Source organism: Trichocoleus sp. DQ-A2 (assembly GCF_039961915.1).
In the GTDB taxonomy this organism is placed as follows: Bacteria; Cyanobacteriota; Cyanobacteriia; order Cyanobacteriales; family FACHB-T130; genus FACHB-T130.
Window position 1 is genome coordinate 57,672 of record NZ_JAMPKD010000003.1, and the last position, 57,671, is coordinate 115,342.

Below are 57,671 nucleotides of genomic sequence, written 5' to 3' on the forward strand. Positions count from 1 at the left end.
ATTGATACAGAGGAGCTTTCTGTTCGGGTTGTATTGATTCATCGCGACCAAACTAAGCGCGATCGCAACAAGCGACTGATAATTTTCCGAGCAAACACCGGACTTTCGGCAGGTTACACCAAGCAAGAATTTCTGATTTCAGATATCAATGATGTAGCTTCTTTACTGAAAGACTGTTTAACAGGTAACGCTCCAAAACATGAAGCTATAGATATTCAAACCAGAGATATTTTAGTCTGTACCCACGGTAGCCATGATAAATGTTGCGCTAAGTATGGAAATCCTTTTTACAAAGCTGCCTTAGCCACTGTCTCTGACTTATCACTCGATCGTGTCCGCGTTTGGCAAGCTAGCCACATTGGCGGTCATCGCTTTGCCCCTACTGCAATTGATTTTCCAGAGGGAAGATATTATGGCAGGCTCAACCAAAAATCATTTGCTGCCATTCTGACCCGAACGGGTGACATTCAGTGCTTGAACAATGTCTATCGCGGTTGGGGCATTTTACCTTGGGCAGCTCAAATCTTAGAAAAAGAACTCATCCTCAAATATGGCTGGGATTGGTTTAACTATCAGGTTGCCTATCAGATAATTGAGCGAAGCGAAGATGAAAGTTTTAATCAAGTTGAAATAACTTTTAAAACTCCGAATGGAGTTCTGAGTGTCTATAGAGCCGACATTATTGAAGATAAACATAAAACTCTTCATTTAAAAGGAGAATGTGACAGCAATGAATTGTATGAATTCAAACAATATATTACGAAAAACCTGGTAAGTATTTCGTAGTAATAGATAAATTGCTAAAAATATCCTTTTAAGACATAGAGATTATATTTCGATTGTCAAATCATCTTTTTCTTGATTTGTGTTCTTAACGTCTTGGTGGTCAAATATTTTTTAAAATTAATATGTTTTCAATCAAACAAATAGCCCGTTTTTTAAACAAAGTCGCTATTTATTTTCAGTATTTTATTTTCCGCTGTTATCCAATTTGGAATTCAAAGACCAACTATAGTCAGCGTAATATCCGACTGTTGTTAATAACAATTTTAACAATTTGTATCGTTTCTGCCTGTGGGAATAATGCCAAAAGGAATGGGACGAATAACAGTATTAATGTTTCTCTAAACTTGCCTTCTCAAGCTGTACGAGTAGTCAAGCACGCAATGGGAGAAACAAAGGTTCCCGTTAATCCGCAGCGGGTAATTGTGCTGGGAAACTTGGAGAATGTCTTAGCTTTAGGGATCAAGCCTGTAGGTGCCACAACCTTAGGAGATGGGGAGTTTCCCTCCTATCTCCGGAATCAAACTGAAGGAATTACAAAACTTGGCATAAATGGGCAACCAAGCCTGGAGAAAATTTTGTTCTTGAAGCCAGACTTGATTTTGGGTTGGTCTTGGGATGAAGAAATCTATGAGAAGCTATCACAAATTGCCCCGACAGTTTTTGTTGAAGGGAGTATTACCTGGAAAGAGTGGCTGAGAACATTTGCCGAAGCGCTGGGTAAGACGCCAGAAGCCGAAAAGCTTTTAAGGAATTATAATCAGCGCGTCGAAACGTTTAAAGAGCAAATGGGCGATCGCTTCTCGCAAATCCAGGTATCTGTGGTTAATTTTTGGGCAGATCAAGTCCGCATTTACATGAAGCGCTCCTTCAGTGGACTCATTCTCAATGATATCGGTATGCTCCGTCCATCAGCGCAGAATAAAGATAAAAACTCGGAAAATCTCTCATTAGAACTAATTCCCAAAATGGAAGGTGATGCGATTTTCTTAGTACTCGGAGAAGGTAAGGAATCTAAGTTAAACCAATTTACAAATCATCCGCTTTGGTTCCAATTGAATGCGGTTAAACAAGGTAAGGTATACCAAGTCAATAGCGATGCCTGGATTAGCAGTTGGGGCATTATCGGAGCCAATCGAGTTCTCGATGACTTGTTTAAATATTTGGTAACAGAGAAATCAAGCAAGGGCAAGGAATTCCCTAAAGTTGCAGCTTTGACTCAATAGTTTAATCCCTAATCAAGATTCATCCAAAACCGCCCACAATCGATAAAACACTACATTCACCAATGGGAGGGATATTCTACTCGGATGGAAACCGCCTTAACAAAACTAATATGCGAACCTTCTTCATCATTTGGATCGGTCAGCTAGTCTCAACGATCGGTAGCTATATGACCAGTTTTGCCATCCAAATCTGGATGTGGGAACTGACTGGTCAGGCGACGGCACTTGCTTTAGTGGGTTTCTTTACCCTGGTGCCGAGTATCTTAATTACACCCATTGCTGGGCTAATTGTAGACCGCTGGAACCGCAAATTCCTGATGATGATTGGCGACACAGTGACAGCTTTGTGTACCCTGGTAATTCTTTGGCTGTACCTGACCAACCAATTGCAAATCTGGCATCTTTACGTCGGTGGCGCGGTTAGCGGTGCTTTTAGCGAAATTCAAGCGCTGGCGTATTCAGTATCGATTGCAATGCTGGTGCCCAAACAGCATTACACCCGTGCCACCAGTCTGGATTCTGCGATTCATTACAGTTCGATTATTATTGCTCCCGCGCTGGCGGGTGTACTCTACTACACGATTGGATTTGCCGGGATCTCGCTCATCGATATCGTTACATTTGCGATCGCGATCGGCACCGTTCTCAAGATACATATCCCCCAACCCACAAGTAGCGAGACATCCTCTCACGATAAAGGGATCTTCCAGCCGATTATCTTCGGCTTCCAGTATATTCTGGTGCGTCCCGGTCTGCTCGCCATTGTAGTCGCGGCGTCCTTGTTCTGGTTTGCCCACGATCTGGGCGCTGCCTTGTATGCACCGATGATTTTGGCACGCACGGGAAATGATGCCAGAGTGTTAGGCAGCATCGGTTCAGCAGCCGGATTCGGTGGGGTAACGGGAGCGTTTCTTTTGAGTGCCTGGGGCGGTTCTAAGCGGCGCATCCACGGCTTTTTACTGGCAATGGTGGGGGCGGGTCTGAGTAAAACCGTCTTTGGGTTGGGTCAGATGCCAATGATTTGGCTTCCTGCTCAGTTCTGCTCATCGCTGAATTTTCCCTTATTGAGCAGTTCCAACACAGCAATCTTGCTCAGCAAGGTAAGACCGGATGTGCAAGGACGGGTTTTCGCTGCCCGATCGGCAATTAAGCAAGTTGTTAGCGCGATCGCTCTATTAATCGCTGGGCCACTTGCCGACCACGTTTTTGAACCAGCGATGATGCCAGGAGGTGTTCTTGTACCCATCCTCGGCAGGCTATTCGGCACGGGATCGGGTGCAGGGATGGCGCTTTTGTATGTCATCACTTCCATCAGCTTATTGCTGATTGGTTTGGGTGGGTATGGCTTCCGCGTGTTGTGCGACGTGGAAATCAGCTTACCTGACCATGATGTTGAGCCAGAAGTTGAGGACTCCAGATGCGGAGGCTGAGGGTGAGGTTTTTTAGGTGCAAGCCAGGTAAGCGGAAGCGGTTAATGAACGCTTCCGCTCTCAGTATTGCTGCATTATTAGAACTTGTGGCGCTAGTCGCTAGCTGTTTACCTCAGCGCTACCCAGCGATCGGCGCTACTGGTCGCTCTTCCGGTTCTATCGAATTCAGCAACGTCTTCTTAGCTAAATATTTTTTACTTTCTTCAGGATCGAAAAACCACGGAGACAGATTGGGTGGATTGTTGATACCGTTCAAGTAATCCTTGGCAACTTCTGGATTTTGAGCCATTGCGATCGCAATCTCTTGCAGATGAGCTGGAGGCGTCAACAAGCAATCCGTTAAGGCGTGCCCATGCTGACAATATTGCCAGAATTCATCGAAAACTCCCTGCATCCATGACTCATCAAAGCGTTGGTTGCCATGTTCGACAATCCGTTGCGCGACCAGATGTGCCATCTTCGTGGCGTTATTCGCTCCCTGCGCTCCAACCGGATCGTGCAAAATCACTGTATCGCCTATCCCCATCACCGTTGCACCTGATGGCAAACGACCAATCGGCTTCCGCACAGTCGGTGTAACTGCCCCACGAACCCATGCTTGCTCGTCGAGCAATTCCATATCCTTGACCGTTTCGTAGTTCCACGGGGTCAATTCTTGGATGACTTGTTTGCTGAGTTCCGCTAATTCTTGACCGGATTGCACCTGGCCAAACCGATCCATTGCTCCACCAGGGTAGGCTTCAAAGGCAACAGTGTAAGCGGAATCTTTGCTGTTGGTATAAAACGGAAACTGGAGCATCTCTCCAACGCCGGGTATATTACTGACCTGAAAGGTGCGTCCCTTCTTCGGATCTTCCTTCAGTCCGGTGTAAATACCACCCCCTAAATGGCGCTTTGGTTGGTCGTATTGGGATTTTTGCTCGTCCCGCTCAAACAAGGTCGAGAAGGAGCCACGACCAGCAGATACCACGACCAGATCGTAGTTTTGAGCAGACTCCTCCAAGTCTTGTAACGTCATTGCCTGAACAACTAATTCGCCGCCTCTGCGGACAAACTCCTGCATCCAAACGGATATTTTGAGGCGTTGATCCACACCTCGCCAGGGCTTTTCTAGAGTGGAGGAGATAACTAAGGCAACATTGCCCTGTGGGTCGCACAGGTTGTTATGAAATTGGTCGCAACCCAGAAACTGCTCATCCCAGAAATTGAGTCCTAGGTCACGTTCAAGTTGTAGCGCATCTGGAAACAACAATGGCATTGCCATGATTTTGCCATTAAGGATAGCTTCTGGAGTGCGATCGCTAAATAGAGTCACTGCATAGCCTGCATCCACCAGACTAATGCCTAAGTAAAGACCTGCTTGACCAGCGCCAATAATTGCAATTCGTTTCATGGGAGATCCTCCGGAGTTGAGTCGGTCTGAGTTTAAATCGCGATCGCTTTCAATGAGAACTCAGCAAGTTACTTTAATAAATTAGCCGATACGAATCTCTCTAATATCGGGACGCAGGCTTCTAAAACCAAGCGTGGCAAACGCTTCCACTTCCTACGCAACTAATCGGTTTCCACCAAAACGGTAACAGCCGCAACCGCGATCAGCATTTCGTCATTCTTATCATTGAGTGAGGCAATTGCTCGACCTTGAACAACCATTCCGCCAGACTCAACGGTAAGAGTTTTGCGACCAAAAGGTAACATAGCTAATACCTCTGCTTCCCGCACTTGCTCTGGGTAAGGCACTGCCACCTGTACTTCAACGATCATTTGATCGGGATCGCTTAAACCTGCAACTTCCCAGACACCTGGCAAAGCATTGTGAGCGATCGCATTCCTGACCGCCCTGGCTGCGGCAACAGTCGGTTCCTGTCCGTGCTGATCGATTCCCATCCCCATCTCGATAATTAAGCGTTTACGAGCCACCGTTACTCCTCTGACGACACTTTATTTTTCCAACTGACCTGCAATATATTCTCTGACTTCTTTGGCTGAATCTAGCTGCAAGACAGCAGATGCGATCGCTTCCGCTTCATCCATCCTCAACTTTGAAATTGCTGCTTTTACTGTAGAAATGGCTGGGGAGTTCATACTGAATTCATCAACGCCCAATCCGACTAAAATAGGTGTCGCTAACTCTGATGAAGCTAATTCGCCGCACACTCCCACCCAAATCCCAGCATGATGAGCTGCGGTAACAGTTTGCTGAATCATTCGCAGCACTGCTGGTTCAAAAGCATCAGCCAGAGTAGCCACTTTGGGATTTGTGCGATCGCTTGCCATGACATACTGGCTTAAATCATTGGTGCCAATACTAAAAAAATCCACCTCTGCTGCCAGTTTGTCAGCCATTGTCACCGCTGCTGGCACTTCCACCATGATTCCGACTTCCATTGCTTCATCAAAACTCATCCCCAAAGAGCGCAATTCTGTCTTAGCTGCGGCTAAAATCTCTTTGGCGGCGCGGATTTCTCTCACGGATGCCACCATCGGAAACATGACCTTAATAGGGTGTTTGTGACTGGCGCGTAAAATTGCCCGTAGCTGAGTTTTTAGTAAATCTGGGGAATCCAGTAAATAGCGAATTCCCCGCCATCCGAGGAAGGGATTGGCTTCTGGTGGCAAATCCAGGTAAGGGAGGGGTTTGTCTCCGCCAATATCGAGAGTGCGAATAATTAGGGGATGGGGGGATAGGATGGATGCGATCGCTTCATACGCTTCTCGTTGTTCTTCCTCAGTCGGGACGCTGACTCGATCGAAATACAAAAATTCACTCCGCAGCAATCCCACCCCTTCTGCACCCGTACTTACAGCAATTTTGGCCTCTTGTATTGTCAAAATATTTGCCATCACCTTAATTTGATGTCCGTCGTGGGTGATAGCGGGTTGCTGTGCAGCAGCTTGTAACGCTTGTTGTTGCGCCTGCTGGCGATTGCGTTTTGTTTGTAATTCTTGCAACTGCGTGTCGTCTGGTTGCACCCACACCTCGCCAGTTTCCCCATCCAAGGCGATGAGCGTGCCATTCTCCAAGCGCAGCAACTCAGCACCCACGCCTACAACCGCCGGAATGCCGAGCGATCGCGCTAAAATTCCACTGTGAGAAGTCGCACCACCTGCAACCGTACAAATTCCCAAAACTTTGCCGGGATTTAGTTGTGCCGTTTCAGAAGGAGTCAAGTCAGTCGCCACCAAAATCCCTGGTTCTGGCAAATTTATAGAAGCGGGTGCTGTACCTGTAAGCGATCGCATCACTCGCTGTCCCACGTCAAAGACATCAGCGGCGCGTGCTTGTAAGTACGAGTCTGGCAAAGTTTCGTAAGCTGCAACTGTCTCATCGATAACAGTCTTCCAAGCTGCGGCAGCACTAAAATTTCGATCGAAAATCAGCTGGCGCGCGCGATCAATTACAAAGGGATCTTCTAAGCAAAGCAAATGAGCATCAAAAATCGCCGCTTGTGCTTCTCCCGCCGTAGCAGATATTTGGTGGCGGAGGGTTTGAATTTGATGACGAGTTTGCTCAATTGCTGTGTGTAACTGTTGCCATTCCGCTTCGGGATTGTCTGCTTGCTGTTGTACGTTGAGAACGGTGGGTTGATAGATCGCAATATTGCCGATGGCAATACCCGCAGAGGCAGGAATCCCAGAAAACTGAGAATTGGAAATAGGGAATTGGGGTTGCTCCGGAAGCGGGGTTTCCCCACCTCGAACGTCTGCGACTGATTCCCCGAAGTTGTCTTCTACTAGCTGTTGCAAGGCTGCCAAGGCGGCTTGGGCATCCGCTCCAGAGGCAGCGATCGCTATCTCATTCCCTTGGCGGATGACCAGCGTAACGACTTGATTGATGCTTTTACCATTGACCGATCCGCTGCTAGATGTGATGTTTTGTAACGTAATCTCAGATTGAAACTGGGAAGCGGTAGCAACAAATTTGGCAGCCGGACGGGCGTGCAAACCCATCTGATTTCGGACGGTGAGATGGATTACCTGACTTTGGGCACTTATTGGGGCACTTACCAATGCCCCGGCGGACTCCGAAGGATTAATACCGGATAACTGGGAGGCTTTCGCTGCTAATGCTCCTCGTGCTTCGCGGATGACTTGCTCAATATTTGCACCGGATGCTGCTGTTACCGCTGCGGCGATCGCTCCCTCTACCAGCGGTGCCTCGCAGAGCCTCACTTGATGCCGCCGTTCTTCTGGCAGAAACTCCAACGCCATTTCCGCACTCAGTACAGCACTCCCCAAATCCATCAAGATGAGGACGCCATCCTCACTGTAAACCGACTCAATCGCTTGATAAACCTGCATTACATCCGTACCAAAGGGATTTTCCGGATCGTCAATTCCCGCTGCGAGAGCCAGCGACACGGCACCTTGAACCATTTGCTGCACTAACGCTTGCACTCCCTCTGCCAGCTTTCGACTATGCGATACGATGACAATTCCCACCATCTCTCCACCACTTCCTGAGATAACTCGCTCAATTATGTTAAGATTTATTAAAGAGCTTAGGATTTTATGACTCATCCCAGCTTAGAAAATATTGGTGCCCAGCTAGAAAGTCCGAATTCACGCGATCGCATGTTGGCGCTTGCCTCTTTGCGTGAAGTATCGGCAGATGACGCTGTACCCCTGATCAAAAAGGTTTTAGACGACGAAAACCTGCAAATTCGCTCAATGGCGGTGTTTGCACTGGGTCTTAAACCGACCGAAGAATGCTTTCCGATTCTCGTGAAATTGCTAGAAACTGACCCCGACTACGGGATTCGCGCCGACGCCGCTGGTGCCTTAGGTTACCTGTGCGATATCAGAGGATTTGAACCCTTGGTGCGAGCGTTTTACGAAGATACCGATTGGCTCGTGCGTTTCAGCGCTGCCGTTAGTTTGGGCAATTTAAAAGATCCCCGCGCTTTCGACGTACTGGTTCGGGCGTTAGATAGCGAAGAAGTCGTGTTGCAACAGGCAGCGATCGCGGCACTTGGTGAAATTAAAGCAGTAGGAGCCGTCGATCAAATCCTTCGCTTTGCCCAAGCTGAGGATTGGCTTGTCCGTCAGCGGCTTGCCGAAGCCCTAGGACACTTGCCCAGCGCGAAGAGTATCTCAGCCCTCAATTACCTGGAAAAAGACCGTCATCCCCACGTTGCTACCGCTGCCACCATCTCCCTGAAGCGGCTATCTGAAAACAATTAAAAATTAGAAATTAAAAATGGGGGATTCTCCATTTTTAATTTTTAATGGGAACATTTTTAATTGCTTACAGCCAGTGAGCGACGGAAAACAAGCCATCTTCTACCTGAATATGCTCCACACCGCGCATCTTGACGATGGGCTGTCCCTGATATGATACGCACAGCCAACCACCGATGACGAAATCAACCGTAATCTCATTCGAGAAGATTTCGTCTAATCGTAGGATATCGATTCCCGACTCATCCTCAATGGTGTCAAAACCATCGCCGGGAGCGTAAATATAGACATCATTGCCGGGACCCCCATCTAAGCGATCGTCCCCTTCGCCGCCAACCAAGACATCGTCACCGTTGCCTCCGAATAAGCGATCGCGCTCCGAACCCCCCAGTAAAAAGTCATCCCCACCTTCGCCATACAGGGAATCCTCGTCCTCTCCCCCTTGAATCAGGTCATTTCCTTGCCCACCGTGGATGATATCGTTGCCTGACTTGCCAACCAGGGTATCGTCGCCAGCATACCCAAAAATAACATCGTCGCACTGGGTAGCTTCAATGTAGTCATCGCTGGGAGTGCCATGAATTCTAGACATGATGCAGGTTTACTCATCCGAAAACTCTTTAACCTTTTATAAAGTAGAGGTCAGCGGTTATCACTCTCTCTAGCGACTGGTCAATCTAAGATATTGAAAGTGATGTTAAAAATTATTAGTCCAGAAGAGTTTGATTCATGGATATTCAAGAGTTTTTCCAGCTGAGTGCAGGCAAATGGTTTTCCCAGCGGACTAGTCACCATCTGGCTTTCAAGCAAGCCGAAAGTGGCAAGTCAGACATCAAGATCGAGATGCTCTCGGCAGAAGATCCGGAAGTGATCAAGCTCTGCGAACAGTACGAAGTTAACCCAGCATTAGCTTGGGGAGGCGCTCGCGTTAGCTGGGATGGCACGATGGAGTGGGATCAAGAAAAGCACGCAGGTTCTAGCGTTCTCGTCCCGATTCCCGACCCGGAGAAGCCGAATGAAGGTCAGTTGCTGCGCGACATGGGCTATGCCGAAAAAGCTTCGGTCGCCGGTCGCTATGTCATCGGTAGCGATAATTCATTCACGCTGATTACCGAGTATGAAACGATGTACTCGGAAGAACGCATCTGGTTTGCTAGCGAAAACTTGCGGCTACGAGCCAGCATTTTAAAGCGATTTGGCGGCTTCTCAATGGCTTCTTTTTGCTCAGAAATTCGCATGGGCGTCGCAAAGCCACAAGAAAAAGCCGCTGACACCGTCGCCAACACTTAAAAATTAAAAATGAGGATTGTTCATTTTTAATTTTCCGTTTTCAAGGGCTTAAGTCTCTTCATCACTCTGAGCAACGGCTTTGAGTTTTTGGTAAAAATCTGAGTCATCTGCCGTTGGGATGAATTGGTGTATTGGTCGCTTGCTGACATCCCAGCGCGACCAATTTGCTTGATAATTTTTGTGGCTAGAACGCAGCGCAAGGCTGGCGTTGGCGTCTTCTGAATTGGCAACGTCCCTAGGGTTGTCCGTGTTTGTCGGTTCTGACAGGACGGAAGCAGCAGCCTCCTCTGGGGACGGCGTCTGGGCGATCGCAATTGGGTGGGCGATCGCGATCGCCTCGTCACTGGCACCCACAGATGCTTCCGTTGAGGATGAATAAACTGGATTTATCGCGTCTTTCGCCTTGACTCGCTCTAAACTTGGCTCAGGGTTAGAAGCTAAGGTTGCTGGTAGCGGATCGGCTGCTTCCGTCAAATTTTGGGGAAAATTGCGGCAAACCAAGCGCTCAAAATCATAGTTAAAGTGATACAGGGCTTGACCGCGCCGAGACCAGAAATTTAAGATTTGCTCGACAGAAATCGCTTTGTAACGTCCCTGATAAAGCGCCTCAATCACGGCTAGAGGCACCCAGTCGGCACCAAAGTCGCGAACCCAATGGGCTACCAATTCCTCAGCCGTGTAACCCCTAATCAGTTCAAAACAATAGTAAAGAAGCAGCGTCGTTGCGTAGGCAGTAGCTGAGTCTTGTGTTGACTCTGTCATCAGAAGTTAACTTGGCAGACCAGAAATAATATTAATCGCAGATTAGCGTTTAGCTGTCATCGGTCATTAGTCAGTGGTGATATTTATATCTTGCACTCTCAGCACTCGTTCAGGAGAAGTATTGGACAAAAAGGGCATTTGCCTACGGGCGATAATTTATTGCGATCGCCCAAGATTTTTGTCCGAAGGCGAAAGCCCCTAGGAAGCAGGCAATCGCCCAGTGGCGACTAATGCCTGATAAACCATAGCAGCTGCCTCGGCTCGTGTGGCTTCTCGATTTGGGTTAAGTTGTGCGGGTGCCGGGTGGTTCACAATGATACCTCTTTGTGTAGCAGCAGCAACAGCAGGGCGGGCATAGGCGGGAATCGCTGCGCGGTCTTCGTACTTGTCTAAGAGTTTTTCATCCCCAGAGGCAAAGCCCAATCCACTCACCAGAGAAACAATCAGCTGGACTCTCAGAACCGGCTGCTGAGGGCGGAAAGTTTGGTCGGGAAAGCCGGTAATGAAGCCACCGCTATAAGCTTGTTGAATCACCGCCTGCGCCCAAAAAGTCGGGGGGATATCGGTAAACTGGATGGCTGGGCGTTTGGAAGTGGGGTTAAAAGCTTTCACTAATAAAGCCGCAAATCCCGCCCGATTCAGTCGATCGTCTGGCTTGAAAGTGCCATCGGCAAAGCCACCCAGCAGGTTTTGATTTGCCAATCCTCGAATGGAATTCTCTGCCCAGTGTCCCTGAATGTCGCTGAAGCTGGGAAGGGAGGAGTCGGGATTCACCTCCGGATTGACAATATAGGGAGAAGCGATCGCCTTGACTTCCCCAGTTGTTACCAATGCCTGATAGATGAGTGCGGCAACTTCAGCGCGGGTAATGTCTCGCATCGGTTCGAGTTGTTGAACTTGGGGATAATTCACCACCATGCGCCTCGTCGTGGCAACAGCGACGGCATCTGTGGCGTAGCTAGGAATTTGAGCGCGATCGCCATAAACTCCCAAGACGCTAGAATTACCCCCCGTAAGTGCTAAACCACTGACTAAAGATGCGATCGCTTGCACCCGCGTCAGATTTTGCCCCGGTCGAAAGGTGTTATCTGGAAACCCAGAGATAAAACCCATCGATGCAGCCTTCGCGATCGCCCCCGCCGCCCAAAAATCTGCTGGAATATCCTTGAAACTGCTCTGATTTCCCGGTCGTGGCGGCAAGTTAAAGGTTTTCGCGATCGCTGCGGCATATTGGGCGCGAGTCATTGCCGCTTCTGGCTGAAACGTCCCATCCGGGAAGCCACTCATCAGATTTTTCGCCACTAGCGCCTGAATAAACGCTTCCGCCCAATAACCGGCAACATCGCTAAACTGGGCGGGTCCCATTGTAAAAGTAGAACCAGCAACCGTCGCCGCCACAAATTCCACCGTTCCCTGCACCCGCACTGGATTCAGCTGATTTCCCGCTGAGACGACCGCGAACCGCGTCAGATTTTGCAGATCGACTTCCCCGTTATCCCGCAAAATATTACCCGCTGGCTCTTGACGGCTCCCTAGCTGTGGTTTTGCCCCATCATTGATAACTAGCCCCGCTTGTGTATTTTTCTCAATGAGATTGCGACGCAGCACCGGGGTCGCGTCACGAGACAGAAAAATCCCCGCCCGATTCGCAAAAATCTTATTATCGGTAATTAGGGGAGCCGCTTGATCTCCAATCAAAATCCCGTAACCCGTTCTCTCTGCCACATTCCGACGCACTTCCCCCTTGGCATTGCGGACGAGAGAAAGACCTGTGGAGGCATTTTGGGTAAATACATTATCTAAAATTGCCGGTTTCGCAGTACCCGTGACAAAGACGCCATCGCGACTGCAACTGGTAAAGGTATTATTCGCCAGCCTTGGCGATGTCGATTCTATCCAAACCCCTGTCCCCTTCGCCCCCCGATTCGTCACTGAGACTCCCCGCAGTTGGGCATCCGTTTCCAGCCGCAGGGTAATATTTTGGGAGCCAAAGCTTGGGCTAATATATTCCCCACTGCCTTCGATTTGAATTCCCTTGCCTTTGCTGGATTCATTCCCTACCACCGTCACCCCAGCCGGGATTACCAGAGGAAATACTTCTCCCCCTGCCGCATTGTAAATCCCAGATGCCAACTGAATCGAAGTTCCGGCTTGAGCCTGCTTCAGGGCACGAGTCAGCGTCTTCAGTGGGGCAGATGAGTTCCCGACACTGTTATCTTTGCCAGTTGCTGGGTTGACATAAAGCATTGGTTGACCCATAAAGTAAAGAGTTTTGAATTTAGTCCTTTGTCATTTGTCCTTAGTTGTTTGCTTTTGACCAATGACCAATAACCAATGACCAATGACCGATGACCCATAATGATCGAAGTTGAAAATTTAAGCAAAATCTATGGCGCGACCCCAGCCATTCAGGATGTCACCTTTAATGTGGAACCTGGGGAAATTTTGGGCTTTTTGGGGCCGAATGGTGCCGGAAAAACGACAACCATGCGGATTTTGGCGGGATATCTACCCGCTTCCAGTGGGACTGCCCGGATTGCTGGGTACGATGTGCATGAAGATTTAATGGCGGTACGGCGGCGGATTGGATATTTACCGGAGACGCCACCTTTGTATCCTGACATGAGCGTGGAGGGATTTTTGCATTTTGTGGCGCGGCTAAAGGGGGTTCCCGGACGCGATCGCAAATCCCAAGTAAATTCAGCAATGGAACGCTGCAACCTCACCGAAAAACGCAAGGTACTCATCCGCAAGCTTTCTAAAGGCTTCCGCCAACGGGTTGGCATTGCCCAAGCGATCGTCCACGACCCACCCGCGATTATTCTAGATGAACCCACGGTTGGTCTCGACCCTCGGCAAATTATCGAGGTTCGCAACTTAATTAAAAGCCTTGCCGGTAGCCACACAATCATTCTCTCTACCCATATTTTGCCGGAAGTTAGTATGACTTGCAGCCGAGTGGCAATTATCAATCGCGGTCGGCTTGTAGCAACGAATAGCCCGGAAAATCTGGTAGCACAGCTAGCGGGCGGATCGGGCTATGAGTTGGAAATCGACGGGGATGTAGAAGCTGTGCAACATATGCTCTTAGTTTTGCCCGGAGTTCGTTTTGTCGAATCCATCCCCAGCCAGGAATTACCGCCCAATCGCACTCTTATCCGTGTAGTATCAGAACCGGGTACAGAACCGGCGCGTGATATTGCTGCGGTTTTAATTGGGGCGGGGGTGGCATTGTATGAAATGCGACGCACTCGCGCTAGTCTTGAGGACGTGTTTATCGAACTGACAACCCAAGAAAAGGTCGTCGATATGGATACGGATGAAACCGATGGCAATGGGACATCCCCTCCCTCGCCAGCAGAAGCTGCTGTCATTGTTGCCACAGATGAGCAATCTGGAGGAGTTGAATAAATGGGCGTAATTATTAGTAATATTTTGGCGATTTATCGCAAGGAATTGCAGGGCTATTTTGCTTCGCCGCTGGCATATATCGTCGCGGGTGCTTTCTGGTTTTTAGCTGGATTATTCTTCCTCACTGCATTGCAAAGTGAGAGCGATCGCGCTTTGGATATTTATTTTCAAGGACAGCAAATTGGCGCACCCGTTCCCCCCATCGATGTCGCCTATAACACCCTCCAAAGCTTTCTGGGGGCAATGTTCTTTTTATCGTTATTTATTCTGCCCATTCTCTCAATGGGGCTGTATTCCGAGGAACGCAAGCGAGGGACTTTAGAGCTATTAGCCACTTCGCCAGTCACCAACTGGGCGGTGGCGGTGGGTAAATTGTTGGGGGTAGTGACATTTTTTATCACAATGGTGCTGCCGTTGCTGGCATACGAAGCGATCGCTTTTAATGCATCAAGCCCACCCCTACCCCCAGCGGTGCTGCTATTGGGTCATGCAGCATTAATCTTGGTTGCCACCGCGATTCTTAGCTTGGGAATGTTTATTTCTTCCCTCACCGAAAGCACCATCTTGGCAGCAATTCTTACCTTTGTGCTAATTTTATGCTTCTCGCTGATCGAGCTTTTAGCGAAACTGACCGGCGGCGTTTTAGGAGAGGCATGGAATCATTTATCTTTAGTCAAACATTACAACACTTTGGTGCAAGGCGTAGTTGATACCAGCAGTTTGATTATGTTTGCAAGCTACATTATCTTAGGCGTGTTTCTGACTGCTCAATCTATCGATGCCTTGCGCTATCAGCGTTCTTAAATTGACGAATGGCGAATCGCGTATGGAGTGGTTGCGATGAGAAGACCGAATGCATGAGATGCAAGTAGCCCACACCTTAAAGGGTGGGGCTTGCGTCTACAAAGACCGCCTTCGAGGTTTCCTGCATCTCGATTGAACAGATCGGCACCCGCAAACCTACCATTAACGAACTGTTACCTAAGCTAAACACTTACCTAAAATCTATTGGCAGCAATTACCAATTACCAATTACCAATTACTGATTAGCCAACATGAAAACCATTAATTGGAAGTATTTAAAATATCTCTTTTTGCTTGGCCCAGTTCTAACAATTACGGGTCTAGTTGCTGGATTGGTATCCAGTAGCTGGGGTTCTGTGCCCGTAGGTTTAATCGTTGCTGGAATTGTAATTATTGGGTTATGGCTGCTATCCTTGGGCGGTTCGCCAAATGGCTTTTGGGGACGCCGGTCAACTCAGGCGGGAACCAATGCTCTAGCAGCAACGCTGGCGGTTTTGGTGATTTTGGGGCTAATTAATTTTCTGGGTGTTCGCCGTGTTGTGCGAGTGGATTTAACGGAAAATCAGCTATTTACCCTCGCCCCCCAGTCGCAGCAATTAGTGCAAAATTTATCGCAGCCAGTCAAGTTGTGGGTATTTGAAGAAAATCCGAATCCTCAAGACCAACAATTGCTGGAAAATTACCGACGATATGGCTCTCAATTTAGTTTTGAATTTGTCGATCCGCAACTGCGACCCGGACTGGCTCAAAGGTTTAACCTTCAATCTCTAGGGGAAGTTTATCTGGAATCGGAGGGACGACGAAAGCTCATCCAGACAGTGAATCCGCAGCGCGGGGAGAGCCTTTCAGAAACAGTGGTGACGAATGCGATCGCCCAAATTACGAGCGATCGCGTTGGCAAGGTTTACTTCCTCCAAGGTCACGGCGAACGTCCCTTACAAGCGGCGCAAGGAAGCATCTCTCAGGCGGTGACTAGCCTGGGAGAGAAAAGCTACACCACTCAACCCCTAGATTTGGCGAAAAGTCCAGGAATCCCCCAAGATGCTGACCTCATCGTCATTGCTGGCCCCAAACGGGCGCTGTTTGCAGCTGAAGTCACCGCTTTGAGCGATTACCTGAAGCGCGGCGGTAGGCTACTGGTGATGGTAGACCGGAATACCAATCCCGGTCTGGATAACTTGCTTAAAGATTGGGGCGTGAGGCTGGATAATCGTCTTGCCATTGACTTGTCCGGCGGTCAGGCGGGACTGAGTCCGGCGGTGATTATGGTTACGCGCTACGGTCAACATCCGATTACTAAAGATTTTCAGGATGGTCGTTCTTTCTACCCGTTTGCACGACCGATTGAAGTGACTCCCATCGCCGGTATCCAGGCGACGCCTTTGCTGGTGACAAATGACCAGAGTTGGGCTGAGAGCAATCCCGAAAGCGATCGCTTGCAGTTTGATCCCGAAAGCGATCGCCAAGGGCCTTTAATTCTCGGCGTCGCCTTAAGCCGCGTCTATCCTCCCCAAAGCGCGTCTGCACCATCCCCAACTCCCACCCCGACTCCCACGGCGACTCCTGGGGCAACCGCTAGCCCCAGCGCGTCCCCAACCCCGACAGCGACCACATCAGCTTCTCCCTCCCCATCCGCAACTGCTAGCCCCAGCGCGTCCCCAACCCCGACAGCGACCACATCAGCTTCTCCCTCCCCATCCGCAACTGCTAGCCCCAGCGCGTCCCCAACCCCGACGGCGACTACATCAGCTTCTCCCTCCCCATCCGCAACTGCTAGCTCCAGCGCGTCCCCAAGCCCAACCAATTCACCGGCAAAGACGGCAAATGCTGACCAAAAGCCAGCAGAATCCCGTCTAGTTGTCCTCGGTAATTCTGATTTTGCTAGCGATGGTTTGTTCGAGCAGCAACTAAATGGCGATGTATTCCTGAACTCCGTTAGCTGGTTAAGCAAACAGGATGAGCAACTTTTATCGATCCGTCCCAAAGAAGTAAAAGACCGTCGCATCAACTTGTCCCAAGACCAAGCCAATGTATTGGGTTGGATAGCTGTGTTGATTATGCCCTTAATTGGGTTCATTACAGCTGGACTGGTTTGGTGGTTCAGACGTTAGTAATTTCAGATTTTGGATTTAATCTAAAATCAACTCGCGTGTTGATTATGAAGCTAAAACGAACAACTTGGATTCTGATACTATTGGCGCTGAGTTTGGGGGGATTCGTTTATTTTTATGAAATTAAAGGTGCCCCCCAGCGAGAAGCAGCACAGGCAAAACAAAAGGAAATCTTTTCTTTTGAAAAAGACCAGATACAGGCTTTGACAGTTAAAAGTCAGGAACAAACCTTGAAGTTTGAGCGAGTCACGCAGGAAGCTGTGGACAAGACGAGTATTTCTCAATGGCAGATGAAATCGCCCAGCGACGTCCCAGCCAGCGATCCATCTATTTCATACTTGCTAAATTTACTGGTAGATGGCAAGAGCGATCGCACCCTCTCCATCTTCCCTAACCAGCTACAAGAATATGGACTCGACAAACCCCAAGCTACGGTAGAAGTAAGGCTAAATAATCAGCAAACTCATCAGATAATTTTGGGTAAGCCTAACTTCAATAGTAGTTTCTTGTATGCTCAAGTTGACCCCCCTGGACAGACCCCTCAGCAGCTAGAGGTGCTTTTAGTCCCGATAGACTTCGAGTATGGTGTAAAACGTCCTCTGTCAGAATGGAAAGCCAAGGAAGCGGTTCAAAAAAATAGTCCGGATAAAACCTCTGACAAAGCAACACCCTCTCAATCACCTCAGCCGAGTCCTTCTTCTTCTCCAGCAAGTAAAAAAGATACTTCCGGCAAAAATTCAGACAAAGCAACACCCTCTCAGTCACCTCAGCCGAGTCCTTCTCCTTCCCCGGAAATTAAGAAAGATACTTCCGGCAAAAATTCAGACAAAGCAACACCCTCTCAGTCAAATAAACCTAGTCCCTCCCCCTCTCCAAAAACTACTAAAAACCAGCCTGCTGAAAAAGCAACACCGTCTAAGTCAGATAAGCCGAGTCCTTCTCCTTCCCCAGCAAGTCAGAAAGATACTTTAGACAAAAAACCAGACAAAGCAATACCCGCTAAGTCACCTCAGCCCAGCCCCTCTCCTTCACCAAAAAATAGTAAAACTGAGACTTCAAAAACCGAAAAGTCACCTCAGCCTAGCCCCTCTCTCTCACCATGAACAGCCCCACCGCAACGCTGCTAGTTTCCTGCCCCGATCGACGAGGATTGGTGGCAAAAATTGCTAATTTTATCTACGCTAATGGCGGTAATATTATTCATGCCGATCAGCACACCGATTTTGCGGCTGGGTTATTTCTCACCCGAATTGAGTGGCAGTTAGAAGATTTTAATCTACCGTGTGAGTTGATTGGCCCAGCATTTAACGCGATCGCGCAACCTCTACAAGCCAACTGGCAGCTGCACTTTTCCGACACAGTACCCCGTATTGCCATCTGGGTAAGCAAACAAGATCATTGCCTCTTTGATCTAATTTGGCGTCACAGAGCAAAAGAATTCTCCGCCGAAATTCCGTTAATTATCAGTAACCATCCCGATTTACAAGATGTAGCCGCTCAATTTGGCATCGACTATCATTACATTCCGATTACTAAAGAAACCAAACCACAGCAGGAAGCCAAACAATTAGAACTACTGCGGCAGTACAACATTGATTTAGTTGTGCTGGCGAAATATATGCAAATTGTTAGCCCTGATTTTATTACTCAATTTCCGCAGATTATCAATATTCACCACTCATTTTTACCTGCCTTTGTAGGAGCTAATCCCTACCACAAAGCCTATGAACGTGGCGTCAAAATTATCGGTGCTACAGCACATTATGTCACCGCCAACTTGGATGCAGGCCCAATTATCGAGCAAGATGTTGTGCGAGTTAGTCACCGAGATGAGGTTGACGATTTAATTCGCAAAGGCAAAGATTTAGAGCGAGTGGTATTAGCAAGAGCAGTGCGATCGCACTTGCAAAATCGCGTGCTGGTATACGGGAATCGCACAGTAGTCTTTGAGTGAGAGTTTATGAGAAACGAAAGTTTCGGCTAAATAATTTGCAGTTAATTATTCAACCGTACACCTACTTTGATTCGTGAGAGCCTTATTAACGAAATGCCTCTGCATTAATACGGCATGGTGCCTCAAAAATAATAGGAACTACCTCTGGAATCCCAGGCTCATTTGGCACCCCTGGAAGTTGAGTACCCCACCACTCTTTAATCGTAGTCCTTTTAGAAGACGGTTTCTGATACGGAATACTGAACTGTGTTTCCTGTTTTGAAGAAGCTATGGCAGCATTCACCCACTTTTGATGAAACCGCAGATCGATAGCTTGGTAAAGTGGTTTAACACAACCATTTACAGTATCCATCATCAAGGATACGTGCCATTGCTTCAGTGAGCGGTCATAGGCGGGTGCGCCTGTATCGCCCAAGCAGGGAACAGTTCCAGAAGGTTTTTTGAGCATCAAACCTTCATCCGAATCATTAGGAGTTGGATCGTAATAGTAGACCTCGCGTATCCTCAGTTCCCTTGCCGAGTTTTTGGCACCATTCGCTGTCTCGCCATACCCAGCAAACTGAACCAAATGGGCGCAGTGAATTGTTCTATTTTCCCGATGTACAGGAGTTGGACTAAACCCAGAGGGTGTTCTTCCTACTTTCAATATTGCAACACGCGCACTCGAACCAGATTGATAAATCTTCTGCGTGACAGACACTTTTGTGCTATTGCTCAAGAATCTACCGAAAGCAACTGTCAAATCACTTTGACGGAACTTATCTACACAACTCAAAGGAACTAGAACAGAATTTGTTCCTACTAAAGCTCCAGAGCATTGGTACTTATTCCCAGAATAAACTGCTACCGTAGACCGAAGTGCTGTATCAACAGCTCCCGCAATTCCTACTTGGTTTCCACCCCAAAGCCTAGAGTTTTGGACAACAGCTTGGGTAGAAAACAAAAAGGTGAGAATAAAGGCAAACACAAGAGTGAAAACAGAGAATTTACGCATCGCTCAGTTTTATGAATAAGAAAAATTAACTTTCAGTAGAGGATGGAGGTTTTGGACCTGCATTACGAACGTTGACAAACTTATTCAGCAGGTCAAACCAAAATGGTGCGTTCATCATAATGGCAAAAGCAGACATTATCCAACCAAGTAAATTCAGGATATTTGCTCGATTGCTCAAGTTAAATGATTCGATGAAATGCTCTTGTGTCTTCCATCCAAGAGGTAGCTGGTCAGCTTTTAGGGTTTCCTTAATCTTCGTATCAAGAGTATCAAAGCAAGCCGTTTTTTTATCGTCAGACACCTCCTTACAATTATCAACTGCATTTACAGCAGCTTGAGTAACTGCGTTACGCACTGTACTTTGATGATACAAGCTACTAACAATATGAAAAGCATTAGCATTGGCAAAAACTGCTGTTATTAAAGCTATCCAAAAAAGTAAAAACTTAGTATTGCGCTTGTAGGTTCCAGAAGTACGATTTTGCGAACGATCATACCATTTCTCAATTTCTTTTTTAAATTGATAGGTTTCTAGCTCCTTTTGATTACTGTTTTTAGCCTTCAACTTCGCTCGCATAGCAAGTTCATAAAGATTATGTTTCAGTTTTGTAGGTATTGTTTCTATTTTGTCAAAGGGGTTACACTCCAGTTCGACTTGAGAAAAAATGTTATTCTCTTCATCAACCTTTAGTATTGGTTGTAAAATATCAAGCAAAGCAGAGGCGAAGGTTTCTGAAGGAATGTAAGAAGGACCATACAGAAGCTTTGTTAGCCCATCGTTTCTACTAAAACCTAGGTTAGACTGGGTTAAAGAGGCAATAAGAGAATTTTCATAAAGCTTATTAGTAAGGTTAATCGCCTTTTCCTTATCAGACTTTTGGGGAGTTGAAACTTTGCTTTCATTTAGACCTTTTAGTGATTGCTCAACTTCTTTTGAATTATCAGGTCCTCCAAGCATAATATAAATGGATTTTTTTAAATGCTTAGCTCTGAACTGGAGAAAAGCAGCAATTAGTTCTTGAATCTCAGATGCTAGTAAGCTCAGGATTAAGTAAATAAAAGTTATGCCAATTAGAATATCAAAAAAAGCAGGTAGGCTTAAGCTCATGGTTTTTATCCAATTGTTGTGTAAGTGGGTATAAGGCTAATTGAGATAAGCCAGAAAGAGGCGCGAGCGCGTCTTGCGTGTTTGGGAAAGCGATCGCACACTTCCTGAGTGCTTTTACTCAGGGAATAGGTCAGAAAACTCTTCTTCAGTGGGTTCTTTTTTGGGAACTTCGTTCCGTTCGTGACGCAACTCTGAAATCGCTTCGTAAACTTTCTGACGAGCGCGATTAATTCCGCCTAGTGGCTTATGTTCGGGCAGAGAATGCCACGGAGTGTAGGACAGATGCTCGCAAAATCTCATCTGTTCATCAGAGTCAAAAGACTGATCTGGAATCTCGATAGTGGCAACCTTATGAAAAGGCGACTTCCACTCGATAGTTGGATCTTCGATTGGCATCCGCTCAGCGTCAGTTTGGAACTGAACTAAAAAATCAAAAGAAGCTTGCTTTTTCTGCATCTTCAAATGCTCGACCATCGCTTCCCGCAGATAGTTCGGAGACTTAGAGGCTGACCTACCCAACTGGTTTTTAGAAGAGGGTTTTACGGCAAACTTGATTGCTTGTGAACCGAGTTTGTATGGAGTCGTACTCCAATATTCAATCTCAAGCGGACTAACAACCTTATGACTTTGAATTGCTCTGGCAGTCATAAACTCATGCAAGCGCCATTTAAACGGATTGAAGCCGGGAAAGAAAAACTTTAATGGTGGCTTGCCTTGCGACTGTTCAACAGCTTTAAAGAACTCTGCAAAGTCTATAGCGTTCCGAATAAAGAAGACCGGGTGGTTGATCGTTACAAAATCCTGAGTCTTCTCTTGCTCTTCGTCTGACACAAAGACTTTAATCGCCATACCGCGAGCATCATCTTTAGTATCAGGCTGTTCGATATCTCCTGAAGCATTTGAGAAGCGAATACAAGCAGTAAAACGCTTACCTGGCTCTTTAAAAACGCCAAATCTCATTTCTTCTGGCAAGTTAGCTTCAACAGTGAATTCTCCTCTCACACAACCATGATGTTTAGCGTGTTGTCCGCGTGGAACTAGCGGTTGCTCGCGCAGACGTTCTTTGCTAATCCTGACAATTTCATCGATAGCCTTACCTTGCAGTGTATCTGCAAAATTTCCTGCTAGTTTCATTGTTTAATCTCCTAAAATACGATGAGGCGATCGCGTCTGTGCGACCTGTTGTGTAAAGTTTGTGTAAGGGATGCGATCGCTCTTGCCAGTTCCCGAAATTAGTGGGATGCGATCGCATTTGCCAAAAGGGGAGTGCCTAGTAATGGATTCCAGTAACTAGGCATCACTAATTTTTAGTCTTCTAGAGCATTTCACAAGTCAGGTATCTGAACTTGATTAACCTGACTTGTGAGTTGCATGAAGTTACTTGAAAAAAATTTCTAGAAGCTATCAGAGCCTCTTTTGAACTTCTTGACGAATCTTTGCTAAACGCACTGTTTTACCTTCTGCTGCCCCCGGACAATCAGTCTTAACCCGATCCCGGTGTCCACAGATTCGAGGTAAATTTTTCAGGCCAAAGTCAGCTGTCGGAGTAGATACAGGTGTCACAACATCGTTAATTCCGTGGCGCTTACAAAGCAGCGTACACAGAGCCACAGCTGAGTTAAACTGCACGTCGGTAATTTCCTTGCTGATAAAAGAGCCGTGGAAAGCAATACCTAAGCCATCATTAATGATGTCGTGCGCTCCCCGCTTACGTTCGGAACGACCTACGTAAACTCGACCGCTGGGCATAATGACGAAATGGTAGCCAATGTCACTAAAGTCCCTTGCTATATGACCCTGCCGAATTTCGCGCATCTGTTCTGCCTCCTCAGACTGGGTAGCGCTAGGAGATATATCCCTCATCTGTGTGTGATGGATGGTAATGCGTTTTGCTTGCAGCAGGTCAATAACATTTGATGGAGTTCCTTGGCTAGTCCAAACACTGCGAGACAGAATTGGAACGTCCACACTTGCTGGCTTCACATCCAGTTCAACTTTGGCAATGTTTTGCTCAGACCCTTTTATTTCAACAAGTCGCTTACCAGGTTTATGAAACAACACTGGAGCCTGCCATGTGCCACCTTGAACTTTAGGACGTGCAAGTTCAAACGTTTTATCAGCTATAAGTACAAGCTCCTCACCGTCATCGTAGCCCTCGGCTTTACCGCTCAAAGTGAAGACTTTTTCTGTTTTAATTTCTTCCGCGGGCGTTGTAATACTAAGTCGAGTCGAGTCTACACGGTTTTCCTTGGCAGGAATAACCAGAATTACTGAGTCCACACTTTCCTCGTCGAGGGAAAACTCTAGGCGACGAGTACCAGACTCCAGAAATTGAAACTCAATCTGCCAAGAGCCATCTGGTTGTACAACAGTACCCGCTGCTTTAAACTTGTTATCTACGACTAGATTTACAGTTTTACCTACCTGAGCTGAATCAGCTTTTCCATCAATTGAAAAGGACTCTCCAACTTTGATTTCTTTGGGAATGCTGGTAATTTCAATCATGTTTAAAAAATCTTAAAGTGATAGTTACGTTAGAGATGCACCCAGTAAAACTGGCGTGAAAATCTGCTTCACGCTCCAATCGGACAGAGAAATTCAGAATTCAGTCTCTTGTAGGTTAGGTTGAGGAACAAAACCCAACAAACGCATCTAGTTGTGTTGGGTTTCGCTGTCGCTCAACCCAACCTACTAGCGCGGCAAGCTAGCCTGGAAATTGCTTTACCAAGTCATCTCCGGGAATAATTGTTGTTACGAATCTGTAGTCCTTATTGAGTTGGTAACGCTTATCTTGCTTAATCAGTGCCATGAAATCCCTGTGACCTTGCCGGGTGCGTCCCACAAGACAGCCAGCGCCCGCGTAGCCAATGTTATTGCGAGGCAAGTCATAACCCCAGTGCTGGTTGATGTAAAACATACCTGTGTCTAAAAAGTCGCCCTTACGAATAAAATCTTTGTTTTTGTCCCGGTAAACGGAAACGGGTGATACTTGCACAAAAGCTTCATGAGGATCTGCACCGCTACCATAGTGCGTACCAACCTGCCAAGCCTTGTATTGTCCAAAGGCAATCCGAGCTGCTCCAAATTCTTTGCCCCTTCCCATCGGGTTGAGGGTATAGGCAGTACCAGGTTCTGTTGTAGCTTCCCAGTTTTGCCTGAGAATTGGTACTTCATTTGGAATCTCAATCACCATGCGGCGATCGTTGAAATGGTTAGGAGCATCGCTATTTAGGCTACCGTCCGCATCCATGCCCTCAACATATACAATGTTGTACCTTTGTGGCCCTACCGAAACGCGGTAGTTCATTTTCAACATATAGCGGATGATGCGGGCTTCCAAATTATTTTTGGTTAGATCCACTTCAGGCTTAGGGACAACTGAAGGAGGAGTTTCAATCAATAACCTAGCTGTTACTAACCCAATAAACCCTCTTTCCCCAGCTACAGATGGTTCTAATGACTTCATTACATCCTGAAACTCAACTAGAGCGTCAGAGGAAATTGGACCAAACTTGCCATCAGCAGGCGGATCGAGAAACTTCAGCCAAATGAGAACCTCTTGAATATGTGTGGCTAATTCTTCGTCAGAAGCGATCGCTTCAATGCCATAATCCACACTCTGGTTATTTAGTCTGGCATTGTAGAAAGTTTGCAAACGCATGGCTCTAAACCTCTAAAAGAATAGGTGATATGAGTGCTAAAAAAAGATAGTCAGCAAGCGTTGAATTTCTAATCAACGCTCTGGGATGAACGCCTTAATCGATCGCAAAGTTTGTACTTAAGGCGGAAGGAATCTCCAAAAACCACTGCGCTATTTCTGTTGAGCTTTATTCCTGAAAATGGCTAAGCGATTTTTGGACTAGGTTCTTAGGACTGTTCAAAGGATCGGTGCTGCTGCAACAGGAGTTGTCGATGCTGGCTGTGAAGAACCGCTCAATGGAGTCCAACCTGGTAGCTTCTTGTGTGCATCAAGCGCAGCCCAAGTCAGCGGTCCCACATCACCATCGTCATTCAGTCCCACGCTTCTTTGAAACTTCATAATGATGCGCTCTGTTGCTGAGTCAAAATCGTTATTAACGCTGAGAGGGCCAAACCCACATCCATTAACTGTGTGTTGAGCAACACCCACCCAAAACCCGTTGTCACCAAAGCGGAGGATCGGTTTTTGCCCATTCGGCACTGGTGGTACAGCAGGTTGTACTGGATCGAAGCTGATATGTCCGAGTTGTTCGATTCGCTTGAGGATGGCGGCGGCTCCTACCTGCGAAGAACCTGCATTTGGATCGAAGCGACCATCTGCGGTGAACTTGCCTTTAGTCCAGTGATTAGTCTTAGACCAGAGATAGGGCGAACGTCGCGGCGGTGTCGAGTTGCGCCCTGCACCTGTCTGATAGCCCCAGCCGTTGTATCTCTCGCAGTACCAGAGGATTTCTTCTGGAGTATCTAAGAAATTCACCTCATCTGTGCGTTTCATTGCCAAAGCATCAGCAGCCGACTCTTCCCAGATAAAGGGAGGAGTCCCTAACGGTCTTCCAGCTGGAACATTTCTAGTTCTAGCGCTGAGAGGATCGCCATTGTGCAGGTGTCCTTTAAACGAAAGCGAGGCTTCAAGACTATGAATAGCGGCAATGACGGGCCACCACACGCCACTCTCGCGCTGCGCCTGTTCGTACCGACCCCGGTTAGACATAATCTTGGAAACAACTGCATCAGTGGCGCTTAAATCGGTTATTTTGACGGTGCGCCAAAGTTGCTGATAAGTGTCTTTCATCTCTGTAAATCGCATTGCTTCTCCTTTGAGGAATTACAAATGAGTCTTCAATTGGGGAATTAATTGACATGAAGCCAAGTTAGCCACTATCTCTACACATCGACAGTCGCAAAAAATCATAGCGATCGCATTGTTTCTGCCTAACCTGAATCGTTTCTAGTGGAGCCTGCGTAACTTTTTTAAGCATATTTGCCTACGTCTAAAGGCTTATTTCTAGCGAATTACGTAGTTTTACTGTCATCTGCTACCCCACCCGGACAAAATCAATCGGACAAAATTTAAGAAAGATTAAGTGGCTTAGCTCCTAAAGTTTCGTTCTGTATCATCTTGTTTGACTAAGGTTTTTGTTTGTGCATAAGACCAAGTTAAGCTTTCTGTACTAGGCTTGACAGTCGGAAAATGTCATAAAATTTGTCAGATAAATGTCATAAAGAGGAGAGGATAAATACTGACAATTCGCTGACAAAAAGCCACAATAGATTTTCCAGAGAAAATTTCAAGCTTTTGCACGTAATCGTTGAGCGGGTGTTTGAAGTCAGGTACTTAGCTATCTCAATCGGGCAATGCAACTACTACCCGCTGTTTGTCAGATTTAAAATCGCTTACATTTACTTCTGAGGCAAGTTTTAATAAATGACTGTTGAAGAAGCGCTAGAAATTGTAGAGAGCGTTCTAGCTCAAGGACGCTTAAATAAAGTTCAAAAAATTGTGTTTGAGGAATCTTGGGAAGGGCAGTCTTACGAGGAGATTGCAAAAAAAAATACTTACGATCCTGGTTATATCAGGGATGCTGGTTCTAAGTTGTGGAAGTTACTCTCAGAGGCATTTGGAGAGAAGGTAACAAAAAATAATTTGCAGTCAGTCTTGAAGGGGTATTCGCGCCGCGTCTTGTCATTGCAGCAGATGCCAGAAGTGGTGTCTAATCCGATTGCTCCTTCAGTAGCGATCGCTCATAAACGTCAAGAGTGGGGAGAGGCGGTTGACGTATCGCTTTTCTATGGACGCACAGCAGAACTCGCCACGCTAGAACATTGGATTGTGAGCGATCGCTGTCGCTTGGTAGCGTTGCTGGGTATGGGCGGAATTGGCAAAACTGCTTTGTCTGTAAAACTAGCGGAACAGATTCAGGATAATTTTGAGTATGTTGTATGGCGCTCGCTGCGTAATGCGCCACCTATTCAAGATACTTTGGCAGACATCATCAAATTCCTGTCCGATCAGCAGGAAACCGATTTACCAGAAACAGTAGACGGTAAAGTATCGCGGCTCATTGAGTATTTACGCTCATCGCGCTGTCTGCTGGTACTGGATAATGTTGAGTCAATTTTGCGGGAGGGCGATCGCGCTGGACATTACCGAGAAGAATACGAGGGTTATGGACAGCTATTAAGATGTGTGGCAGAAACCAACCATCAAAGCTGCTTGGTGCTAACCAGCCGGGAAAAACCGAGAGGAATAGCATCTAAGGAAGGCAAAACTTTGCCAGTTCGTTCGCTACAACTCGCTGGTTTGACAGAGGTAGAAGGACATAGAATCTTTCATGCCAAAGGTTTCTTAGTTTCAGAAGAAGAGCTAAAACTCCTAATGGCTCGTTATCGAGGCAATCCACTAGCCTTGAAGATAGTTGCTACGACTATTCAAGAGTTATTTGATGGTAATATTTCTCAATTTCTAGAACAAGGCACAGCAGTTTTTGGTGATATTTGGGATCTTTTAGACCAGCAATTTAATCGCTTGTGTACTTTAGAAAAGCAGATTATGTACTGGCTGGCAATCAATCGAGAGTTGGTCTCGCTGCTAGAACTGCGAGAGGATATTGTACCACCAGTATCGCAACGTGAACTATTGGAAGCACTGGAATCTCTACAACGGCGATCGCTAATAGAGAAAAAATCAGCAACTTTTACGCAACAGCCTGCGGTCATGGAATATATGACTAACCAATTAATCGAGCAGGTATGCGAGGAGATTAGGACTAAAGAAATTAAACTATTCAATAGCTATTCTCTCATCAATGCTCAGACAAAAGACTATATTAGAGACGCCCAAATTTGCTTTATCATCCTACCGTTGATAGATAGATTAACGGTAATCTTGAGGCACCGGGACAAAATCAAATATTATTTATCGAAGATTCTTTTCAGTTTGCAAGATAATTTACCAATAGAGCCAGGATATGCAGGTGGGAATCTTATCAATCTGCTTTGTCAACTCCAGACGAATTTAAGCAATTATGATTTTTCCTATCTGACTGTTTGGCAAGCTTATCTGAGAGATGTAAATTTGCACCATGTCAACTTTGCTCATGCCGATCTAGCAAAGTCTGTTTTTGCTGAAACTTTTGGAAGTATTTTGTCAGTGGTATTTAGCCCCAATGGAAAACTTTTAGCAACAGCAGGTGAAACTGGCGAGATTCACCTGTGGCAAGTTTCAGATATGAAGCCACTTTTGACCTGTAACAGTCACCTGCGTTGGATACTGTCAATCGCCTTTAGCCCGGATGGTCAAATCTTAGCCAGTTCCAGTGACGACCGAACGGTGAAGCTGTGGGATGTCCGTGACGGTAAGTGCCTGAGAACTCTGGAAGGTCATAGCGGTTGGGTTCGGTCGATTGCCTTTAGCCCAGATGGTCAAATGTTAGCCAGTTCCAGTGATGATAGAACGATTAAGCTATGGGATGTCCACACGGGTGAAGTTTTGAAAACTCTGCAGGGACACAGGAGTTTAGTTCGTTCAGTTACCTTTAGCCCCGATGGCCGCACCTTAGCCACTGGCAGTAATGACTGCACTGTAAAGTTATGGGATGTTAGCACGGGGAGCGGCGGGTTTGAAACGCACCCTTACAAAACCTTGGAGGGACATACTCATTGGGTACAGTCAATTGCTTTTAGTCCCGATGGTCGTACCTTAGCCACTGGCAGCGATGATTGCACTGTAAAGTTGTGGGATGTCAGTAAGAGTAGGGGCGAGTTTCAAACCCGCCCCTATAAAACTTTGGAGGGACATACTTCTTTAGTGCAATCAATTTCTTTTAGTCCTGATGGTCGCACCTTAGCGAGTAGCAGTCACGATCGGACAGTGAAATTGTGGGATACCACTACCGGACAATGCCTCAAAACTTTGCAAGGACACGCAAGCCAGGTTTGGTCAGTTGCCTTTAGTCCCGATGGTCGTACCTTAGCGAGTGGCAGTGACGACCGAACGGTAAAGTTATGGGATGTCTACACAGGTCAAGCTTTGAGAACTCTATGGGGATACACGAATCGAGTGCGATCGGTCGCCTTCTGTCCTCAAGGTAAGACTTTAGCGAGTGGCAGTGGTGACGCTACAGTGAAGTTGTGGAATGTTTCGGATGGTGTAAAGACGCTGCATACAACGTCTCTAAAAACTTTGCGGGGGCATAGTCACTGGGTGTTGTCAGTTGCCTTTAGTCCTCAAGGTAAAACCTTGGCTACTGCTAGCTGCGATCGCAATATCAGGTTGTGGGATGTCAGTAGCGGTCGATGCCTCAAAATATGCCGAGGACATACCAACTGGGTATTGTCAGTCGCTTTTAGTCCTCAAGGTAAGACTCTGGTTAGTAGCAGTGGCGACCGTACTGTCAGGTTGTGGGATGTCGGTAGCGGTGAATGTCTGAAAACTTTGCAGGAGTTTACTAACTGGGTTTGGTCTGTTGTCTTCGACCCGGAAGGGAAGACTTTGGCGACTGGGAGTGGCGACCGTACTGTCAGGTTGTGGGATGTCAGTAGCGGTGAATGTTTGAAAACTTTGCAAGGGCATACCAACGAGGTTTGGTCTGTTGCCTTCAGTCCCAATGGTCAAATTCTCGCTAGTGCTAGCGATGACCGGACTGTCAGGTTGTGGGATGTCAGTAGCGGTGAGTGTTTGAAAACTTTGCAAGGGCATACCAACGGGGTTTGGTCTGTTGCCTTTAGTCGAGATGGTCAAATTGTCGCTAGTGCTAGCGATGACCATACTGTCAGGTTGTGGGATGTCAGTACGGGGCAATGCCTGAAAACGTTGCAGGGACATACCAATGGGATTTGGTCAGTTGTCTTCAGTCCAGATGGACAAATACTCGCGAGTGCTGGGCAAGATGAAATGATTAAGCTGTGGGATGTAGCGACAGGCGAGTGCCTGAACACCTTGAGAAGTGAAAGACCCTACGAAGGCATGAATATTACTGGCGTTACAGGTTTAACAGACGCACAGAAAGCGACGCTGAAAGCGCTGGGGGCAGTAGCGTTGGAATGATATTTTCCTCATCTTCTGCAATCCTGGGTGTAATTATATTCGCCTGTAACTCCGACTAGAAATGACTTTCTCCTAAATCGCCCTTCCCCCTCTGCCTGGAAAGCTCTGGTTTTCCGGATGGAGTGTCACAAGTTCGTAGTTATATGAATAACTCCCGACGTTGATCCTTCGATTCGCTACATTGGTGTAGAACGCCATTTAGCATTCCGCCACAAGCGGGAACCATTGTCAAAGTGGCAGCGTCTTGGAGGGTTAGGATGTTTTAACCCCTATATCCATCCATGACTCAATCGATTCCTGTATCCTGGTCAACAGCTGAAGCAACGGTTTCTCAAGCGCCGGTGCAACCTGAAAAACTGTCAAACTACGATCTAATTCTGCATTGTCAGGCGGGGCTGCGTCCTGACCGCGCTGCCTTTGCCGAACTTTTGCGCCGGTATCAGTCTCATGTCGATAAGATTTTGTACCATCTGGCTCCAGATTGGCAGGATCGGGCAGATTTAGCTCAAGAAGTCTGGATTCGGGTTTACCGCAATATTAAGCGGTTGCAGGAGCCAGTCAAGTTCCGGGGGTGGTTGAGCCGGATTGCCACGAACCTGTTTTATGATGAGCTGCGTAAACGCAAACGGGTGTCTCATCCGCTGTCGTTAGATGCACCTCGCATGATGGATGACGGCGAAATGGATTGGGAAATTGCATCTGACAATCCAAGTCCCGACGAAGACATGACGACGCGGGAATTTTATGAACAGCTGCATGATGCGATCGCCGATCTGCCAGAGGTGTTTCGCACTACCATCGTCCTGAGAGAAATCGAAGGCATGGCTTATGAAGAAATTGCCGAAATCACAGGTGTCTCCCTGGGAACGGTAAAATCTAGAATTGCTAGAGCGCGTCAGCGCCTGCAATCTCAGCTGCAAAACTACCTAGACGGAAATTAATCTAACTTAGGGATAGAATCTGGTTTCAGCTATTCGGTGGATTCGTACCTCCGGGGTTGCCGATTATCTTTAAAGCAGTAGGATAGCCTTCCTTGTTCGCTTAAGTGCTGCAAGGTGTGGCTTCCAAGAAACGATTTCAGATAGGTCGTGAAAAAAGGGTAGATTTTTACTGGGTGCGATCGCTTGCTAAAAACTAGACTAAGCGTAAATCGTTAAGTTCACCCTTGGTTGTCACGGATTAAGTCAGCTCCCCATTACTTGTGTTTTACTTCTTGGCAAAACAGTTAAGATTGTAATGAAATACAAGTTTCTACGTATATACTGAATGTGGCAAAGATTAGTGACTGCTCTGCTTTCCTATTGTGTGACTTGCTGGTGATGTGAAAATGACCTCTGATTTGAACAATCGTAAGGATTCTGGACAGCGGTGCCCTGCAAACGCACAAGTCTCTAAGGAGATGGATATTTTGCAACGCGATCGCTTTGAATTGCTCAGTGCCTACTTAGATAGTGAAGTAACCGCTGACGAGCGCAAACAAGTTCAGGAATGGCTTAAAAGTGACCCCAAAATGCAGTGTTTGTATACCAGACTGGTGAAATTACGCCAGGGTTTACAAACAATTCCCGTTCCAGAGTCCGAGCAATCAGCAGAACAGGCTGTTAATCAAGTTTTCGGACGCATCAACCGCCGCCGCTCCCAACGGGTTGCTGCATGGGGTGGCGCAGCGATCGCAGCTTTGTTTGTCGGCGCTTTGTCAGGAATTCTTCCGGGTAATCACTCCCTGAGTCCCCAACTAGCAAAAGCTCCCATTTCAGAGACAGCAGCAGAGCCTTTGATGGTTGCCCTGAATCATCCCGCAGTGGAGATTCCCAAAGCAGCAGTCGCGGCTCCAGAAAAATTTGTGAAGCCATCAGTAGATGGATCTGACGCCAAGGGATATCAGAATTAATCCGCTTTGACTTAAAAAATATTGAGCAATGAGTGATGAGTTTTGGAATGAACTCATCACTCATTGTTTTTTAAGCGGCTCCACCATCCAGAGGTCAGCAGAATCCCTTTTTGGCGTCTAACCCGATCAACGCTCATCAAGTAAGCCCAAGCTATTGCTAGTGGCTGCCCAGATGGTTTATAGGTCTCGATTTGATGCCGGTTATATTCATTTTGTGCCTCTGGACGGCTAGGGTCATAGCCTTCCAGATTATCCAATTTCTGTAACACAGTTGAATCGGGAAAAGTGAGTACAAACCCGTGAATTTTTGCATTGCCAGGGATCATTGCGGGATACCCTGCTGGGAGGGAAAAAAGTTCGCCGAATGCGATCGCTCTTTTCTCTTCCACCACCTTTCCAGCACAGTATCGCTCGTAATTGCACTCTCCCGGTTTCAAAGTGCCGTAAACAAAAACTTGTAAATTATTCAAAATATACTTGCTATAGATATGTAAAAGATTGCTGCTAAAAAGATATTACTCTTACTTAAGACCGTAATTTCAAATAATTTATTAAATCCTATTCTTACTCTTTCTCCACGTTCTATATCGCTAATACATATAGGCTATCGTCCTTGGAGCATGGCAACGCGATCGCTAGTGGGTTCTAAGGGCAAAGCGCAGGCTCCGCAAACGCAGTTTTTTCAAAAAATATCCACTCACTCAAATAGGATTGCAATAAACACTGATTATCCTTAGTGCAGTTCAGCTCCTATCTGCGTAGGATGTGGATATCTTCAGCGTCAGCAAAAAATAGAAAAATTTAAATCGATAGTGTAGCCTACCGTCCAGACTATGGTGAACAGTTGTGTCAGAATATTGAGGCAAACACGATTACTAATCCAGCAGGAGTTTTTTCCGTGGAGTCCCGTTACAACCCAGCAGCAATCGAGGAAAAGTGGCAACAGACTTGGGCAGAACAAAGCTTAGATCAAACCCCCACAGATAGCACTAAGCCCAAGTTCTATGCTCTGTCCATGTTCCCCTATCCATCGGGCAGCCTGCACATGGGACACGTCCGCAACTACACCATCACGGATGTGATTGCCCGACTCAAGCGGATGCAAGGGTATCGCGTACTCCATCCGATGGGTTGGGATGCCTTTGGTTTGCCAGCCGAAAATGCCGCTATTGACCGGGGTATTGCCCCAGGAAAATGGACTTATCAAAATATTGCTCAGATGCGGCATCAATTGCAGCAGTTAGGGCTTTCAATTGACTGGAACCGCGAAGTTGCTACCTGTTCTCCCGATTATTACAAGTGGACGCAGTGGCTCTTCTTGCAGTTTTTAAAAGCCGGACTAGCTTACCAGAAAGAAGCCGCCGTCAACTGGGACCCCATCGACCAGACGGTGCTGGCAAATGAACAAGTCATCGACGGCAAATCTTGGCGTTCCGGTGCCAAAGTCGAACGGAAAATGTTGCGGCAGTGGTTCCTAAAAATTACCGACTACGCCGAGCAATTGCTCAACGATTTGGACAAATTGAGCGGATGGCCCGAACGAGTCAAGTTGATGCAGGCAAACTGGATTGGTAAATCCACTGGCGCTTACCTAGAATTTCCGATTGTCGGGTTGGATGAAAAAATTGGGGTTTTCACCACTCGTCCCGATACCGTCTATGGCGTGACTTACGTGGTGCTAGCGCCAGAACATCCTTTGACCGCCAAAGTGACGACTCCAGACCGAAAAGAGGCGGTAGAAGGATTTATCCAAGAAGTCGCCCAAGAAAGCGAATTGGAACGCACCGCAGAGGATAAGCCAAAGCGCGGTATTCCGACTGGCGGGAAGGCGATGAATCCTTTTACGGGAGAAGAGATTCCCATCTGGATTGCCGATTACGTATTGTACGAGTACGGCACTGGCGCGGTGATGGGTGTTCCAGCCCACGACACGCGGGACTTCCGGTTTGCTAAGGAGCAGAATCTCCCCATTCAGGTTGTAATTGTTCCGCCAGGGGATGATGTAGAGACGGGAAATATCGCATCTCTACAGGAAGCTTATACCGAACCAGGAATTTTGGTGAATTCAGACCAATTTAATGGGATGGATTCAATTAAAGCGAAGACAGGGATTGTTGAGTACGCGGAAAAAGAGGGTTGGGGGAAAGCGCGGGTGCAGTATCGCCTGCGGGATTGGTTAATTTCGCGGCAACGCTATTGGGGGGCACCCATTCCGGCAATTCACTGTCCCAGCTGCGGTACGGTGCCGGTGCCGGATGAAGACTTGCCGGTTCGATTGCCGGAAGAGGTAGAATTCACGGGTCGCGGGGCGTCTCCGTTGGCTCAGATGGAAGCTTTTGTCAATGTCCCTTGTCCCGCTTGCGGCACCCCAGCCAAGCGGGAGACGGACACGATGGATACATTTATTGATTCGTCGTGGTATTTCTTGCGTTATCCCGATGCGAAGAACGAACAGCACGTTTTCGACCCCGCAAAAACCAATGACTGGATGCCGGTAGACCAGTATGTGGGCGGGATTGAACACGCGATTTTGCACTTGTTGTACTCGCGGTTTTTTACCAAGGTTTTGAGAGACTGCGGTCTTTTAAACTTTGACGAACCCTTCCAACGCCTGCTAACTCAGGGCATGGTGCAGGGCACTACCTACAAAAATCCTGCCACTGACAAATACATTCCCGCGGCACAGGTAGATCCAGCCGATCCAAAAGACCCAGAAACGGGGGAACCGTTGCAAGTCTTCTATGAAAAGATGTCCAAGTCGAAGTACAACGGCATCGATCCAGAGGAAGTCCTCGCCAAGTACGGGGCAGATACGGCGCGGATGTTTATCTTGTTCAAGGCACCCCCAGAAAAAGATTTGGAATGGGATGATGCCGACGTGGAGGGACAATTTCGCTTCCTCAACCGCGTCTGGCGACTGGTGGCAGAATTTGTCGCGCAGATCCCCGTTAGCTCCCCTGACAAAGGTGGGGAGATGAATAAGGGCGAAAAAGACTTGCGACGGGCAATTCACGGGGCGATTCAAGCGGTTACGGAAGATTTAGAGGGCGAGTATCAATTCAATACAGCGATTTCCGAATTAATGAAGTTGAGCAATGCTTTAGCTGATGCCAAATGCAAAGACTCGCCAGTGTATGCCGAAGGGATAGAAACTCTGATTCACCTGATGGCTCCTTTTGCTCCTCACATTGCTGAAGAACTGTGGCACACAATCGGTCACAGCGATTCGGTACACACCCAAACTTGGCCTACCGTCGATCCGGCTGCCTTGGTGGTCGATGAAATCACGCTGGTGATTCAAGTCATGGGCAAAACCCGTGGGGCGATTCAAGTGCCCGCTGATGCGAATCGGGAAGCTTTAGAACAGTATGCCCGCGAGTCAGAAGTTGCTCAGCGGTTCATCGAAGGCAAGGAAATTAAAAAGGTGATTGTAGTGCCTGGAAAGTTAGTGAATTTTGTGGTGGGTTGAAAAGAGAGGCTACGCGATCGCCCTCTTGCCATCTCGGTTCAGAAAAAGAGTGCGATCGCTATTCCATTCAATTATCAAAGCCTCCAGTCTTCTTCAATAATCCTCGTGCTTGAACTTCTCAAAGTCTTTGGGCGAAACTTGTTCTTCAGCAGCTGCCTGACCAATCTTGCTCTGGACTAGATTGCTCTGGAATCAGAAGAAAGTTTTGATAACTGGTTGCAAGTCTAAAAATCACCCATTCAGGTGAGTCAGCTGGGTGAAGTACTCGAGTGTCTGGGATAAGAGAATTTGGTGTTACGCAAGGCACGATGTCACATCAAATGTTTTGGTAAGGTTTATTAGGAGTTGGGGTAGCGATCGGGATGAAAAGCGTATGCATTTTTTGCGGTTCCAATAAAGGCTTACGACCCGCCTACGCGGAGGCAGCCCAGCAAATGGGTGAAGCGCTAGCACTCCGAGGAATTAGTCTAGTCTACGGTGGTGGAAATGTTGGATTAATGGGAATAGTTGCCGATGCGGCACTAGCAGCAGGAGGTGAGGTCATTGGTGTGATTCCTAAAGCTTTAGTGGACAAGGAAATTGCTCACAGGAGTCTAACCGATCTGCGAGTTGTTGGTTCAATGCACGAGCGCAAAGCCTTAATGGCAGAACTGTCGGATGCTTTTGTGGCACTACCAGGAGGCTATGGAACGTTTGAGGAATTTTGCGAGGTGCTGACTTGGGCACAACTAGGCATACACCAAAAGCCATGCGGTCTGCTGAATATCGAGGGTTATTATGACCACCTGATTGCGTTCTTCGATCGCGCGGTTGGCGAAGCGTTTTTGCGTCCTCAGCACCGTTCGCTTGTGCTGGAAGAGCAGGAACCGATGCTACTACTTGATACGCTGGCTGGATATCAACCGCTCTTAATCGATAAGTGGATTGGTCTTAACGAGACTTGACCAAGAAGGCGCTAGTGCAGCGACAGCAAAGTAACTGACCACTTCCTGGAAACGAGGGGATGAGGGGGTGAGGGGGTGATATCAACTGATCGCTTACTTCTGCCGTGATGCACTAGGGAGTGGGGCTAGAGCGTTGGAAAGAGAAGAGGACTAGACCAAGGTGGCAGAAATAACCCAGAGGGTGAAATTCTCCTCCTCACCCTCTCACCCCCTCACCCCCTCATCAGCGCTGGAACTGGGAAACTAAGGCTTCAACTTGATCTACGCAGTCGATAGATGTCACTGAGTTTGGGTCGATGTTTGGCGGTAATTTCAGCTGCTTGAAGCGTTTCTTTGTAAATGAGGTTGTATAGCGGTGATAGGTGAGCAACTTGCGGTTGAAGTCCTCAACCGCCTGGGAGGGTGACGTTTCAGGACTTGAGCTACCTGTTTCTAACGGTTGCATTCCGTTAATGGAAGGTACGGAAACATCTGACAGCTCACGATTAATCTGCTCGGATCTAGGTGTATAGCTAATCAGCTTCATTAAAACGTTTTGCTGTACGTTTGTGTCTTCCATTAAGTCTCCGATTGCATAGCCCGCCCAGTTGAGCATCGTATATTTTTTTGCCTCACCTAACTTAATCGACTGGTTACTGAACCCTGTACCAATTGAAATCAGCAAGAGGTTATCGGTACCCGTTTCCCAACCAATTCCATATTCTTTTTGAGTTGCTTCCACAAACAACTGGAATGATGGGTTGTTAAACATACTCACAGCACCATCAACAAATTCATACTCTTGATTGCCGACAGCAAACATATGAGGCGGGAAAAAAGTTGGTGCAGCAGAACTTGCTCAAACGATATGCCAGAGTGGAATTTTGCTATTACTCTTGAAGAATTGGTTATTTGGATGGTTAACGAGGAACCAGGCTCCATCAGTTGTTACATTCTTGGAAACAATCATCAAGAGTGTTTTCAGTTGATCCGATCCAAGGGTGATGTCACCTAGAATAGACTTTATATTTTGCTCTAGCGGCCCTGAATCGTACTTTGACCACAGTTGCCCGAGCAGCCAACGTTTACTAAACATTGTCTGAGCATCGTTATAAAAAATATCACGCAATGCTCACGCTGACATTCCTTTAGCGAGTCCTGCTGCTAAAATTGCACCTGCACTCGTGCCGCCAATGAAGTCGAAGTAATCAGCCAAACACTTCCAAGGCGAGTTAGGTTGGTTGCAGAGTATGTCTTCTAACTTAATTAGAATTTCAGCAACGATCAATCCGCGAATACCGCCACCATCCATTGACACTAAGCGCTTGGGTCGTTTTAAATTCAGTTTGTTCAAGGTTATTGCTTATTCCTTATTTAAGGATTTTTTTTAAAAGTCAAGTAAAAAAAATAATATCCCACGGCTTTAGATTGCATATGCATTCGGTTATAATTGGTGTTTTTAGAGCCATTAAATTATCAATTTTCAACGTTTTAACTGAGTCCTAAAAAATATTTTAAATTAAGTTTATCTCGGCTTATACCTTGTCTCTTGTTGCTAAAAAGCATTTCCTCTTGAGCGGTAACTAAACATCACTTCTGGATGTTGGTAATCGAGAATAGGTAATGGGTCATTAAGGAAACCAATTACCTATTACTAGCCACTAAAAGAAGGATTGATTTTAACCACATTGCAGACCTGCTCTGGCTATGCCAGTCAGATTAAAGTTCGTTGAAGTTATCGTGTGACGGTGGCGCGATCGCAATTTCTACCAATAAGGGGACGAGGGGAGAATTGCGTCGCAGGTGGTGTTTGAAATCCTCGTCAAGGCAGGCGATCGCCTGAAAACTCGACCACCGAATCGCCCGTGGGATCGACATATTTGCTTGAGACAAGACCACGGATGAGGTCGGACGTCTGGTATCTGAAATGTGGCACATCGGCGGTGGCAGCTTCGGCAATGACTTTTGCGATATCGTCACCTGTCTGCCCTATTGTGGCAAAGACTTGCTCCGTTGCCGCGAGGTATGCATCGAGCATCTTACTATATGCTTCGGGAACGGGTTGCTGCAAATTTGCCCTAGTCTCTAGGACGGATGCGACGAACTCCGTGTTAATCGCGCCCGGTTCGATCAGCGACACAGAGATACCGAGGCGTTTAACAACGGGAGCAAGACTCTCCATAAAACCCTCGACCGCAAATTTAGCGGCGCAATACGCATCGTTGAATGGGTGCCCAATGAGACCGCCGACGCTGGTAACTGTAATGATTCGCCCCGAACCGGCAGAGCGCATCAGCGGTAGGACAGCTTGGGTGACACGCCAGACGCCGAAAAAATTGACATCCATTGTTTGATTTAGATCGTCAATCGATGTTTGCTCAAGGGTTCCCAGGTAGCCAGCGCCCGCGTTATTGACAAGCACATCGATCCGACCGTAATCGCGGACAACAGAGTTTACGCACTCGTCAATGGAGGCTGCGTCCTGAACATCTAGTCTACACACTTCGAGCGTAACATTTTCCGTCTTTGCTCGCGTTTCAAGAGGATTACGCTTTTCTAGGTTACGCATGGTCGCAACGACGGTGAAGCCTGACTGCGCTAGTAACACCGCCGTACTCAATCCGACGCCCGATGATGTGCCTGTGACGAGTGCGATTCGATTCATTATTTTCCTCCGTAAATCCGTAAGACTGCTGCCCGTTTCGTTTGCCGCCTAACTATTTAATTAAACTGACTAAGTCAAAACTGACTAAGTCAGTCTAACTTCCCCAATGGGGTTCGCCGTAGCTTTATAGCAGAATTTAGTAGTAGGTACAGAAGTATCTACTACTAAGTTGTTGTGGCAGTGTTGTACCAGTTCCCTAAGTCCTAAATATCAGTGCTGTAGGCAATCTGCTTGGGTGACAGGTAGGGATAGGGAATTTTACCTTCCTGTTCCAGCTTTTTGTTCCGTTCCTCAATCTCCACTGCTATCAGATTTAGCTTCGCCATAAAAATAGCGTGGATTGAGGAGAACCGATCGTTTGCTAACGGTAATTGGAACAGTAGATGCAAAGACGGGGTGGTGAGCAGGTAGGAGAAAGAAACTTCAAAGTGAGAAATTGTAATGCTCTGCAAAGCTTCCATCACGTATTCCATTGTGATATCGCCTTCAGTTTCAGGTACTGGCTTATCCAGAACGTTGGGTCGGTTGGGGATATACGCTAGGTATTCCTTTTGGGGGAAGTTGACTGCGGAATGTTGGGCACTGGCTAGAAAAATAATGTTGGTTAGAGTTTTCACCAACAGCTCCCGCGTTTCAATAGCAGCCGGAAAACCAGAAACAGCTCCACGCTCCGGATCGGCAGTTTCCTGCGCCCAAGCTTGGATAACTTTATCTGCTGCCACTGCGGCATCATCCTTATACACAGCCGCTACAATATTGCCGACATAGTCAGTAATTGCATTCCAAATCTTGAACCCATCGTCGCGGAAGTAGTAGTCTTCAACGCCGTCCGAACCCTTCTCATCAAATCCGCGTGATAATAGCTCTTGCGGGAAGCTCATACCAGAAAAGTCCCACTTCTTCAATGCCTTCAGCAATAGCTGCATCGCTCCCGCAGTGCCCGTGGCGAAGGTTTGATTAGTAAAGGGAGCAATGTAAGAAACCAAAGTCTGACGAGCAAAGTAGTTGATGCCGATGGTGTCTTCAAAGTGCGGCTTCAGCAGTTGACCAATTGGGTGATCTTTGGGAAAGGCGTTGTGATGGCTGATGGCAAAAGGTTCTATAACCAAGTGCGTGAAGCCCAAGTGGTAGATAAACTGGTGGTACTGGTTGTCAGCACAGACTGCATGAATCTTCGCCAGTAAATACTTGTTGGGATAGGGTGAGTTAGGAGTGTAAACCTCGTTTTTACGGTCTTTATGGCGCGTTAGTTGGATGCCGAGAATGTTAAGTTGGGACTTACCATCTTCCAATAGTTCCCGGTATACCAACACGAATGCGGGATAGAAAACTTTACCGCCAAGTTGAGGGATATCTTCTAGATATCCGTAATCCAGCAAGAACAAGCGTTTTTGGGCGATCAGCTCAGGGATAGTTTTCCCTTGGGCCGTCAGGTGTGCCATGTCTTTGGGGATAACACTTTCGTCTGTGCAGAGTGTAATGCACATCGGGTTAACCCCTTGGATTAGCTGGCGGCAGAATTCCACATCATCCTTCCAAATTTTCGGAAGGTAATATGGCTGGTCGATCCAGCCAGAGAAGAAGGCTGTCCACGGATCGCCGCCCTCCTTCTGGATCTTCTCTAGCCTTTCTAAAAATCCCACCTGTGAGTAGAGGTACTCAGAGGCACGCTGCGAAATTAATCCCAGTTTCTGTGGTGGTAGCACTTCTCCTGGCGGTAGACCTTTCACCATGCGTGGCAAGTCCTCCATTGCCACGTCAGGTGCATCTTTCCGACGAGGATACTTTTGATATTCATACTTTTGGTCTTCACCGCCAGCATACTGCTGCACGATTTGCAAAACTTGCTGCTTAACCTCATCCAAAATCCCAGTCAGGAATGCGATCGCGTGTTGCTGCTGCATTTGTTTGGTGTCGGGCAGTTTTTCCCCTGAATCCAGCAACAGCCGCAGGGAAACGACAATCTCTCCACGCTCGGTACGCTGTAACGGTAGCGTTTTACGTGTTAATTGACCAGATTTCAACTCGTGCAAATCAACTTCGGCAGTACCCATAAACTCATCTTTGCCGAGGTTAGCATCCCAAACGCTGAAACGCAGCTTACCCTCAATGCTCACCAACTCAAAGGTGAACTTTTCATTCCACAAGGGGTTGCAAGTCTGCAAACAAGCCTTCGATTCTTGTGGCTTCGCCTCGTCAAGATCGATTACGACAAAAGGATCGGGATTAAACAAGCCAGTTTTGAGCAAATCCTTGCCGCTAATCACTTCAACTTCCAGCTTGCCAATACTGGGATTAAAGTGTTTATCCAAGGATTTGATCGCTTCGGCGTAAGTCTTTTCCTGACCGCTGGTGATTTGTCCGGCAAAAACCGGGCTGATTTCACTTTCAGAAAACCAATGGATCGCTGTCTCAGTCCGACTCTTGGCTGTCATCTCGATAGTGGTGAGGGCACTCGTGATGGGAAGACTAGGTTTGACTTCGACAAAGGAATATTTCAAGATGTGCTTCTGGTCATCGCGCATCTCCAGACGCTCTTTATATTCGCGCCCTGAGAGACTCTTGAAGGAGCGTATCGCCCCAACTTCGTCTTTGCCTGGGGCATCCAATTTAACCCACTCATAAATAGGCCACCATTTCATAATCTCCTGACCAAAGGGTCTGAAGACCGCCCATACTTCGTCGATAGGGGCGCGAACGATACCTGTGACATTTGCGCGGCTAGTTTTTTTCTGGGTGTCTTTGCGAGTGTCAAATTGCGATTTGACCCACTCAAATCGCTGGTTGAACATCTTTTCAATGTTGGCTTTGAGTTGCTGGGCATCTTGCCCCTCTTCAGGGATGAAGATGTTCTCATAGTTCACTTTGGTGACTTCGGCATTCACCTCCGAAAGCTTGACTGTAGCCCTGTAGAGATTGATCGGCATCGAAGCACTTTTGGTCATTTCATAGGCTAAGGTTCGCTCTTCGTTCGAGCAAGACACGAGGCTCTCCTCGACAACTCCACCGTTCGGGAAGAGGATCTGCCGCTTATTGTCAGGCTCTATTTTCACCCCAGTGGCGTATTGCACCCACGAGACATCCTGCCAATTGCCAACGACAGCCCACAACTTATCTACGGGACAGTGGACATCAAACTCGAACGAACACTTGATTCCGTCTCTTCGGAGGATGAAATTAGTGACTTCAGGGATGCGCGTTGGCAGGAAGTTTTCCATAATCTTGAGTGCTTTTGCCCGATCTTCTCGGTTCTCGCTCCGCATCACGACTTCCATCGTCAGCGACACTTCTGGACCAGTCTCCGTGTCGTATACCCGCGCAGTAGCTTCGTAGAACGTGAACAGCACATTCGGCTCTGGTATGTCGATCTTCCAGACGTGGGTTTGATCGTCCTTTACGACCAGCCGTTCGCGAGTGATCCCACCCCCGAACTCGAATCGGATGATGGCTCCCACGCCATTTTCCGGTTTTCCATCCCCAGTTTCCAGTTCAGTATTTTCGTGTGCGCCGAGAACTTTCTGCAACGAGAGATAGTCATCGAACCCAGACCAAAACTGGTTTACCGAAATGGGTATCTTTTGGACGTTCGTTCGCGAGACGTGTTTGCCAAACTCCAGATCGTCTGTCGAATTTAAAGTACTTAGTGAGGTCATTGCGAATGTCTCCATAAATGAACGCGATGGACTGTTGATGAAAATAAAATTGCTAAATTAAGCTTTGTTGAGGTAGGTACACGACTTTTACTTAGCTGTGATTTGGTAAATTTTGCAAGTCTTACATACTGATTCCAGCGCTCCTCCCAGGGAGATTTAAGTATTTTTTACGGCTGGTTTTATTGTGGGGTTTAAAAGAGTAGATTTATCCGGTTCTTTTCTAACTCATGATTCTGGCGATTTGCCTAATGTCAACATAATCGTTTGCGAAAAAAGTATCCTACCCATGATTCATCGCGGATACTGGTACGCAAACGAACTTGAGAGCTTGCCTCAGAAGAAAACCACAATCCCCAGCCAATCAATTCCTGAAAATCTTATCCAACAAAGTGTTCCTGCTTTGCCTGAACGAGCAAAATTCATTGATGTTTTCATAAGTCAAGTTTGCCGCGTCCATCAAATATCAGCCACCGAAGTTTAGGATCTAAACAAAGAACTTAAATATTTCTGCCGATCAAGTTTTTGAAGCCAGACATCGTAAGCTTTTCATCCGGGAAAAAATTAAGAGGCTAACTTTGCGAAGTTACTTAAAATCGGAAAATTTATTAATCTTCGGATCGAACAGCCTATAGCTTTGCCATAATCGGGGTGATTAAATTCCCTGAGGTTCAGGAAATCTATATCCGAAGTTTGTAGCAGTCTATTTAGTGGGGTGGAACCTATTACCCACAGACCATATACACCGGGTTTTGCCTGCCCCACAGGTTGCTGTGTTTGTTAAACTCAGATATTTCTCTGATGAATTTACAACAACAAAAACGTAGGCGTGGTGTGATTCTCACGCCCCAAGGATTAAAGAAACTCCAGGCTGCAAAATCTGAAGCGGAAAGTTGCGAAAAATCTAACAATCGGTACACTCTGGAAGCGTTAAGCGATCGCACTGGCTTAGATCCAGATACCCTGATGAAGGTATTTGCTTGTGACGCTGGGGTTGATAAGCGCACCCTGAGTCGTTGCTTCAGAGCTTTTAACCTCTTATTGGAACAAAGTGATTACGATTTACCCGCTTCTAAAATTGAGCCGGTTGCGGAGCCAGGAAGTGCCACGACGAAAGCAGGACAGCAAGATTGGGGTGAGGCTCCTGAGTGTGCGATTTTCTCCGGTCGCACAGAAGAACTGGCAACCTTGACGCACTGGATTTTATCGGAACGCTGCCGACTGGTAACGCTGTTAGGAATCGGCGGAATTGGAAAAACCTGTCTGGCGGTGAAACTAGCCCATCAAATTCAAGATCGATTCGAGTTTACGATCTGGCGAAGTCTACGCAATGCTCCGCCCCTCAAGGAGATGCTAGCAGAGCTAATCCAATTTCTATCAAATGAGCGGGAAACTAATTTACCAGCAACGGTAGAGGGGAGAATTTCGCTATTAATTCGTTATTTAAAGCTTTCTCGCTGTCTGTTAGTGTTCGATAATGCGGAGGCGATTCTGCACGGGGGCGATTTGTCCAAGCCTTCCTTGCACTTTAGCACTGGACACTATCGCCAAGGCTATGAGGATTATGGTGAACTTTTGGAAAGGATAGGAGAAACACCCCATCAAAGTTGCATGGTGCTAACAAGCCGGGAGAAGCCAAAAGGAATTGGATTACTGGAAGGAGAAACTTTACCCGTTCGAGTCCTGAAACTAAAAGGTTTGCAGGTAGCGCCAGTACAGGAAATATTGAGGGCTAAAAGTTCTTTATGGGGTTCGCCGAGCGATTGGAGCCAGCTAATTGAATATTATGCAGGAAATCCATTCGCATTAAAAATCGTCTCGACGACGATTCAAAAGTTATTCCACGGGAATATTTCTGATTTTTTAAGCCAAAAAATTACAGTGTTTGGTGAAATTCGCAATCTTTTAGAGCAACAATTTAAGCGGTTGTCCGAGACGGAAAAGATAATTATTAACTGCCTCGCCCTGAGTAACCAAATCCTTTCATTTTCACAATTGCGGGAGAAGCTACCGCCCTCGATCTCACCGCAAAAACTGCTAGAAGCCTTGGAATCATTGGAAGAGCGATCGCTAATCGAAAAAAAGGCTGCATTTTTCTTTTTGCAGCCTGTGGTTATGGAATTTGTAAGCGACCAATTAATCGAAGAAAAAATTACCCAAGTGCCGCTGCGAATCGTGTCTAGTGACGAGTATCCCAGATTTGCGGCTAGGAGCTAAAAGCGATCGCTAGTTGGCACCACAGAACTTGCGATCGCGGTCTACTTCCGGTTCTTGCCAGGAAAAGGCAAAATGGCTGATTGAATTGACTTGCGGTGCCCCAGCGCGGATCGCTTGCATCTGCTGTTCTAAGGACGGACGAGAATTGAACGACTTGCCCCAAGCCCCCGCTAGTACGGGTGAAACCTGAGTGCCGGGTGGCGCAAGACTCAAAACCCGCTCAACTTGCGGGACAATGCAGCTGGTGTTGCCGCAGGTTGCATAGGACATCGGATGCCATTCCATATAACTGGGAAACCGATCCCACGGTTGCACTCTCGAATCATACCCCCCTTGACCGACGGTTTGATTCCCCTCCGGGAAAAACACTGCCCCCGTGCGGATTCTTTGTCGCTGGGCGGGGAGGCTGGCTAACGCCACAAAGTCTACAACGCCTTGAGCCGCATGGGCAACACTCAGTTGCCACAACTCCCATTGCAGACGGGCTTGACGCTGTGAGGCGGTTGCTTTCATTTCGTCGGCAGCGGGGTTGCGTCCCTGCCAGAGGGGCGATCCCTCATCTGGGTAAAGTTTATCCACCCCTGCAACATCGCCCGCGCTAATGAATCCCTTGGTAATATATCGCTCGATCAGTTCTCGTCCCTTATTGTTGAGGGCGCGGTCATACAAAGCCTGTCGAGAACCATCTCCGTAAATCCATAAATCTTGGACTTTCGTTACCACCGAAGCGCTTCCTGACTGGCGAGGATACCGAATGTAGTCAAACAGCACTCCATCGGGGCGGCGACGAACCACCTCTTGAACCAGCTGGTAATAGTCTCGTTTTGCTTGGGCGTTGTAAGGATCGATGAAGGCTTGAGAACCGTCCTCCGTGACCGACAAACTGGTTTTTCCCATACCATCGCGGGCTAGCGCTTGCTGTCGATCGGGTCGCTGGGAGTAGGAGTAGCCAAAGTTCATGGCGAACATCCACGCATAGACTTGCATCCCCCGTTCGCGCCCTTTGTTAATCGCTTGTGCGAGCAAGTCTACTTTCTCAGCCCCTGGAGTTCTGATGACAGAAGGCCAGGGTGTGGAGTTTTCTGCCTTAGGCAGTAGCACCTGACCGTCAGAAAAAACTTCGACATAGACCTGGTTGTAGCCCCGGTTAACCAAGCGATCCATTAATTCATCTAGTGCCCCAGGACGGATGTCACAGGGATACAGGCGCAGCCAGATTGCCTGTACGCGGGGCCAAGTTTGCTGACGACACTGCTGCAAACTCTCTGCGTGTTTTTTCAAGAGCGTTCTGTAGCGACCTTGGGAATCCGAGTTTCCCTTCACGGCTGAAACACGCAAACTTTCTTTTTGGGCGATCGCATCTGCTGAAAGTTGGCAATATGCCCTTGTTTGAGCTAGAGCAGATTGCGAACCCAAGTAAGGGTTGATAAGACTACTACTGGTCAGAACTGCTGCAACTAAACCGCGATAGACACGCTGCCAAGTTTGCGGCAATCTTAACGATGCCTGACCCACGAACTTCCTCCTAAACACCAATCTCATAGAACTGTTAGATATGTCTACCCATCAGACGAAAGGATGGAACATAAGGTGTCATCCGAACCGATTTCGCTGGTTGAGCATCATATCAGCACTTGTCTGAGTACTTGTCAATTGACTCTATACACAGATTTACCCGCGTTTCCGGCAAATCTCTGCTTTTTAATAGAAATAGGCACCCATAAGATCGACGCTACCAACTGCCACGTCTGTTGCCATTTGGGCTTTTCAAACCAAAGCCCAAACAGGATTTCAAGATTTTATCTTCTGAAATTAAAACAAAATGGCGTAATCTGTCATTGCTTTGTCTGCGGCGCTTGGTCTGTAGCGCTTTATCTGCGGCGATCGCATCCGCCGTCTGTGCTGCGTGTTGCAGCGGATGCGATCGCTCCACTGGTCACGGTAAATTCACTCCATCTGCCATCATCCCCAACCGGGTCTTAGAGCAGTGGACGCGATCTCCATAAAAGCGATTAGCGATTAGCCAGTGAATGAACAGCTAACAGCTAACAACTCGCCAGCTAGTTCTTCAAGCTTCTCGTCTCAAAGCTGCTTCCACCTGCTGGAACTCTTGCTCTAAGCGAGTCTTCAGTTTTTCCGGCAGCGGACGATTCGGATAAGAGCTGTAATGCCCTGCTATTGAATTCAATGCAGTTCGCATCGTCGTGTAAGAACTCAGCTTAGCGACAGAGCTATCCCGCCGATAGCGAGAGGCAAAATCGTTAATAATCTGACGCGCTTGTGACTGAGCTGCTGCCTTGTCTGCCGAACCCTCTGGCAATTCAATTGCTGTTCTCAAACCTTGCAACAAAGCCAAGGTATCTTGGCGGTAATCTCCACTCAGTCCTAGCGAGCTGCTGGAGGAACAGCCCATCAATCCCATCGTAACTACCAAAACCAGGGCTAGGAGACGTGACCAATAACGCTTCATAAGTATTTTTTTTACCAAACGAGATGGAAATGCAAAATCAGAGTTTATCCTATCTCGAATTGGAACCCTTAGAATTTTAGATTTTAAATTTTAGAGATAAGACGTTTGGTGTAAATAAACGTAGACTCTCGATGGTTCCTAGTTTAGGAATTATGGTTTGTAGGAACAATCCATAAACTTTTACCCCCCGTTACATTTATTTGTGCCCCTATATTCAACTATTTTCATCCTTTTAACAGATGCGGAAAAAAATGGAAGTTCCTATTTTTTTAGCTTTGCTAAATCAAATAATCTGATAGGAATACTTCTGACAGGTATCCCACAACGAGTAAGGGCAGAAGCTCTGCCCCTACCTTCTTTTAATCAATCGTTTTTCTGGACAAGTTAACCGAAGCGACCGCTTACATATTCCTGTGTTGCTTGCTGCTGAGGACTTTGGAAGATAACCTCGGTGCGGTCGTACTCGACTAAATAACCAATACGACCTCCTTTTTCGGTTGGTTCGACATTGAAAAAGGCTGTCATATCAGATACTCGCGATGCCTGCTGCATATTGTGCGTCACGATCACGATGGTGTATTGCTCTTTGAGTTGGTGGAGCAAATCTTCAACTCGCAGCGTGGAAATGGGGTCGAGAGCGGAGCAGGGTTCATCCATCAGGATCACGTCTGGCTGAACAGCGATCGCTCTGGCAATACACAACCGCTGCTGCTGTCCCCCAGACAAAGATAAACCACTCGCTCGAAGTTTATCTTTCACTTCATCCCACAGAGCCGCTTGCCGCAAACTCCGCTCTACCAATTCATCCAAATCGCCCCGATATCCATTAATCCGGGCACCAAAGGTGATGTTGTCATAAATCGATTTAGGAAATGGGTTTGGTCTTTGGAACACCATCCCAATCCGTCGCCGCACCTCTACGGGATCGATTTCTGGAGCGTAAAGATCTTGACCGTGGTAAGTGACTTTGCCTTCTGCCCGAAAACTTTTAATTAAATCATTGAGGCGGTTATAGCAGCGCAACAAGGTACTTTTTCCACAACCCGAAGGTCCAATAAAAGCCGTAACCCGGTTTTTGGGAATATCTATCGAAATGTCTCGAAGTGCTAAAAAATTTCCGTAGTATACCTTTAGATTTTCTGTCTGTAAAACAGTCTCAGTTTGATTCTTGGTTTGAGAATTCGACAACATAAATAATCAGATCGGTTTTTGGGTTTAACAGGCTAACAAAAACCCTGTAGGTTTTTGGGCAGATGATTGGGCGAAGGATTGTGTTGCTTGGGAAGTCAAGGAGATTACGGCTTCGTCCTTAAGGTTAAAAACAGCGCCTAGCATACTATTAAACCTCGGTATGTATTCATTGTTGCATTACTTTGTTTAAGTTTCCGTATCATAGCAACACATATTTGAACAATTGTTCATCAATAAACTCGACGAGCCGTTGCTAAACGAGAAATCATGCTGGTTATCAGAACCAGTAAAACTAGGATGAAAGAAGCCGCCCAAGCGAATTCTTGCTGATTTTTAAATGGAGACGTAGCGAAGTTGTAAACTAAAACCGCTAGGGAAGCCGTTGGTTCTTTTAATTGATTGTTCCAATTAGGCCAATATTGGGTGAAAAGGGAAGTAAATAATAGGGGTGCTGTTTCACCAGCAGCACGAGCAACTGCCAGCGTCGTTCCCGTCACAATTGCTGGGAGTGCTGCTGGCAAAATCACGCGAGACACCGTTTGAAAGTTAGTTGCTCCCAGTCCGACCGATGCTTGTCGGATTTCTTGCGGAACCAATCTTAAAGCTTCTTCGGTTGCCCGAATTACAATTGGCAACATCAAGATTGATAAAGCAAATCCTCCCGCCCATGCGGAATAAGTTCCCATTGTGAGAACGACGGCGGCATAAGCGAAGACGCCCACAATGATAGAGGGAACTCCACTCAGGACGTTGGTGGCAAAGCGAATCCAGTAAGAAAACTTACCCGTATTACTAAACTCAGACAAATAAATGGCTGCCATGATGCCAAAGGGAATGCTAATCAGGGCAGCAATTCCAACCATGATGAGGGTTCCCAGAATGGCGTTGCCAAACCCGCCTCCGGGTACTAAGGGAGGGGGCGGCAGTTCCGTGAACGCACTCGCGTTCAGCTGGCTTATACCCTGGATAATTACGTAGGAAAGCACCGCCACCAAAGGCAGGATAGCCAGGACAGCACAAAGAAACGTTAGCGCCGTCATCACGATCCCAAACAGTGTCCGGGGGGAAGTAGGCGATCGCTTCAAACTACGACTGGGAAATCCGGAAACTGGTTGAGCCTGGGGTTTAGACATCATATTTGTGGTCGGTGGTCAGTGGTCGATTATGGAGGGGCGGCTTTCACCAGATATCTGCCAGTAGCTTTCCTATACTGATAAACCCGCCTGTGCAAGTCTGCTGTCATCTCAGAACAAGGAACGGATTAAATTCGCTGGACGCGCTCAATGAGTATCTGAGCCAAGATATTCACTAACAGCGTGAGGACAAATAGAATTAACGCAGCATACATTAGGGCTGCCACTTGCAGACCGCTTGCTTCTGCAAATTGGTTGGCGAGTAGGGAAGCAATCGTGTTGGACGGAGCCAAGATAGAAGGACTGATGTTGTTAGAATTCCCAATCAACATCGTTACAGCCATTGTTTCTCCCAAAGCTCGACCCAGTGCCAGCATCACTGCGCCCACAATTCCAGAGAAAGCGGACGGGAGTAGCACTTTGAGAATGGTCTCCCAACGAGTCGCTCCCAACCCAACTGACGCCTGCCGCAAGTCTGGAGGTAACGAGATGAGGGCGTCACGAGAAAGGGCTGCGATAGTCGGCAATACCATAATGGCGAGGACGAGCGCTGCCGGGAGCAAGCCTGGGCCACGCAGCGGCGTGCTAAAAATGGGCAGCCAACCCAAAGATGCGTTAAGCCAGTTACCTACGACCTTCAAAAGGGGAATCAGAACAAAAATTCCCCACAAACCATAGACCACACTGGGAATCGCTGCTAGCAGTTCTACGAGGAAAACAATTACCACCTGAATTCGTGGCGGCAAATAATCTTCACTCAGAAAAAGAGCTACGCCAATCCCGACTGGCACGGCAATCAACAGGGCAATCGCTGAGCTAGCGATCGTGCCGTATAGTTGAGGCAGCGCTCCGTACTGATTGCGAACTGGGTCCCAATTAGTGGAGGTAATAAAGCTAAACCCAAATTCTGTAATCGCAGGCCAAGCTTTAATTGCAACTTGTACCGTTATCCAAATCAGGATTACAGCAACTGCAAACGCAAAAATTCGAGTTAGCCAAATAAAGCCCCGATCCATCGTCCGATCCCAATCGGAGCGGGGTTTCATAATTTTCTGCGAACCGGAGGTCACGGAACTCACGGGATTATTTTCCTCAGACACTGGTTAGTAAAAGCAATAAACGCTTGTATTCGTTGATGCAAGCTAGACCCGTACCATTTTTTTTACTCAGAATGCAATTTTTTCAATTGCTAGACATTCCAGCTTAGCAGGGGCAGTTTTGCTATTAGCCTACCGTCTAATCGTAAAGGATAGAGTAAAGGTCAGGTTAAGGTATGGCTTTAGTTGTCTGCAAACCAAGTGATAAAATGCCATCGTTTCAATAAATACGATCAAAAGGGCCGAACGTGGTTCAAGCATCGGTGTCAAACGTGGATGTTAACAGCAAGTCTCAGGAGTCACTGCGGCAATGGCTGCAAAACCTGACCTCTCGGATTATTGCTGGCGAGCGGATTGGGAGAGCTGAAGCGATCGCTCTATCCCAAATTGAAGGTGAAGAAAATATTTTGCTGCTATGCGAAGCAGCCGACAAAGTCCGTCAAGCTTGTTGCGGAAACGTAGTCGATTTATGCAGCATTGTCAATGTGAAATCTGGCAATTGCTCGGAAAATTGCGGCTTCTGTTCCCAGTCTGCTCACCACCCCGGTCAAGACTCGCCAATCTATGGCTTGAAATCCACCGAGGAGATTCTTGCCCAAGCCAAAGCAGCTGAAGCAGCCGGGGCAAAGCGGTTTTGTTTAGTTTCTCAAGGACGCGGCATTAAGTACAACAGCCCCAAATCGACGGAATTTGAACAAATTCTGGAAACGGTGAGCCGAATTATTGCCGAAACCCAGATTAAACCTTGCTGTGCGTTGGGAGAAGTGACGCCAGAACAAGCTCAGGCGCTAGCTGAGGCGGGGGTAACGCGGTACAACCATAATTTAGAGGCATCGGAGAACTTCTTCGAGCAAATCGTGACGACTCATACTTGGCGCGATCGCGTCCAAACCATCCAAAATCTTAAAGCTGCGGGAATTCAAGCCTGCACGGGTGGAATTATGGGATTGGGCGAAAGCTGGGAAGACCGAGTGGATCTGGCGTTGGCGTTGCGGGAATTAGAAGTCGAATCCGTCCCGCTGAATTTATTAAATCCCAGAGAAGGGACACCCTTAAGCGATCGCCCAAAAATCGATCCTTATGAAGCCCTCAAAGCGATCGCCATTTTCCGCCTCATCCTGCCCGAACAAATTCTGCGCTACGCTGGCGGACGGGAAGCCGTGATGGGAGAACTCCAAGCAATGGGCTTTCAAGCGGGAATGAATGCCATGCTGATTGGACACTACCTCACCACCATCGGGCAACCGCCAGAGCAAGACCATGCTATGCTCGAATCCCTAGGGCTGACGGGCGGCGAAGCACCCATTCCCGGCGAATACACTGCTAAGGTATGAGTGCTTTAGGGGCGGGACTCCCCGCTCCTGGTGAGGGCTGAGGGCTGAGGACTGAGGACTGAGGACTGAGGACTGAGGACTGAGGACTGAGGACTGAGGACTGAGGACTGAGGACTGAGGACTGAGGACTGAGGACTGAGGACTGAGGACTGAGGACTATTTCTCCCTCGCTCTTTGACGCTTCTGCTCTTTGACGCTTCTGCTTCTTTACTTCCCTGCTCTTTTACTCCCCTGCTTCTTTACCCTTGTGTTTGCTCCCACTGAACTACTGTGGGCCTTGATTGGCTTACTCCTAACGATTGGTGGTACGTTTCTGGAAGCGTATGTCCCCAGCCTTCCTTGGAATTGGTCTCAGCAAGGGATTCAAACTCACTCGCTGGGCGTGACCTATCAAATCGGTGCCGTGCTGCTAGTTGGCTGTATGGGCGGTAAAAATGCCGGGGCACTCTCTCAAATTGCTTACCTGGCATTGGGTCTCACTCCCTGGTTTCCAGTCTTTTCTCAAGGCGGAGGTCTCGACTATCTCACAGAACCCAGCTTTGGCTACTTACTAGGCTTTATTCCGGGTGCGTGGATCTGTGGCTTAGTGGCTTTTAAGGCACCGCAGCGATTGGAGTCTTTGTCCTTCAGCTGTATTTGTGGGTTGCTGGTCATCCATATCACTGGTTTGACTTATCTAATCGTGACCCATTTGTTAACCTTGGGAGCGGTATTACTGCCGTTATGGGAAGCAGTTTTGAAATACTCCGTCTATCCTTTACCAGCCCAAATGGCAATTGTTTGTGCAGTGACAGTCTTGGCTTATTTCTTACGCCAGCTAATGCTTTATTAAGTCGTTGGTTCGGTCATTAGTCAAGCGCTCGTTGGTCATGGGGTAGTGGGTTGATAGTCTACCGATACTGATTACTAAAAAACGATTGACTAATCACTCATCACGAATAACTAATGACTAATGAATAATTACAATGAATTTTAAAAATCACTATTTTTGGCTCGCCGCTTTCGTTAGTCTGATTCTGGATCGGGTAACTAAATATTGGGTGGTGCAGAATTTTGTCTATAAAGAAACGTGGGCGCTGTGGCCTAATGTATTCCACTTTACCTATGAATTGAACCCTGGGGCAGCTTTTAGCTGGTTTCAAGGAGAAGTTTGGTTGCCCTGGCTTTCTTTGGGGGTGAGTCTATTCTTGATCGGATTCGCTTTAGTAAACCCCCATTTGGATCGTTGGGAACAATTAGGCTGTGGCTTTATCTTAGGTGGAGCGGTGGGCAATGGAATTGACCGATTTTTCAACAGTTGCGTTATCAATGACAAATTTTTCAATGGTTGCGTCGTTGATTTCTTGGATTTTCGGCTGATTCACTTTGCAGTATTTAATCTGGCAGATATGTTTATTAATGTAGGCATGGTGTGTTTATTGATTGCCTGGTTTTGGAATCAACCTTCCTCATCTGGCAGACCACGCTGAAGAGATGAGGGCAGAGGAAGCAGAGGGAAGTGGGAGAAAGCTGATTTTTCCGTTGATAATTAATTCCCTTCTTTAGTTTTTTAAAAGACGATTTGTTAAAACCTATCTTTGTAAGCTCTTTCTCTTTTTCACAACGCCTCCCTAGGCAAGAGATTAGAATATTTAGTACAAACCTCTTGCTTGTCGCATTGAGCCTTTTGCCTCTGACATGACCTCACCCCAACAACCGCCTAAAACCATCCTGGGTCAACTAACTCAGGCAGTACAGACCATTCAAGCTAAGGTAAATTTTAATGCGCTGGCGCTGAAGCCCAATGCCAGAGTGCCGGAACTATGGGTGCAGGATGCCGGTGCTGCTAAGGCAGAGGTTTATCCACTATTGGGCGATCGCTATTTACTGGGACGCAGTTCTAAATCTTGCGATATCGTGGTGCGGAACCCAGTTATCAGTCAGATTCATCTTTCATTAAACCGAGAAGGACGGCGCGGGCAGTCCTTTGTCATCAAGGATGAAAACTCTACCAATGGCATCTACCGAGGGAGACGGCGGCTCAATAGCCTCATACTACGCCACGGCGATATCCTCACCCTAGGACCACCGGAATTGGCGGATGCGGTTCGGCTTCAGTACCACAATCCTCCCCCCTGGTACGTCCTGGCGACTCGTTACGCCCTCTATGGGGTGGGTGGACTGACCAGTTTATTGGCATTGTGGATTCTTTTTGAGTGGCGCAATATTCCGATTCGACCTTTGCCCGCTGGCGTACAAGGACCAGTAGTAATTAATTCTGATGACGGAACGCCGTTACAGCGTCCCCGAACGATAGCGCACCGGGAATTGGGGCGATTATCAGATTTTTCCAAGTATCTGCCTCAAGCGGTGATTGCATCGGAAGACAGCCGCTATTACTGGCACTTCGGGGTCGATCCCGTTGGCACGCTGCGGGCGGTGGTGACGAATGTCAAGGGAGGCGGAATTCGTCAAGGCGGTAGCACGATTACGCAACAGTTGGCGCGGAGTTTGTTTCGGGAGTATGTGGGGACAGAAGATAGCGCGGGGCGAAAAATCAAGGAAGCGATCGTCGCTCTGAAGCTGGAGACGTTCTACAGTAAGAACGAGATCATGCGGAATTATCTGAACCGCATCTACCTGGGTGTTGGCGCGAACGGGTTTGAGGACGCGGCTCAGTTTTATTTCGACAAATCTGCCAGAGACTTAAATATTTCTGAAGCGGCGACGCTGGTGGCGATTTTGCCAGCACCGAATAGTTTTAATCCGATTCGGGATTATAAAACGGCGATTGGACTGCGCGATCGCATTATCAACCGCATGGCAAATCTAGGGTTTATCAGTGCGGAAGAAGCTCAACGAGCAAGGCGATCGCGGATTGACGTTAGCCCCAAAGCCAGAGAAGCTTTGGCTAGCATCAAGGCACCCTATTTTTACAGCTACGTTTTCACCGAACTCCAATTCTTGTTGGGAGATCAACTGGCAAAAGAAGGCAATTTTTTTGTCGAAACCAATCTGGATCTGGAGACTCAGCAAAAGGCGGAAACTGCCCTCCGCAACGGAGTTAATACCATTGGGGGAAGTTACAGGTTCTCTGAGGGAGCAATTGTCACCCTCGACTCCAGCAACGGGTCAATTCGCGCCTTGGTCGGTGGCACAGATTATCAAAAAAGTCAATTTAATCGCGCGACTCAAGCCAAGCGACAACCGGGTTCCACCTTCAAAATTTTTGCCTACGCTTCAGCGCTTGAACAAGGTAACTCGCCGGGAAAGTTTTATTCTTGCGCCCCTTTAGTGTGGCAGAATCAACGCTTTCGGGGGTGCGAAAGAGTAGGGGGTAGCGGGACGGATATGTACACCGGGCTTGCCCAGTCGGAGAATGCGATCGCGCTGCGGGTAGCGCAGGATGTTGGTTTAGATCGGGTGGTGGAGATGGCTCGACGACTGGGCATCACAACGCCGCTTAATCCGGTTCCCGGTTTGGTGTTGGGGCAAAGCGAAACCACTGTCTTGGAGATGACGGGGGCTTTCGGTGCCTTGGAAAATGGCGGCGTCTGGAATCGCGCCCATGCTATTCAGCGGATTCGGGACAGCAGCGATTGCAAAGATTTCAACAATCCGCAAACCTGCCGGGTGATTTACTCCTTCGAGGAGGAAGCAGGGGCAACGAAGCGGGTGCTGTCACAGGGAATCGCAGATACCATGACGAATATGCTTCGGGGCGCAGTGCGAGGGGGTACGGCACGGGCGGCGTCGATTGGATTCGGAGAGGTGGGGAAGACGGGCACCACGAATAGCGGCGTTGACTTGTGGTTTATTGGCTACGTTCCCAGTCAGGATCTCGTCACCGGCATTTGGCTGGGAAATGACGACAACACTCCAACGCGAGGAAGTAGCGGACAAGCTGCCCAAGTTTGGGCAAACTATATGCGGCAAGTGGTGCGTTAAGCTATGTTGCTAGATATTTTCACGGGTGCGATCGCTCTTTGAGATTGAGGAGAATGCGATCGCTCTAATTTCTCGCATTTCTGTTTCCCATATTTCTTACTACAGTAGCCCCACTAGCAGTTGCTCAATGCTTTGAGCAGATGTTTTAACAAAGCACTGCTTTTATCTCCACTTTCTTAATTTGTCAGAAAGGAAGGATTGCTTCAATGTCCTTTTGCACCTGCTCAAGTTCCTGACGCTTCTTACAGATAAAAGCTTTTTCAGCTTGACGTTGTTCCAGTGTTTCTTTGTGAACTTTTTCCTGCTGCTCTAGCAAGTTTTCTGAGATAGAGATGGCTTGTGCAATAACTTTGCTGGCTGCTTCAGAGCGCTCGTTAAAAACTAAGCTAATTCTTTCTCCAATATTACCCAATATTTCTTCTACTGACTGGCTAAATTTCTCTAAACCTAAATCACATACTTTCTGTTTTATCTGACCATGTATTCCATCAACATCTAGCAGGCCGAAACCAAATGAGCCACCAGCCGCAGCAGCTAAACCGCCCAGAATTATTGGAACAATACCAAGTCCTGTAAATATCAGCAACGCACCAGCAACTAATCCACCTGCTCCCAACCCACCAAAGAAACCTCCAGCACCACCAATATCTGGGTTAATGGATGAAGCAATACCTAGCCCGCCCGTCCCTATTCCAGGAAGAGTTTCCGCAGCTGCAAAATTGAGTTGATTAACCAAGCTAGTATTGAGTCGCCGATCGAAAACTTGAAAATTTTTCCTAATAGATTCTATCTCTTGCTCAATTTCCTTATCTAAAATTTCAAGATTCTGTTTCAAAATCGTATCTCTAATCTTTTTATTACCCCAGTCATCTAGTTCTTTTGAAAAGTCTCGAACAAACTGATTTGCATAATCTCTAATTAACTCTTTTTGGCTCCAAATATGTGAATGTTCGGAAGACCAGCGTTTACTTTTGTCTGCTATACGATCGCCTATTTCTTCAGCCCACTCATTCCAAAACTCCTCAGCTTGATCGCATGATTGTTCTATCAGTTGATCTGCTATTAATTGGATTCTGACATCGCGGCCACTGGCTTCACCCATTTGTTCAAATATTTTATGTTTATCTTCTTCAGAAACTTTCACCTTACCATCTAAAATTTGCTCGAATTGGTTTAGTTCATTACAAGAAACCTCAATTAACTGCTTAAGTCCTTCGCTAGATTGGTAAAGTTCTATTAATCCTCGCTCAGTAGCGAGGAACTTCTCAATAGACTGTGTAAATTGCTGGAAGGTTTTCAAGTAACTATCCTGATTCCCAGTCAAAATTGCATCCAGTGCCGCTTGAGCCGAAATGAAATGAAGGCGGTTTTCACCTGCAATGATAGGATTTTGACCCTGAACAAACCTTTCAATCCGTTGACGAACCTGGTGCCGACCATTTTCACTACGCAACAGATCCATAAAATTCACAACTACAAACAAATTGTTGGCAGCCTCATCTGTCTTCCCACCGTTCAGTTGAGCCTTCAAGTCTTGGATCAAGTCGCGTTCTCCTTGAGTTAGAGGACGTGAGGCATTGATTAGGAAAATCGCGGCATCAGTATCTTTGAGTAGTTGTTGAGTA

Annotated in this window: 45 protein-coding genes (2 of these 45 cut by a window edge); 20 read left to right on the top strand and 25 right to left on the bottom strand. The window is 47.3% G+C overall.

What is annotated here, in order from left to right; genetic code table 11:
• The 3 genes from NC997_RS03175 to NC997_RS03185 all read left to right on the top strand — a co-directional run.
• A protein-coding gene (locus NC997_RS03175) for a sucrase ferredoxin (protein WP_190526679.1) crosses the window boundary here: on the top strand, positions 1-786 show its 3' portion. It extends 168 nt beyond the left edge of the window; the window shows 786 of its 954 coding nt (coding positions 169-954); its start codon lies beyond the left edge, outside the window; it ends in the stop codon at positions 784-786.
• Between the two features lie 380 nt (positions 787-1,166).
• Positions 1,167-2,009, top strand: coding sequence for an iron-siderophore ABC transporter substrate-binding protein (locus NC997_RS03180; protein ID WP_199306137.1), 843 nt, complete (start codon positions 1,167-1,169; stop codon positions 2,007-2,009).
• Between the two features lie 110 nt (positions 2,010-2,119).
• Positions 2,120-3,439 (top strand): MFS transporter, encoded by a 1,320-nt coding sequence (locus NC997_RS03185; protein ID WP_190526683.1) that lies wholly within the window; start codon positions 2,120-2,122, stop codon positions 3,437-3,439.
• Between the two features lie 118 nt (positions 3,440-3,557).
• Here NC997_RS03185 and NC997_RS03190 read toward each other — a convergent pair whose 3' ends face one another.
• The 3 genes from NC997_RS03190 to ptsP all read right to left on the bottom strand — a co-directional run bounded on the left by NC997_RS03190 (position 3,558) and on the right by ptsP (position 7,885).
• Entirely contained in the window at positions 3,558-4,832 is a 1,275-nt protein-coding gene (locus NC997_RS03190) for a styrene monooxygenase/indole monooxygenase family protein (protein ID WP_190526685.1), read from the bottom strand.
• 161 nt (positions 4,833-4,993) lie between these two features.
• Entirely contained in the window at positions 4,994-5,359 is a 366-nt protein-coding gene (locus NC997_RS03195; protein ID WP_190526687.1) for a Lin0512 family protein, read from the bottom strand.
• Between the two features lie 21 nt (positions 5,360-5,380).
• Complete coding sequence (gene ptsP, locus NC997_RS03200) at positions 5,381-7,885, bottom strand: phosphoenolpyruvate--protein phosphotransferase (RefSeq protein ID WP_190526739.1); 2,505 nt, start codon at positions 7,883-7,885, stop codon at positions 5,381-5,383.
• Positions 7,886-7,951: 66 nt separating this feature from the next.
• Between ptsP and NC997_RS03205 the strand changes: the two genes are divergently transcribed.
• Entirely contained in the window at positions 7,952-8,623 is a 672-nt protein-coding gene (locus NC997_RS03205) for a HEAT repeat domain-containing protein (RefSeq protein ID WP_190415008.1), read from the top strand.
• A gap of 64 nt (positions 8,624-8,687) precedes the next feature.
• On the opposite strand, the gene NC997_RS03210 is transcribed toward NC997_RS03205, so the two are convergent.
• Complete coding sequence (locus tag NC997_RS03210) at positions 8,688-9,212, bottom strand: hypothetical protein (RefSeq protein ID WP_190415007.1); 525 nt, start codon at positions 9,210-9,212, stop codon at positions 8,688-8,690.
• Positions 9,213-9,349: 137 nt separating this feature from the next.
• Between NC997_RS03210 and NC997_RS03215 the strand changes: the two genes are divergently transcribed.
• Positions 9,350-9,910 carry a phycobiliprotein lyase gene (locus NC997_RS03215; protein ID WP_190526689.1) on the top strand — a complete coding sequence of 187 codons (561 nt, stop codon included), beginning with the start codon at positions 9,350-9,352 and terminating at the stop codon, positions 9,908-9,910.
• Positions 9,911-9,958: 48 nt separating this feature from the next.
• Here NC997_RS03215 and NC997_RS03220 read toward each other — a convergent pair whose 3' ends face one another.
• Positions 9,959-10,672 carry a hypothetical protein gene (locus NC997_RS03220; protein WP_190427397.1) on the bottom strand — a complete coding sequence of 238 codons (714 nt, stop codon included), beginning with the start codon at positions 10,670-10,672 and terminating at the stop codon, positions 9,959-9,961.
• Between the two features lie 198 nt (positions 10,673-10,870).
• Entirely contained in the window at positions 10,871-12,931 is a 2,061-nt protein-coding gene (locus NC997_RS03225; RefSeq protein ID WP_190526691.1) for an S-layer homology domain-containing protein, read from the bottom strand.
• 99 nt (positions 12,932-13,030) lie between these two features.
• On the opposite strand from NC997_RS03225, the gene NC997_RS03230 reads away from it, so the two are divergent.
• From NC997_RS03230 to purU, 5 genes are all read left to right on the top strand, one after another.
• Positions 13,031-14,083: an ABC transporter ATP-binding protein gene (locus NC997_RS03230; protein WP_190526693.1), complete on the top strand. Its 1,053-nt coding sequence runs from the start codon at positions 13,031-13,033 to the stop codon at positions 14,081-14,083.
• Positions 14,084-14,887, top strand: coding sequence for an ABC transporter permease (locus NC997_RS03235; RefSeq protein WP_190526695.1), 804 nt, complete (start codon positions 14,084-14,086; stop codon positions 14,885-14,887).
• 251 nt (positions 14,888-15,138) lie between these two features.
• Positions 15,139-16,998 carry a Gldg family protein gene (locus NC997_RS03240; protein WP_190526697.1) on the top strand — a complete coding sequence of 620 codons (1,860 nt, stop codon included), beginning with the start codon at positions 15,139-15,141 and terminating at the stop codon, positions 16,996-16,998.
• A 47-nt stretch (positions 16,999-17,045) separates the two neighbouring features.
• Positions 17,046-18,101 carry a DUF4340 domain-containing protein gene (locus NC997_RS03245; protein WP_190526699.1) on the top strand — a complete coding sequence of 352 codons (1,056 nt, stop codon included), beginning with the start codon at positions 17,046-17,048 and terminating at the stop codon, positions 18,099-18,101.
• Positions 18,098-18,952: a formyltetrahydrofolate deformylase gene (gene purU, locus NC997_RS03250; RefSeq protein WP_190526701.1), complete on the top strand. Its 855-nt coding sequence runs from the start codon at positions 18,098-18,100 to the stop codon at positions 18,950-18,952. Before NC997_RS03245 ends, purU begins: the two co-directional genes overlap by 4 nt.
• Before the next feature lie 85 nt (positions 18,953-19,037).
• Here the strand turns inward: purU and NC997_RS03255 are convergent, their stop codons facing one another.
• The 6 genes from NC997_RS03255 to NC997_RS03280 all read right to left on the bottom strand — a co-directional run bounded on the left by NC997_RS03255 (position 19,038) and on the right by NC997_RS03280 (position 25,840).
• Positions 19,038-19,946, bottom strand: a complete 909-nt coding sequence (locus NC997_RS03255) for a trypsin-like serine protease (protein WP_190526703.1) — start codon at positions 19,944-19,946, stop codon at positions 19,038-19,040.
• 25 nt (positions 19,947-19,971) lie between these two features.
• Positions 19,972-21,054, bottom strand: a complete 1,083-nt coding sequence (locus tag NC997_RS03260; protein ID WP_190526705.1) for a hypothetical protein — start codon at positions 21,052-21,054, stop codon at positions 19,972-19,974.
• A gap of 114 nt (positions 21,055-21,168) precedes the next feature.
• Positions 21,169-22,188, bottom strand: coding sequence for a catalase family protein (locus NC997_RS03265; RefSeq protein ID WP_190526707.1), 1,020 nt, complete (start codon positions 22,186-22,188; stop codon positions 21,169-21,171).
• A gap of 270 nt (positions 22,189-22,458) precedes the next feature.
• Positions 22,459-23,559 (bottom strand): peptidoglycan recognition family protein, encoded by a 1,101-nt coding sequence (locus NC997_RS03270; protein ID WP_190526709.1) that lies wholly within the window; start codon positions 23,557-23,559, stop codon positions 22,459-22,461.
• Positions 23,560-23,758: 199 nt separating this feature from the next.
• Positions 23,759-24,715 (bottom strand): peptidoglycan-binding domain-containing protein, encoded by a 957-nt coding sequence (locus NC997_RS03275; RefSeq protein ID WP_190526711.1) that lies wholly within the window; start codon positions 24,713-24,715, stop codon positions 23,759-23,761.
• Between the two features lie 216 nt (positions 24,716-24,931).
• Complete coding sequence (locus tag NC997_RS03280; RefSeq protein WP_190526713.1) at positions 24,932-25,840, bottom strand: peptidoglycan-binding protein; 909 nt, start codon at positions 25,838-25,840, stop codon at positions 24,932-24,934.
• 618 nt (positions 25,841-26,458) lie between these two features.
• Between NC997_RS03280 and NC997_RS03285 the strand changes: the two genes are divergently transcribed.
• The 3 genes from NC997_RS03285 (at position 26,459) to NC997_RS03295 (ending at position 31,970) form a co-directional block, all read left to right on the top strand.
• On the top strand, positions 26,459-30,079 hold the full coding sequence (locus NC997_RS03285) for an NB-ARC domain-containing protein (RefSeq protein WP_190526715.1): 3,621 nt from the start codon (positions 26,459-26,461) through the stop codon (positions 30,077-30,079).
• Positions 30,080-30,360: 281 nt separating this feature from the next.
• Positions 30,361-31,020 carry a sigma-70 family RNA polymerase sigma factor gene (locus tag NC997_RS03290; RefSeq protein WP_190526717.1) on the top strand — a complete coding sequence of 220 codons (660 nt, stop codon included), beginning with the start codon at positions 30,361-30,363 and terminating at the stop codon, positions 31,018-31,020.
• Between the two features lie 386 nt (positions 31,021-31,406).
• On the top strand, positions 31,407-31,970 hold the full coding sequence (locus tag NC997_RS03295; protein WP_242030352.1) for a Fis family transcriptional regulator: 564 nt from the start codon (positions 31,407-31,409) through the stop codon (positions 31,968-31,970).
• Between the two features lie 56 nt (positions 31,971-32,026).
• Here NC997_RS03295 and NC997_RS03300 read toward each other — a convergent pair whose 3' ends face one another.
• A complete protein-coding gene (locus tag NC997_RS03300) occupies positions 32,027-32,440 on the bottom strand; it encodes a gamma-glutamylcyclotransferase (RefSeq protein ID WP_190526719.1) in 414 nt (137 codons plus the stop codon).
• Positions 32,441-32,868: 428 nt separating this feature from the next.
• Here NC997_RS03300 and leuS point away from each other — a divergent pair, with 428 nt between their 5' ends.
• Positions 32,869-35,439 (top strand): leucine--tRNA ligase, encoded by a 2,571-nt coding sequence (leuS, locus tag NC997_RS03305; RefSeq protein ID WP_190526721.1) that lies wholly within the window; start codon positions 32,869-32,871, stop codon positions 35,437-35,439.
• A 362-nt stretch (positions 35,440-35,801) separates the two neighbouring features.
• A complete protein-coding gene (locus NC997_RS03310) occupies positions 35,802-36,383 on the top strand; it encodes a TIGR00730 family Rossman fold protein (protein WP_190526723.1) in 582 nt (193 codons plus the stop codon).
• A 223-nt stretch (positions 36,384-36,606) separates the two neighbouring features.
• Here NC997_RS03310 and NC997_RS03315 read toward each other — a convergent pair whose 3' ends face one another.
• The 5 genes from NC997_RS03315 to NC997_RS03335 all read right to left on the bottom strand — a co-directional run bounded on the left by NC997_RS03315 (position 36,607) and on the right by NC997_RS03335 (position 42,680).
• Positions 36,607-37,185, bottom strand: a complete 579-nt coding sequence (locus NC997_RS03315) for a hypothetical protein (RefSeq protein WP_190414993.1) — start codon at positions 37,183-37,185, stop codon at positions 36,607-36,609.
• Positions 37,186-37,494: 309 nt separating this feature from the next.
• Positions 37,495-37,716 carry a patatin-like phospholipase family protein gene (locus tag NC997_RS03320; RefSeq protein WP_190414992.1) on the bottom strand — a complete coding sequence of 74 codons (222 nt, stop codon included), beginning with the start codon at positions 37,714-37,716 and terminating at the stop codon, positions 37,495-37,497.
• 365 nt (positions 37,717-38,081) lie between these two features.
• The gene (locus tag NC997_RS03325; RefSeq protein ID WP_190431998.1) at positions 38,082-38,240 is read right to left on the bottom strand and encodes a hypothetical protein; all 159 of its coding nucleotides are present in this window, start codon (positions 38,238-38,240) and stop codon (positions 38,082-38,084) included.
• Positions 38,185-39,027 carry an SDR family oxidoreductase gene (locus tag NC997_RS03330; protein WP_190526725.1) on the bottom strand — a complete coding sequence of 281 codons (843 nt, stop codon included), beginning with the start codon at positions 39,025-39,027 and terminating at the stop codon, positions 38,185-38,187. Before NC997_RS03330 ends, NC997_RS03325 begins: the two co-directional genes overlap by 56 nt.
• A gap of 203 nt (positions 39,028-39,230) precedes the next feature.
• On the bottom strand, positions 39,231-42,680 hold the full coding sequence (locus NC997_RS03335; RefSeq protein ID WP_242031339.1) for a lipoxygenase family protein: 3,450 nt from the start codon (positions 42,678-42,680) through the stop codon (positions 39,231-39,233).
• A gap of 798 nt (positions 42,681-43,478) precedes the next feature.
• Here NC997_RS03335 and NC997_RS03340 point away from each other — a divergent pair.
• Positions 43,479-44,894 carry an NB-ARC domain-containing protein gene (locus NC997_RS03340; RefSeq protein WP_190526728.1) on the top strand — a complete coding sequence of 472 codons (1,416 nt, stop codon included), beginning with the start codon at positions 43,479-43,481 and terminating at the stop codon, positions 44,892-44,894.
• Between the two features lie 9 nt (positions 44,895-44,903).
• On the opposite strand, the gene NC997_RS03345 is transcribed toward NC997_RS03340, so the two are convergent.
• The 6 genes from NC997_RS03345 to pstC form a co-directional block, all read right to left on the bottom strand.
• A complete protein-coding gene (locus tag NC997_RS03345) occupies positions 44,904-46,436 on the bottom strand; it encodes a family 10 glycosylhydrolase (RefSeq protein ID WP_190526729.1) in 1,533 nt (510 codons plus the stop codon).
• Positions 46,437-46,626: 190 nt separating this feature from the next.
• Positions 46,627-46,827: a hypothetical protein gene (locus NC997_RS03350; RefSeq protein ID WP_190666740.1), complete on the bottom strand. Its 201-nt coding sequence runs from the start codon at positions 46,825-46,827 to the stop codon at positions 46,627-46,629.
• A gap of 135 nt (positions 46,828-46,962) precedes the next feature.
• A complete protein-coding gene (gene psb27 / locus NC997_RS03355; RefSeq protein ID WP_190414987.1) occupies positions 46,963-47,364 on the bottom strand; it encodes a photosystem II protein Psb27 in 402 nt (133 codons plus the stop codon).
• 384 nt (positions 47,365-47,748) lie between these two features.
• Positions 47,749-48,555, bottom strand: a complete 807-nt coding sequence (pstB, locus tag NC997_RS03360; RefSeq protein WP_190414986.1) for a phosphate ABC transporter ATP-binding protein PstB — start codon at positions 48,553-48,555, stop codon at positions 47,749-47,751.
• 230 nt (positions 48,556-48,785) lie between these two features.
• Positions 48,786-49,688: a phosphate ABC transporter permease PstA gene (pstA, locus tag NC997_RS03365; RefSeq protein ID WP_190432156.1), complete on the bottom strand. Its 903-nt coding sequence runs from the start codon at positions 49,686-49,688 to the stop codon at positions 48,786-48,788.
• A gap of 128 nt (positions 49,689-49,816) precedes the next feature.
• Entirely contained in the window at positions 49,817-50,734 is a 918-nt protein-coding gene (pstC, locus tag NC997_RS03370; RefSeq protein ID WP_190526743.1) for a phosphate ABC transporter permease subunit PstC, read from the bottom strand.
• A gap of 299 nt (positions 50,735-51,033) precedes the next feature.
• On the opposite strand from pstC, the gene bioB reads away from it, so the two are divergent.
• The 4 genes from bioB to NC997_RS03390 all read left to right on the top strand — a co-directional run bounded on the left by bioB (position 51,034) and on the right by NC997_RS03390 (position 56,046).
• Positions 51,034-52,119, top strand: a complete 1,086-nt coding sequence (gene bioB / locus NC997_RS03375; protein ID WP_190431981.1) for a biotin synthase BioB — start codon at positions 51,034-51,036, stop codon at positions 52,117-52,119.
• Positions 52,120-52,366: 247 nt separating this feature from the next.
• Entirely contained in the window at positions 52,367-52,951 is a 585-nt protein-coding gene (locus NC997_RS03380) for a biotin transporter BioY (RefSeq protein WP_190414984.1), read from the top strand.
• Positions 52,952-53,084: 133 nt separating this feature from the next.
• Entirely contained in the window at positions 53,085-53,588 is a 504-nt protein-coding gene (lspA, locus tag NC997_RS03385; RefSeq protein ID WP_190414983.1) for a signal peptidase II, read from the top strand.
• Positions 53,589-53,796: 208 nt separating this feature from the next.
• On the top strand, positions 53,797-56,046 hold the full coding sequence (locus NC997_RS03390) for a transglycosylase domain-containing protein (protein WP_190528862.1): 2,250 nt from the start codon (positions 53,797-53,799) through the stop codon (positions 56,044-56,046).
• 184 nt (positions 56,047-56,230) lie between these two features.
• Here the strand turns inward: NC997_RS03390 and NC997_RS03395 are convergent, their stop codons facing one another.
• Positions 56,231-57,671 carry the 3' portion of a dynamin family protein gene (locus NC997_RS03395; RefSeq protein ID WP_190528864.1) on the bottom strand. 1,163 nt of this gene lie beyond the right edge of the window, so the window shows 1,441 of its 2,604 coding nt (coding positions 1,164-2,604); its start codon lies beyond the right edge, outside the window; the stop codon is at positions 56,231-56,233.

Coding starts and splice junctions, on each gene's coding strand:
- NC997_RS03180 (WP_199306137.1), top strand. CDS start 1,167: ATGGGAGAAACAAAGGTTCCCGTTAATCCGCAGCGGGTAATTGTGCTG.
- NC997_RS03185 (WP_190526683.1), top strand. CDS start 2,120: ATGCGAACCTTCTTCATCATTTGGATCGGTCAGCTAGTCTCAACGATC.
- NC997_RS03190 (WP_190526685.1), bottom strand. CDS start 4,832: ATGAAACGAATTGCAATTATTGGCGCTGGTCAAGCAGGTCTTTACTTA.
- ptsP (WP_190526739.1), bottom strand. CDS start 7,885: ATGGTGGGAATTGTCATCGTATCGCATAGTCGAAAGCTGGCAGAGGGA.
- NC997_RS03205 (WP_190415008.1), top strand. CDS start 7,952: ATGACTCATCCCAGCTTAGAAAATATTGGTGCCCAGCTAGAAAGTCCG.
- NC997_RS03210 (WP_190415007.1), bottom strand. CDS start 9,212: ATGTCTAGAATTCATGGCACTCCCAGCGATGACTACATTGAAGCTACC.
- NC997_RS03215 (WP_190526689.1), top strand. CDS start 9,350: ATGGATATTCAAGAGTTTTTCCAGCTGAGTGCAGGCAAATGGTTTTCC.
- NC997_RS03220 (WP_190427397.1), bottom strand. CDS start 10,672: ATGACAGAGTCAACACAAGACTCAGCTACTGCCTACGCAACGACGCTG.
- NC997_RS03225 (WP_190526691.1), bottom strand. CDS start 12,931: ATGGGTCAACCAATGCTTTATGTCAACCCAGCAACTGGCAAAGATAAC.
- NC997_RS03230 (WP_190526693.1), top strand. CDS start 13,031: ATGATCGAAGTTGAAAATTTAAGCAAAATCTATGGCGCGACCCCAGCC.
- NC997_RS03235 (WP_190526695.1), top strand. CDS start 14,084: ATGGGCGTAATTATTAGTAATATTTTGGCGATTTATCGCAAGGAATTG.
- NC997_RS03240 (WP_190526697.1), top strand. CDS start 15,139: ATGAAAACCATTAATTGGAAGTATTTAAAATATCTCTTTTTGCTTGGC.
- NC997_RS03245 (WP_190526699.1), top strand. CDS start 17,046: ATGAAGCTAAAACGAACAACTTGGATTCTGATACTATTGGCGCTGAGT.
- purU (WP_190526701.1), top strand. CDS start 18,098: ATGAACAGCCCCACCGCAACGCTGCTAGTTTCCTGCCCCGATCGACGA.
- NC997_RS03255 (WP_190526703.1), bottom strand. CDS start 19,946: ATGCGTAAATTCTCTGTTTTCACTCTTGTGTTTGCCTTTATTCTCACC.
- NC997_RS03260 (WP_190526705.1), bottom strand. CDS start 21,054: ATGAGCTTAAGCCTACCTGCTTTTTTTGATATTCTAATTGGCATAACT.
- NC997_RS03265 (WP_190526707.1), bottom strand. CDS start 22,188: ATGAAACTAGCAGGAAATTTTGCAGATACACTGCAAGGTAAGGCTATC.
- NC997_RS03270 (WP_190526709.1), bottom strand. CDS start 23,559: ATGATTGAAATTACCAGCATTCCCAAAGAAATCAAAGTTGGAGAGTCC.
- NC997_RS03275 (WP_190526711.1), bottom strand. CDS start 24,715: ATGCGTTTGCAAACTTTCTACAATGCCAGACTAAATAACCAGAGTGTG.
- NC997_RS03280 (WP_190526713.1), bottom strand. CDS start 25,840: ATGCGATTTACAGAGATGAAAGACACTTATCAGCAACTTTGGCGCACC.
- NC997_RS03285 (WP_190526715.1), top strand. CDS start 26,459: ATGACTGTTGAAGAAGCGCTAGAAATTGTAGAGAGCGTTCTAGCTCAA.
- NC997_RS03290 (WP_190526717.1), top strand. CDS start 30,361: ATGACTCAATCGATTCCTGTATCCTGGTCAACAGCTGAAGCAACGGTT.
- NC997_RS03295 (WP_242030352.1), top strand. CDS start 31,407: ATGACCTCTGATTTGAACAATCGTAAGGATTCTGGACAGCGGTGCCCT.
- NC997_RS03310 (WP_190526723.1), top strand. CDS start 35,802: ATGAAAAGCGTATGCATTTTTTGCGGTTCCAATAAAGGCTTACGACCC.
- NC997_RS03315 (WP_190414993.1), bottom strand. CDS start 37,185: ATGTTTGCTGTCGGCAATCAAGAGTATGAATTTGTTGATGGTGCTGTG.
- NC997_RS03325 (WP_190431998.1), bottom strand. CDS start 38,240: ATGTCGATCCCACGGGCGATTCGGTGGTCGAGTTTTCAGGCGATCGCC.
- NC997_RS03330 (WP_190526725.1), bottom strand. CDS start 39,027: ATGAATCGAATCGCACTCGTCACAGGCACATCATCGGGCGTCGGATTG.
- NC997_RS03335 (WP_242031339.1), bottom strand. CDS start 42,680: ATGACCTCACTAAGTACTTTAAATTCGACAGACGATCTGGAGTTTGGC.
- NC997_RS03340 (WP_190526728.1), top strand. CDS start 43,479: ATGAATTTACAACAACAAAAACGTAGGCGTGGTGTGATTCTCACGCCC.
- NC997_RS03345 (WP_190526729.1), bottom strand. CDS start 46,436: ATGAGATTGGTGTTTAGGAGGAAGTTCGTGGGTCAGGCATCGTTAAGA.
- psb27 (WP_190414987.1), bottom strand. CDS start 47,364: ATGAAGCGTTATTGGTCACGTCTCCTAGCCCTGGTTTTGGTAGTTACG.
- pstB (WP_190414986.1), bottom strand. CDS start 48,555: ATGTTGTCGAATTCTCAAACCAAGAATCAAACTGAGACTGTTTTACAG.
- pstA (WP_190432156.1), bottom strand. CDS start 49,688: ATGTCTAAACCCCAGGCTCAACCAGTTTCCGGATTTCCCAGTCGTAGT.
- pstC (WP_190526743.1), bottom strand. CDS start 50,734: ATGAAACCCCGCTCCGATTGGGATCGGACGATGGATCGGGGCTTTATT.
- lspA (WP_190414983.1), top strand. CDS start 53,085: ATGAATTTTAAAAATCACTATTTTTGGCTCGCCGCTTTCGTTAGTCTG.
- NC997_RS03390 (WP_190528862.1), top strand. CDS start 53,797: ATGACCTCACCCCAACAACCGCCTAAAACCATCCTGGGTCAACTAACT.